At 38.2% G+C, this 57,671-nt stretch carries 48 protein-coding genes, 1 tRNA gene and 1 pseudogene (1 of these 50 running past the window's edge); 28 read left to right on the top strand and 22 right to left on the bottom strand.

What is annotated here, in order from left to right; all coding sequences use genetic code 11:
- The 3 genes in view from gatB to gatC are tightly spaced (at most 49 nt apart) and all read right to left on the bottom strand, a layout consistent with a single transcriptional unit that may run on beyond the window.
- Positions 1 to 1,213, bottom strand: the 5' portion of a protein-coding gene (gene gatB / locus AC1M9J_RS09730; RefSeq protein ID WP_481595093.1) for an Asp-tRNA(Asn)/Glu-tRNA(Gln) amidotransferase subunit GatB. Its footprint begins 263 nt before the window's first position; only the first 1,213 of its 1,476 coding nucleotides appear in the window; it begins with the start codon at positions 1,211 to 1,213; its stop codon lies beyond the left edge, outside the window.
- Positions 1,213 to 2,691, bottom strand: coding sequence for an Asp-tRNA(Asn)/Glu-tRNA(Gln) amidotransferase subunit GatA (gene gatA / locus AC1M9J_RS09725; RefSeq protein WP_481952225.1), 1,479 nt, complete (start codon positions 2,689 to 2,691; stop codon positions 1,213 to 1,215). Before gatA ends, gatB begins: the two co-directional genes overlap by 1 nt.
- Before the next feature lie 49 nt (positions 2,692 to 2,740).
- Positions 2,741 to 3,055 carry an Asp-tRNA(Asn)/Glu-tRNA(Gln) amidotransferase subunit GatC gene (gene gatC / locus AC1M9J_RS09720; protein ID WP_035269791.1) on the bottom strand — a complete coding sequence of 105 codons (315 nt, stop codon included), beginning with the start codon at positions 3,053 to 3,055 and terminating at the stop codon, positions 2,741 to 2,743.
- A 133-nt stretch (positions 3,056 to 3,188) separates the two neighbouring features.
- Here gatC and AC1M9J_RS09715 point away from each other — a divergent pair, with 133 nt between their 5' ends.
- The 6 genes from AC1M9J_RS09715 (at position 3,189) to AC1M9J_RS09690 (ending at position 7,968) form a co-directional block, all read left to right on the top strand.
- The gene (locus AC1M9J_RS09715; protein ID WP_035269793.1) at positions 3,189 to 4,235 is read left to right on the top strand and encodes a rod shape-determining protein; all 1,047 of its coding nucleotides are present in this window, start codon (positions 3,189 to 3,191) and stop codon (positions 4,233 to 4,235) included.
- Between the two features lie 30 nt (positions 4,236 to 4,265).
- Positions 4,266 to 5,123: a rod shape-determining protein MreC gene (mreC, locus tag AC1M9J_RS09710; protein ID WP_035269796.1), complete on the top strand. Its 858-nt coding sequence runs from the start codon at positions 4,266 to 4,268 to the stop codon at positions 5,121 to 5,123.
- Positions 5,110 to 5,604: a rod shape-determining protein MreD gene (gene mreD, locus AC1M9J_RS09705; protein ID WP_481591637.1), complete on the top strand. Its 495-nt coding sequence runs from the start codon at positions 5,110 to 5,112 to the stop codon at positions 5,602 to 5,604. Before mreC ends, mreD begins: the two co-directional genes overlap by 14 nt.
- Positions 5,592 to 6,158, top strand: a complete 567-nt coding sequence (locus AC1M9J_RS09700; protein WP_035269801.1) for a Maf family nucleotide pyrophosphatase — start codon at positions 5,592 to 5,594, stop codon at positions 6,156 to 6,158. Before mreD ends, AC1M9J_RS09700 begins: the two co-directional genes overlap by 13 nt.
- A gap of 51 nt (positions 6,159 to 6,209) precedes the next feature.
- Positions 6,210 to 7,664: a ribonuclease G gene (rng, locus tag AC1M9J_RS09695; protein ID WP_035269804.1), complete on the top strand. Its 1,455-nt coding sequence runs from the start codon at positions 6,210 to 6,212 to the stop codon at positions 7,662 to 7,664.
- Between the two features lie 136 nt (positions 7,665 to 7,800).
- Positions 7,801 to 7,968 (top strand): PA1571 family protein, encoded by a 168-nt coding sequence (locus tag AC1M9J_RS09690; RefSeq protein ID WP_171076802.1) that lies wholly within the window; start codon positions 7,801 to 7,803, stop codon positions 7,966 to 7,968.
- A gap of 52 nt (positions 7,969 to 8,020) precedes the next feature.
- Here the strand turns inward: AC1M9J_RS09690 and AC1M9J_RS09685 are convergent, their stop codons facing one another.
- Together AC1M9J_RS09685 and AC1M9J_RS09680 are read right to left on the bottom strand one after the other, a co-directional pair.
- On the bottom strand, positions 8,021 to 9,475 hold the full coding sequence (locus AC1M9J_RS09685) for a WS/DGAT/MGAT family O-acyltransferase (RefSeq protein ID WP_481952224.1): 1,455 nt from the start codon (positions 9,473 to 9,475) through the stop codon (positions 8,021 to 8,023).
- Positions 9,476 to 9,641: 166 nt separating this feature from the next.
- On the bottom strand, positions 9,642 to 10,376 hold the full coding sequence (locus tag AC1M9J_RS09680) for a phosphoadenylyl-sulfate reductase (RefSeq protein ID WP_035269807.1): 735 nt from the start codon (positions 10,374 to 10,376) through the stop codon (positions 9,642 to 9,644).
- 198 nt (positions 10,377 to 10,574) lie between these two features.
- Between AC1M9J_RS09680 and thrH the strand changes: the two genes are divergently transcribed.
- Positions 10,575 to 11,192, top strand: a complete 618-nt coding sequence (gene thrH / locus AC1M9J_RS09675; protein WP_035269809.1) for a bifunctional phosphoserine phosphatase/homoserine phosphotransferase ThrH — start codon at positions 10,575 to 10,577, stop codon at positions 11,190 to 11,192.
- A 51-nt stretch (positions 11,193 to 11,243) separates the two neighbouring features.
- Here thrH and AC1M9J_RS09670 read toward each other — a convergent pair whose 3' ends face one another.
- The 5 genes from AC1M9J_RS09670 to AC1M9J_RS09650 all read right to left on the bottom strand — a co-directional run bounded on the left by AC1M9J_RS09670 (position 11,244) and on the right by AC1M9J_RS09650 (position 17,402).
- Positions 11,244 to 12,431 (bottom strand): OmpP1/FadL family transporter, encoded by a 1,188-nt coding sequence (locus AC1M9J_RS09670; protein WP_481952223.1) that lies wholly within the window; start codon positions 12,429 to 12,431, stop codon positions 11,244 to 11,246.
- A gap of 295 nt (positions 12,432 to 12,726) precedes the next feature.
- Positions 12,727 to 14,100 (bottom strand): OmpP1/FadL family transporter, encoded by a 1,374-nt coding sequence (locus AC1M9J_RS09665; RefSeq protein ID WP_481587252.1) that lies wholly within the window; start codon positions 14,098 to 14,100, stop codon positions 12,727 to 12,729.
- Between the two features lie 337 nt (positions 14,101 to 14,437).
- Complete coding sequence (locus AC1M9J_RS09660; protein WP_481587251.1) at positions 14,438 to 15,688, bottom strand: OmpP1/FadL family transporter; 1,251 nt, start codon at positions 15,686 to 15,688, stop codon at positions 14,438 to 14,440.
- A 219-nt stretch (positions 15,689 to 15,907) separates the two neighbouring features.
- Positions 15,908 to 15,983 (bottom strand) — tRNA-Arg (locus AC1M9J_RS09655).
- Positions 15,984 to 16,052: 69 nt separating this feature from the next.
- Positions 16,053 to 17,402, bottom strand: a complete 1,350-nt coding sequence (locus AC1M9J_RS09650; protein ID WP_092767004.1) for an amino acid permease — start codon at positions 17,400 to 17,402, stop codon at positions 16,053 to 16,055.
- A 322-nt stretch (positions 17,403 to 17,724) separates the two neighbouring features.
- Between AC1M9J_RS09650 and prpF the strand changes: the two genes are divergently transcribed.
- The 3 genes from prpF (at position 17,725) to AC1M9J_RS09635 (ending at position 21,157) form a co-directional block, all read left to right on the top strand.
- Positions 17,725 to 18,912 (top strand): 2-methylaconitate cis-trans isomerase PrpF, encoded by a 1,188-nt coding sequence (gene prpF / locus AC1M9J_RS09645; RefSeq protein WP_035268039.1) that lies wholly within the window; start codon positions 17,725 to 17,727, stop codon positions 18,910 to 18,912.
- Positions 18,913 to 19,146: 234 nt separating this feature from the next.
- Positions 19,147 to 20,109, top strand: a complete 963-nt coding sequence (locus AC1M9J_RS09640; RefSeq protein WP_481613275.1) for a GGDEF domain-containing protein — start codon at positions 19,147 to 19,149, stop codon at positions 20,107 to 20,109.
- 136 nt (positions 20,110 to 20,245) lie between these two features.
- Positions 20,246 to 21,157 carry a polyprenyl synthetase family protein gene (locus AC1M9J_RS09635; RefSeq protein ID WP_035268035.1) on the top strand — a complete coding sequence of 304 codons (912 nt, stop codon included), beginning with the start codon at positions 20,246 to 20,248 and terminating at the stop codon, positions 21,155 to 21,157.
- Positions 21,158 to 21,190: 33 nt separating this feature from the next.
- Here the strand turns inward: AC1M9J_RS09635 and putP are convergent, their stop codons facing one another.
- The 5 genes from putP to AC1M9J_RS09610 form a co-directional block, all read right to left on the bottom strand.
- Positions 21,191 to 22,681 (bottom strand): sodium/proline symporter PutP, encoded by a 1,491-nt coding sequence (putP, locus tag AC1M9J_RS09630; RefSeq protein WP_092767008.1) that lies wholly within the window; start codon positions 22,679 to 22,681, stop codon positions 21,191 to 21,193.
- Positions 22,682 to 22,848: 167 nt separating this feature from the next.
- On the bottom strand, positions 22,849 to 23,703 hold the full coding sequence (locus AC1M9J_RS09625; protein WP_481587249.1) for an SPFH domain-containing protein: 855 nt from the start codon (positions 23,701 to 23,703) through the stop codon (positions 22,849 to 22,851).
- Positions 23,704 to 23,727: 24 nt separating this feature from the next.
- Positions 23,728 to 24,201, bottom strand: coding sequence for an NfeD family protein (locus AC1M9J_RS09620; RefSeq protein WP_180028098.1), 474 nt, complete (start codon positions 24,199 to 24,201; stop codon positions 23,728 to 23,730).
- A gap of 86 nt (positions 24,202 to 24,287) precedes the next feature.
- The gene (locus tag AC1M9J_RS09615) at positions 24,288 to 25,217 is read right to left on the bottom strand and encodes a patatin-like phospholipase family protein (protein WP_051586590.1); all 930 of its coding nucleotides are present in this window, start codon (positions 25,215 to 25,217) and stop codon (positions 24,288 to 24,290) included.
- A gap of 74 nt (positions 25,218 to 25,291) precedes the next feature.
- The gene (locus AC1M9J_RS09610) at positions 25,292 to 25,909 is read right to left on the bottom strand and encodes a lysophospholipid acyltransferase family protein (protein ID WP_481952222.1); all 618 of its coding nucleotides are present in this window, start codon (positions 25,907 to 25,909) and stop codon (positions 25,292 to 25,294) included.
- A 137-nt stretch (positions 25,910 to 26,046) separates the two neighbouring features.
- On the opposite strand from AC1M9J_RS09610, the gene AC1M9J_RS09605 reads away from it, so the two are divergent.
- The 12 genes and pseudogenes from AC1M9J_RS09605 to AC1M9J_RS09550 all read left to right on the top strand — a co-directional run bounded on the left by AC1M9J_RS09605 (position 26,047) and on the right by AC1M9J_RS09550 (position 38,981).
- A complete protein-coding gene (locus AC1M9J_RS09605) occupies positions 26,047 to 27,333 on the top strand; it encodes an MFS transporter (protein WP_481587247.1) in 1,287 nt (428 codons plus the stop codon).
- Positions 27,334 to 27,443: 110 nt separating this feature from the next.
- Entirely contained in the window at positions 27,444 to 28,163 is a 720-nt protein-coding gene (locus tag AC1M9J_RS09600) for an HAD family hydrolase (protein WP_481952261.1), read from the top strand.
- Between the two features lie 140 nt (positions 28,164 to 28,303).
- On the top strand, positions 28,304 to 29,212 hold the full coding sequence (locus tag AC1M9J_RS09595) for an AEC family transporter (RefSeq protein ID WP_481952221.1): 909 nt from the start codon (positions 28,304 to 28,306) through the stop codon (positions 29,210 to 29,212).
- Positions 29,213 to 29,337: 125 nt separating this feature from the next.
- Positions 29,338 to 29,850 carry a hypothetical protein gene (locus AC1M9J_RS09590; RefSeq protein WP_179998562.1) on the top strand — a complete coding sequence of 171 codons (513 nt, stop codon included), beginning with the start codon at positions 29,338 to 29,340 and terminating at the stop codon, positions 29,848 to 29,850.
- Positions 29,851 to 30,095: 245 nt separating this feature from the next.
- Positions 30,096 to 30,245, top strand: a pseudogene (gene tatA, locus AC1M9J_RS09585) (twin-arginine translocase TatA/TatE family subunit); the annotation flags it as partial.
- Between the two features lie 54 nt (positions 30,246 to 30,299).
- A complete protein-coding gene (gene tatB, locus AC1M9J_RS09580) occupies positions 30,300 to 30,698 on the top strand; it encodes a Sec-independent protein translocase protein TatB (RefSeq protein ID WP_051586589.1) in 399 nt (132 codons plus the stop codon).
- On the top strand, positions 30,691 to 31,437 hold the full coding sequence (gene tatC / locus AC1M9J_RS09575) for a twin-arginine translocase subunit TatC (RefSeq protein ID WP_051586588.1): 747 nt from the start codon (positions 30,691 to 30,693) through the stop codon (positions 31,435 to 31,437). The genes tatB and tatC overlap by 8 nt, the downstream gene beginning before the upstream one ends.
- Before the next feature lie 136 nt (positions 31,438 to 31,573).
- Positions 31,574 to 31,912, top strand: coding sequence for a hypothetical protein (locus AC1M9J_RS09570; protein WP_481591651.1), 339 nt, complete (start codon positions 31,574 to 31,576; stop codon positions 31,910 to 31,912).
- Positions 31,913 to 32,007: 95 nt separating this feature from the next.
- A complete protein-coding gene (locus AC1M9J_RS09565; protein ID WP_481952220.1) occupies positions 32,008 to 33,795 on the top strand; it encodes a cholesterol oxidase substrate-binding domain-containing protein in 1,788 nt (595 codons plus the stop codon).
- 235 nt (positions 33,796 to 34,030) lie between these two features.
- Entirely contained in the window at positions 34,031 to 35,299 is a 1,269-nt protein-coding gene (locus tag AC1M9J_RS09560) for an HlyD family secretion protein (RefSeq protein ID WP_481952219.1), read from the top strand.
- An 11-nt stretch (positions 35,300 to 35,310) separates the two neighbouring features.
- Complete coding sequence (locus tag AC1M9J_RS09555) at positions 35,311 to 37,443, top strand: peptidase domain-containing ABC transporter (RefSeq protein WP_481952218.1); 2,133 nt, start codon at positions 35,311 to 35,313, stop codon at positions 37,441 to 37,443.
- Positions 37,440 to 38,981, top strand: a complete 1,542-nt coding sequence (locus AC1M9J_RS09550; RefSeq protein ID WP_481952217.1) for a TolC family protein — start codon at positions 37,440 to 37,442, stop codon at positions 38,979 to 38,981. The genes AC1M9J_RS09555 and AC1M9J_RS09550 overlap by 4 nt, the downstream gene beginning before the upstream one ends.
- Positions 38,982 to 39,039: 58 nt before the next feature.
- On the opposite strand, the gene AC1M9J_RS09545 is transcribed toward AC1M9J_RS09550, so the two are convergent.
- The 3 genes from AC1M9J_RS09545 to AC1M9J_RS09535 all read right to left on the bottom strand — a co-directional run bounded on the left by AC1M9J_RS09545 (position 39,040) and on the right by AC1M9J_RS09535 (position 43,171).
- Entirely contained in the window at positions 39,040 to 40,377 is a 1,338-nt protein-coding gene (locus AC1M9J_RS09545; RefSeq protein ID WP_092767019.1) for a CitMHS family transporter, read from the bottom strand.
- Between the two features lie 337 nt (positions 40,378 to 40,714).
- Positions 40,715 to 42,037: a polyamine export protein PaeA gene (paeA, locus tag AC1M9J_RS09540; RefSeq protein ID WP_035267989.1), complete on the bottom strand. Its 1,323-nt coding sequence runs from the start codon at positions 42,035 to 42,037 to the stop codon at positions 40,715 to 40,717.
- A 141-nt stretch (positions 42,038 to 42,178) separates the two neighbouring features.
- The gene (locus AC1M9J_RS09535; protein WP_035268043.1) at positions 42,179 to 43,171 is read right to left on the bottom strand and encodes a LysR family transcriptional regulator; all 993 of its coding nucleotides are present in this window, start codon (positions 43,169 to 43,171) and stop codon (positions 42,179 to 42,181) included.
- Between the two features lie 681 nt (positions 43,172 to 43,852).
- Between AC1M9J_RS09535 and AC1M9J_RS09530 the strand changes: the two genes are divergently transcribed.
- Together AC1M9J_RS09530 and AC1M9J_RS09525 are read left to right on the top strand one after the other, a co-directional pair.
- Positions 43,853 to 45,454, top strand: a complete 1,602-nt coding sequence (locus AC1M9J_RS09530) for an isocitrate lyase (RefSeq protein WP_481610088.1) — start codon at positions 43,853 to 43,855, stop codon at positions 45,452 to 45,454.
- 194 nt (positions 45,455 to 45,648) lie between these two features.
- Positions 45,649 to 46,236, top strand: coding sequence for a 1-acyl-sn-glycerol-3-phosphate acyltransferase (locus tag AC1M9J_RS09525; protein WP_180028109.1), 588 nt, complete (start codon positions 45,649 to 45,651; stop codon positions 46,234 to 46,236).
- Between the two features lie 31 nt (positions 46,237 to 46,267).
- Here the strand turns inward: AC1M9J_RS09525 and AC1M9J_RS09520 are convergent, their stop codons facing one another.
- The 4 genes from AC1M9J_RS09520 to trpS form a co-directional block, all read right to left on the bottom strand.
- Positions 46,268 to 47,005, bottom strand: a complete 738-nt coding sequence (locus tag AC1M9J_RS09520; protein WP_481588071.1) for a sulfite exporter TauE/SafE family protein — start codon at positions 47,003 to 47,005, stop codon at positions 46,268 to 46,270.
- A 169-nt stretch (positions 47,006 to 47,174) separates the two neighbouring features.
- On the bottom strand, positions 47,175 to 48,884 hold the full coding sequence (locus tag AC1M9J_RS09515) for a flotillin family protein (RefSeq protein WP_481588072.1): 1,710 nt from the start codon (positions 48,882 to 48,884) through the stop codon (positions 47,175 to 47,177).
- 18 nt (positions 48,885 to 48,902) lie between these two features.
- Positions 48,903 to 49,541 carry a YqiJ family protein gene (locus AC1M9J_RS09510; protein WP_481952216.1) on the bottom strand — a complete coding sequence of 213 codons (639 nt, stop codon included), beginning with the start codon at positions 49,539 to 49,541 and terminating at the stop codon, positions 48,903 to 48,905.
- 387 nt (positions 49,542 to 49,928) lie between these two features.
- Entirely contained in the window at positions 49,929 to 50,942 is a 1,014-nt protein-coding gene (gene trpS / locus AC1M9J_RS09505) for a tryptophan--tRNA ligase (protein WP_092767023.1), read from the bottom strand.
- Between the two features lie 202 nt (positions 50,943 to 51,144).
- Between trpS and AC1M9J_RS09500 the strand changes: the two genes are divergently transcribed.
- From AC1M9J_RS09500 to AC1M9J_RS09485, 4 genes are all read left to right on the top strand, one after another.
- Positions 51,145 to 52,068 carry a DUF808 domain-containing protein gene (locus tag AC1M9J_RS09500; protein ID WP_481595076.1) on the top strand — a complete coding sequence of 308 codons (924 nt, stop codon included), beginning with the start codon at positions 51,145 to 51,147 and terminating at the stop codon, positions 52,066 to 52,068.
- Between the two features lie 55 nt (positions 52,069 to 52,123).
- Positions 52,124 to 53,023, top strand: a complete 900-nt coding sequence (gene ypfJ / locus AC1M9J_RS09495; protein ID WP_092767025.1) for a KPN_02809 family neutral zinc metallopeptidase — start codon at positions 52,124 to 52,126, stop codon at positions 53,021 to 53,023.
- 205 nt (positions 53,024 to 53,228) lie between these two features.
- Entirely contained in the window at positions 53,229 to 54,728 is a 1,500-nt protein-coding gene (locus tag AC1M9J_RS09490) for a cation:proton antiporter (RefSeq protein ID WP_179998547.1), read from the top strand.
- 578 nt (positions 54,729 to 55,306) lie between these two features.
- Positions 55,307 to 57,671, top strand: a 2,365-nt coding sequence (locus AC1M9J_RS09485; protein WP_481952215.1) for an Ig-like domain-containing protein, incomplete at its 3' end; no start/stop codon positions are given.

Below are 57,671 nucleotides of genomic sequence, written 5' to 3'. Positions count from 1 at the left end.
TGGCAATCTTACCGTTAATTGTGTTGTCCACAATACGCGCAATCATACCGCCAAGTTTTTCTGCAGATACAGGAGAGTCCGCCAATTCTAAGCCCGCTTTGTTTAAAGCACCTGAGAATTCACCCATCACCCAGTTCGCTGCAATTTTACCTTGTGCAGCACCGCCCGCAGCTTTTACGACTTCTTCATAAAACTCTGACATTTCACGCGTAAGCGTTAAAACGTGAGCATCATACTCAGTTACACCAAAGTCCGCTACGAAACGCGCACGACGTGCAGCAGGAAGCTCAGGCATCGTCGCTTTAATCGCTTCGATTTGTTCGTCTGCAATAATCACAGGCAACAAGTCAGGGTCAGGGAAGTAGCGGTAATCGTTCGCTTCTTCTTTAGAACGCATTGAACGCGTTTCCATCTTCACAGGGTCGAACAAACGCGTTTCTTGGTCAATGGTGCCATCCCATTCCAAGATTTCCATTTGACGTTCAATTTCAACATTGATCGCTTGTTCAATGAAACGGAATGAGTTGAGGTTTTTCAATTCACAACGTGTACCAAACGGCTGACCCGGACGACGTAAAGACACGTTACAGTCGGCACGGAAAGAGCCTTCCGCCATGTTACCGTCAGAGATGCCTAACCAACGCACAAGGGTGTGAATCGCTTTAATGTAAGCAACTGCTTCTTCAACCGAACGCATATCTGGTTCAGATACAATCTCAAGAAGTGGTGTACCTGCACGGTTTAAGTCGATACCTGACATCCCTTCAAATTGGTCATGGATCGATTTACCTGCATCTTCCTCAAGGTGTGCACGTGTTACGCCAATGCGTTTTACTGTGCCATCTTCAAGTTGGATGTCGATATGACCCAAGCCCACAATCGGGTTGTCCATTTGGCTGATTTGGTAGCCTTTAGGCGAGTCAGGGTAGAAATAGTTTTTACGTGCAAATACAGACGCTTGGTCGATATACGCATCGATACCCAAACCAAAGCGAATCGCAAGATCAACCACTTCTTTGTTCAATACAGGCAGTACGCCCGGCATTGCCAAATCAACAAGGCTCGCTTGTGTATTTGGGTCTTGACCAAATTCAGTTGAAGAACCTGAAAAGATTTTAGATTTAGTCGCAAGTTGAGTGTGAATCTCAATACCAATAACGACTTCCCAACCATCAATCAAATTTGACTTAGGTTTTGCATTGTTCTTCGCCATTATGCATTCTCCTCAGCAATTGCAGCGCGTTTGGTGTGCCAATCAGTTGCTTGTTGGTATTGGTGCACCACAGACAACAATTGAGATTCTGACCAGTAGTTACCAATCAACTGTAAGCCAACAGGTAAATTATTTTGATCAAAACCAACAGGCGCGTTAATCGCAGGAAGACCAGCAAGGTTGACCGCGATGGTATAGATATCGCCCAAGTACATTTCAACTGGAGAAAGGTTTGCACCAATCTTATACGCCGTTGTCGGCGCAGAAGGCGCAGCAATCACGTCAACAGACTCGAATGCTTTTAAGAAATCTTGTTGGATTAAACGACGTACTTTTTGTGCTTTGACATAGTAGGCATCGTAATAACCTGCAGACAGCGCATAAGTACCAATCAAGATACGGCGTTGAACTTCAGCACCAAAACCTTCAGAGCGAGAACGTTTATATAAGTCCATGATGTCTTTTGGATCTTCACAGCGGTAGCCATAACGTACGCCGTCAAAACGTGACAAGTTAGAAGATGCTTCAGCAGGGGCAATCAGGTAATAGGTTGGAACATATGCCTCAGTCATGTTGAGGTCAATTTCAACAAGCGTTGCGCCCATCTCTTCCAATTTTTTTAGAGATTCTTCAACACGTGCTTTAACGTCAGCAGCTAAACCTTCAACATTAAAGTACTGTTTTGGAATACCAATGCGTAATCCTTTTACAGATGTGCCGTTCAAGTTCGCAACGTAGTCATCAGCATCTTTTTGTACAGATGTTGAATCTTTTGCATCATGGCCTGCCATCACGTTCATAAGGTACGCACAGTCTTCTGCCGAACGTGCCATTGGACCACCTTGGTCAAGTGATGATGCATAAGCAATCATACCGAAACGTGATACACGACCATAGGTTGGTTTTAAGCCTGTAAGACCACAGAAAGATGCAGGTTGACGGATTGAACCGCCTGTATCTGTACCAGTCGCAAACGGTGCAAGGTCAGCTGCAACTGCCGCAGCAGAACCACCTGAAGAACCACCCGGAACACGGTCAAGCGCCCAAGGGTTCGCCGTTGCACCAAAGTAAGATGATTCTGATGTAGAACCCATGGCAAATTCGTCCATGTTCACTTTACCTAAAGTCACTAGGCCCGCAGCTTTACCTTTCGCTACAACGGTTGCGTCGTACGGAGAGATAAAGTTGTCTAGCATTTTAGAACCAGCCGTGGTTTTAATGCCTTGCGTACAGAAAATATCTTTATGTGCAATAGGTAAACCAGTCAAAGTGGTTGCTGTACCTGCTTTGATCGCTGCATCAGCTGCATCAGCTTGAGCCAATGCTTGTTCAGCAGTCACAGTGACATAAGATTTGACTTGCGCATCAATTTTTTCAATACGGTTTAAATAATGTTGCGTCAATTCACGTGAAGAGAATTTAGCGTTTGCTAAACCATCGATAAGTTCACGAACCGATAAGCGATGTAAATCTGTCATGAGAAAAATTCTTAACTAAAATTTAAATAGGGCAAAACTGAACAATTATTTATTCAATTACACGTGGAACAAGATACAAACCGTCTTGCACAGCTGGTGCAACGGCTTGATAGTCATCACGATGGTTTTGTTCAGACACAGCGTCTTCACGTAATGGCTGCGGATGGTCAAATGGGCTCTTTAATGGCTCAACACCTTCGGTATCAATGCCTTTCAAGGTTTCCATCATTCCTAAAATTTTATTCAAACTTTGAGCATATTCAGCAGATTGAGTGTCATCCAAAGACAAGCGTGCTAAGTGTGCAATGCTTGAAACGGTTTGTGCATTTAAATCTGCAGATTGCTGAGCATCTGATGCTGACATGCTGTCTCACCTAATCAGTAATAAAAATATTCAAAATATCATGCGTTATAATAAGCGATTGACTTGTCCAAAGCATCACATTTAGTTAAAGTTGCCATCTTACGTCTATATAACGTTGAACTGAGAACGACCCGTGATTCTAAAACGACTAATTGGCTTGTTTTCGCCAGATCTAGCCATAGATTTAGGCACCGCTAATACACTAATTTATGCGCCAGGACGGGGCATTATATTAAATGAACCGACTGTTGTGGCAATTCGTCACAGTGGTTCACAAAAAATAGTTGCCGCTGTTGGCTTGGATGCTAAGCAAATGCTTGGTCGTACCCCTGCGAATATTTCTGCAATTCGTCCAATGAAAGATGGCGTGATTGCGGATTTCGAAGTCACTGAGACCATGTTAAACCAATTTATTGGTAAAGTGCATGAAAAGCGTCTTTTCCCACCAGCGCCACGTGTTGTGGTGTGTGTGCCATGTAAATCAACTTTGGTTGAACGTCGTGCGATTCGTGAGGCTGTATTCAATGCAGGCGCACGTGATGTACGTTTAATCGAAGAGCCAATGGCAGCAGCGATTGGTGCAGGCATGCCAGTTGAGCAAGCATGTGGTTCGATGGTCGTAGACGTGGGTGGTGGTACAACTGAAATTGCAATCATTTCATTGCAAGGTTGTGTCTATGCAGATTCATTGCGCATTGGTGGTGATGTTTTTGACGAACAAATTATTCATTATGTTCGTAAAGCACACGGTTGCGTCATTGGTGAAACAACGGCTGAAACCATTAAGAAAGAAGTGGGTATGGCGCTTCCTGATGAAGATGGCAAAGTGTTAGAAATCGAAGTTCGCGGTCGTAACTTGGCGGAAGGTGTTCCGCGCGCAATTACGGTGACTTCTGATGAAATTACTCAAGCAATCACTGATCCATTGCAAAGCATTGTATCTGCAGTGAAATCTGCGCTTGAACAAACACCTCCTGAGTTGTCATCAGATATCGCGGAGCGCGGTATTGTATTGACTGGTGGTGGTGCGTTATTACGTAACTTAGACAAGTTATTGTCACAAGAAACAGGTTTGCCAGTAGTAGTTGCTGAAGATCCACTTTCTTGCGTAACACGTGGTGGTGGTAAAGTCTTAGAACTCTTTGACAACCCGAACCATGACATGCTGTTTGTTGGTTAATTTTCTGTAATTTAATTTAAGGACGAGGCGGTGCAACCGAATCTGTTTTCAAGACAACCGCCATCTTTTCGCTCTTTCATCATTGCAGTCATCGTGTGTTTGTTCGTGTTAATGTTTAATTGGCGTGCTCCACACTTGATTCAACCAGCAAGAGATGTCTTGTACGCGGCATACAATCCCATTTATGCCATTGCAAGTTATCCCGTTTTATCGAAAGAATGGCTCAGTCAACAAACCAAGTCTGAAGCGCAATTGCGTCGTGAGAATACTGCGATGCAGGCAGAGCTGCTTCAGGCTCAGGTTCGCCTTCAAAAACTCTCAGAACTCTCCGCTGAAAATACGCGCTTACGTGGATTATTGGATACGCCTTTGATCATTGACGGTCGTATGGAAATCTCTGAGGTGATCGGCACAGATGCTGATCCATTACGTCATATCATTATCATTAACCGCGGTGCTGCGAGCCAACTGCGTGTCGGGCAAACGGTGTTGGATGATAACGGTATCATGGGGCAGATCATCAATGTTTATCCGCACAGTAGCCGTGTCATGTTATTGTCTGATAAAGAACACTCCCTATCAGTACGTCTTGAAAACTCTGGCATGCGTGCCATTGTGTCAGGCACTGGTGATTTAGGTCGTCTGAAAATGGAATATGTACCGACCAGCGCTAACGTCAAAGTCGGGGACAAGGTGTATAGTTCAGGTTTAGGACAACATTTTCCTGCGGGTTATTTGGTCGGAACAGTGTCCAAAGTTAAGCGTGAAAATACCGGTGAGTTTGCGCAGATAGACGTGAAACCTGCAGCTCAGTTGGCCGGTGGACACCATGTAGTGGTACTGTTCTCAGACTCATTAGCCATGGAGCAACCTCATGCTCAGCGCTAAAAAAATATCATCAGTTAAAACACGTGATCCTCTATGGATCATCGTGCTTTCAATCATTATTGGTTCAGTCTTGGTGGTGTATCCGCTGTCTTATTCATTGGCAGGATGGCGACCGCTGATCATGCTGATGATTACGATGTATTGGATCTTGCTTCAACCGACATGGTGTGGTGTTTGGTTTGCTTTTGCAGTCGGATTATTTACCGATTTACTGCTTGATGCACCCCTTGGATTACATGCGTTAAGCTTCGTTTTACTAACATTTAGCATCCGTTGGTTTGTGCGTGAACGCCGTTTAATGACGTTTGGAAATACTTGGGCAATCGCTAGTGTTGCTATATTGGCACATTTGATTTACGTCCTTTTTGCACAAATTATTTCCGATATGCAATTTTCGATAACTCGTCATTGGCAGCCACTAATGAGCAGTATTTTAACTTGGCCCATCTTGTATTATTTGCTTAGAAAATGGCGAATTTAATCCTGGCGTCGAGCTCGCCTCGGCGTAAAGAACTGCTTGCACAGCTTGGACTTAAATTTGATATTTTTAGTCCAGAAATCGATGAGTCTGTACATGATGGTGAGCAAGCACATGATTATGTTCGACGTTTGGCAGAACAAAAAGCTCAGGTTGTTTTAGCACAATTTCCAGATGCGGTGGTCATTGCTGCAGATACAAGCCTCAGTTTAGATGGGCAAATTATTGGCAAACCTGACTCGAAGCAACATGCGTTTGAAATTTGGCAATCCTTGTCAGGGCGTCAGCATGAAGTTCTCAGTGGCCTTTGTGTGGCTTCACAACATAAAACAATAAGTACGGTAGTGAGCACAAAGGTTGATTTTCAATCACTCAGTCATCATGATATGGAAGAATATTGGTCAACTGGGGAACCTGTAGGAAAAGCAGGGGCTTACGCAATACAAGGAATCGCCGCAAAGTTCGTTCCTCGTATTGAAGGTAGCTACACCAATGTGGTGGGTTTACCTTTACATGAAACATCACAGTTACTGAATCAAATATTGAAAAGTGGTTAAGGCACTAAATTAACCTTTTAAAAAATTTTTATAATGTTTTGAGTGTTTTTTATGTCTGACGAGTTGTTGATTAACGTCACACCAATGGAGTGTCGGGTGGCGTTAGTTGAAAATGGGACGGTCAACGAACTATTTGTTGAACGCAACGCTAAACGTGGTTTAGTCGGGAATATTTATAAAGCCAAAGTTGTACGTGTATTGCCTGGTATGCAAGCGGCATTTGTAGACATTGGCTTATCTCGTACTGCTTTTTTACATATCAATGACATGATTTGGCCTCGTAATCAACCGACGCCAAATGTATTTGATCTTCTGCAACCGGGTCAGATTCTGACAGTGCAGGTGATGAAAGATATGTTAGGCACGAAAGGTGCGCGTTTAAGTACTGATCTTTCCATTCCTTCTCGCTATTTGGTAATGATGCCTTATGGACATCATACTGGCGTGTCTCAGCGAATCGAATCAGAAGAAGAGCGTGATCGTTTACGTTCGATCATTGAGCGGATTCAAGCTGAACATAAGTTACCCGGTTCTGTCATTGTGCGAACTGCAGCAGAGGGGATCGAAGAAGCCGCTATTGCGCAAGATATGGCGTATTTGGCAAAACTTTGGGAATTTATTCAGCGCAAACAAAAAAGTGTCGTGGTTCCATCACTTATTTTTGAAGAGCTGCCACTTCCTCAACGCATCATCCGTGATCTTGCAAATGAAGATACGGTAAAAATTCAAGTCGATTCAAGAGAAGTGTTTGGCAAGCTACAAGAGTTCGTGGCTGAGTTTGTACCAAATATGGTTGATCGTCTGAAACACTACCCCGGTGAGTGTCCGATATTCGACTTATACAATGTTGAAACGGATATTCAAAAAGCATTGCAAACACGTGTTGCTTTAAAGTCTGGTGGTTATCTCATGATTGATCAGACGGAAGCTATGACCACTATTGACGTCAATACAGGCTCATATGTAGGTGGACGCTCTCTTGAGGACACCGTCTTTAAGACCAACATGGAAGCGACACAAGTCATTGTGCGTCAACTCAGACTGCGCAACTTAGGTGGAATTATCATTATTGACTTCATTGATATGCAAGAGGCCTCACACCGTGATGAAGTGCTTAAGCAATTTGAAAAAGTCTTAGAACGTGACCATGCAAAAACTAAAATCACCCAAGTGTCTGAGCTTGGCTTAGTAGAAATGACGCGTAAACGGACGCGTGAATCACTTGAGCATTTGTTATGTGAGTCTTGTCCAACGTGTCAGGGACGTGGTTATGTAAAAAGTGCCGAGACTGTTTGTTACGAAATCTTTCGAGAGATATTAAGATATGCTCGAGATTTTGAGTCTCAGACTGACTTTACTGTCGTTGCGCATCCATCGGTTGTGGATCGATTATTAACCGTAGAAGCCGCGGCCGTCTCTGATTTAGAGCATTTTGTGAAACGTGTCATTAAGTTCCAAGTCGAAAATTTATACACGCAAGAGCAATACGATATCATTTTGAATTGAAATTGTAACAGAATATCGTTAAACACTTGTTACAACTGAGATTTTACATTCGATCTCGATTTCTCAATACTTAAGAAATCAAATCGAATAGCCAAAGACAGCGATGTTGTCTTAGCAAAGTGAGGTCAAAGTGGGTATGAATTTAACGGAACAATTAGCGGGTAGTCATCGTCAAATTGTGGATTCAAACAAAAGCGCTTGCTTGATGCTCAATGATCAAGGTCAAGAAGTTCGAGTTACACAAGCGATGGTCGTTTCTCTCTGTCAGCAATTAATCAAGCAGTGTCGTAATATTAAAAATTAAGGGGCCTTTTTAAAGCCCCTTAATTTTTTTGTAAATATCGAAATATACAGCCTTAAGCTGGTTTTTCATTTGCAATTTCTATATCCGCTACTACTTGTTTCTTTGCTGCACTACGCTTAGTAGCCTTTTTCATAATCTGCGGTTTTTCATCTTCAGGTAGACCCACAATTTTTTCAAATCGTTGAATCTCATCTTCTAAATGGGTCAATAAATTTTGCATCTTAGGCAAAGCATTTCGACATGCGGTTAAACCGACTTCTAATTTATCCATATAACTGGTCATTGTGATATTCAACGCTTGACCATCAAGTACGATAGAAGCAGGGTAAAGTGCGTCCAAACGTGCTCCGTTCCAATATAGCGGCTCTTTAGGTCCTGGTACGTTAGAAATAACGAGGTTAAATGCCTGACGTTTAGGTGCTAAACCAGAGATGATATTTAAACCTGCAGGACCATATACGAAGGCACTATAGTTGAGAATCTGATCTGAAGTCATGCGTTTGAATTTTTGTTTCGCATTCATTACGCTACGACGAATAAGATCGAGTCGCTCTAATGGATCGGCTATATGTGTCGCTAAGTTCGCCAGAATCATCGTAATACGATTTGACATGTCTGAATCATCCGTACGAACGGAGACAGGAACCATAGCGATTAATGGTTTCTCAGGTAAAGCACTTTGACTGATTAAGTATTCACGCAAAGCACCAGAGCAAATCGCGAGAACAATATCGTTAATGGTCACACCCAATGATTTTGAAATATGGTTGAGGCGCTTAAACTCATATGACTGAGCAGCGAAACGACGCGATGAGCTGACTTTTTGATTCAGAATACTACTTGGGGCTTGGAAACTGGATACATAGTCCGGATTACGTCCCATATCTTTAAAGACAGTTTCAGACAGCACTTTGAATACACCTGGTGTAGACTGCACTTGACCTTTCAAATTAGACAAGATTTGTTTTGCACGGCTTACTTTAGGTGTTTTAAGTCGCTTAGCACGCGGACCTTCGACACACCATGGCGGAACGATACTTCTTGCATTTGGATCATGAGAGAGTGATTTTTCAATTAAACGCATGCCTGCAATACCATCGACCATCCCATGATGTATTTTGAAATACATGGCGAAACGATTGCCTTCAATGCCCTCAATGATATGACACATCCATAATGGCTTAGCTCGATCAATTAATGAACTGTGCTCTTGGGAAATGTAGGTGAGTAGCTCACGAATACGACCAGGATGTGGTAGAGCAATATGTCTGAAGTGATGATCAAGATCGAATTCAGTGTCTGTGTCCCAAAACAGTCCGTTTAATTTATTATTAAACGGTGGAATTGGGATAGATTTTGAGTTGCGAATATCTGCCACTAAATCTTGAATAAAGGTTGGTGGTGCATCTTCTGGAATTTCAAATAAAAATAATCCGCCAACATGCATGGGCTGTTGTCTTTTTTCCAAAGATAAGAAAATAAAATCAAGCGGGTGTAATGGGCGCATAGTCTAGGTTTGCCTCACTGCAAATTTCTAAAATTGTTTTTTAGAATTATCAATCCAAGAGATCAGTATAGACGTATTTGTTGGAGGGGGCATAAATTTTTTTAATGAATGGTCAGTACAAAAAAGCCACTTTAAATCAGTGGCTTAAAACTTTGTGAGATAGTTTTTACTTTTTTAAATTACCTGAATGTAAACCACATTCTTTATGCGTTGCTTCTTCCCACCACCAACGACCTTCACGCTCGTGCTGATTTGGAAGTACTGGACGCGTGCATGGTTCACATCCAATTGAAATAAAACCTTTTTCATGCAATGGATTATATGGAATTTCCATCATGCGAATATAATTCCAAACGTCAGCACTCGTCCAATTCGCCAAAGGGTTGTATTTAATGAGTTGTTTACCTTCACCTGAAAAACCTAGATCAGCTTGAATGACTGGAATTTCAGTACGTGTACCCGGACTTTGATCTTTACGTTGACCCGTGATCCAACCATCAAGTGTTGCTAACTTTTTACGAAGAGGTTGAACCTTACGGATACCACAACACTCTTTATGATCATCTTGATAAAAGCTAAACAGTCCTTTTTCGTTGACTAGATTCTGAACAGCTTCAGCTTCCGGGAAACATATTTCAATGTTGATATTATAGTGCTTACGAACAGTCTCAATAAATTGATAAGTTTCTGAATGCAAGCGACCTGTATCTAGACTAAACACGCGAAAAGGTTTACCTAAATTTGCAGCCATATCAATCAATACAACATCTTCAGCACCTGAAAATGAAATGGCAATTTCACCTGTTTGATTTAAAGCTAAGGCTATAATTTCCGAAGGGGATTTATCTTCATACTCTGATGCAAGTGCATCAATTAAATCTATGCTTGGAATGGTAGTCATGAGAATCCTGGCGATATAGGCTTGGAAACAACAAGTCCTATATTAAAATATTTGATGTATATTTTAGTTGAATTCAGAGATTTATCTTATGAAATAAAAATAAATACTTATGAATAAAATAGATTTAAAAAATTACATCGATATTCAACAATCTTCGGCTATGATATTGCAAATTTTATTAATGCTGAGGGCAGTATCATGGAAATCGTTTGTCTAGATCTTGAAGGCGTTTTGGTTCCTGAAATTTGGATTAATTTTGCAAAAAAAACAGGAATTAAAGAGCTTGAAGCAACAACTCGAGATATTCCAGACTACGATGTGCTCATGACTCAGCGTTTAAATATTCTTAAACAGCATGGTTTAGGTTTAAATGACATTCAAGCTGTTATTGCAGATATGGGGCCGTTTGAAGGCGCTAAGGAGTTTGTCGAGTGGGTACGTACTCATTTCCAACTCATCATTTTATCAGACACATTCTATGAATTTGCTCATCCATTGATGAAGCAGTTAGGTTGGCCTACGATTTTCTGTCACAAATTAGAAACTGACGAAAATGGTATGATTACAAATTATAAACTACGTCAACCTGATCAAAAACGTAAAGCAGTGCAAGCTTTACACGGTTTAAATTTCCGTGTAATTGCTGCTGGCGACTCGTACAACGATACTACGATGCTCGGTGAAGCAGATCAAGGTTTCTTATTTGATGCGCCGGATAATGTAATTGCAGAATTCCCACAATTTCCTGCGATTAATGGTTATGCTGCATTGAAAGAAGCGATCCGCAACGCTTCTGTACGTGATATTCCAGCCTAAGTTATTACTTTGAAAAAAGGACGCTTTAGCGTCCTTTTTTTATAACAATTGTTAGAATCGATACCCGATTTTCATGCCATAACCTAATGCATAATTGTTGCTGAATTCTCCAACATTTATGCCACCCGTTTGAGCAGTTGCATCGCCTAACCAGAAATATTTAACACCAGCTTGAATAAAGCTTTGCTGTGATGGGTTGAATTGACCACCTAAGCCTACACTCCAATAACCTTCAGTTGGACCTAAAGTGGTTACAGGGTTTCCAGCTCCAGAGTCATAGCCTACAGTTGTGGTTGCTGCCCATTGATCATTAAATTTATGTGCAACACCTAAGGTTGCAGAGTACTGATCATCAGAATACGAAATGAGGTCCTGTCCAACTAATCCAAGTAATTTAGGTGTAACCGTAAATTGATCCCAATGAACCCAACGCAGGTTAGCAAACGCCAAAGTGTTTGTTGCAATTCCAGACTGTAAATCAATATTTACAGATTGTGGAGTAACTGCTTCAGTTACTGCAGCGATCTTATCTAATCTATTAAACTCAGGCTTTTTTAATGCATCGGCATAAAGTGGAAGGAGCGAGGTTTCATTCGACTGAGCTTTGTGTTTAATCTCAGAGCGATAAGTGATAGATGCTTTTAATGCAATTTTTGGAATTTGGTATGCAGTACCTGCAATCCAGCCATAAGCTTCTTTTTGGTCTACATGGATGTTATAGCCATTTAAGACTTGGTATGCACTACCTTTTAAATTGATATCAGCTTCAACTGTTTGCCATACTGGACCAGCATAAAAATTCCAATTTTCAGTGGGTTGATAACCAATGAGTGCAGTTAGATTTTGTGTCTTAACTTCAACTGATGTACCACTTAAACTATTGCCAAATGATTGATTTTTAGCATCGTATAATGCATCTGCACCAAAAGGCTGATCGTAAATTAAACCTAAAGAAACTTGGTCAGTAACCTGTAGTTTAAGAGCAGTGTTTACAAAATAATAATCACTGCCCATATCTGTAATTTTTTCGCCTGTTAAATCCTGACCAGTGATTTTATTAATCACTGTGGAAGAACCTTTAACAGTGGGATCTAAAACAGAAATGCCAGCTTCTGCATAATTACCTGATTGGAGAAATGCTGAAATCGACTGACCTGAACGATCTAATCCTGCGGCGTAAATTGAACTTAATGGGAGCGTAGACAATAAGACTGAGTATGAAAGTACTTTAAATTTCATGATGTTCATCCATGAATGCCATATGGCGAAAAAATTGCATGAAAAATAACACAAATAAAAAAAGAGTAAATACTCAGAAGTGGTTGAAATATAATCAATTTTATATTACTTCATTATCAAATTATGAGGCTAAATAATTATGTCCATGTTTTTAAAAAGTATTATTGAGCAAAAAAGGAATTGTAGTTTGAGTCGTTTTCTTATTTTAAATGATGATATAACAAACAATTAATTTATACTTGTATAAAAATAAAAAAAGACCACAATCATGTGGTCTTTTTTTATTTACGAATGATTAGAATTTATAGCCGATTTTAAGACCGTAAGCTAAAGCGTCATTGTCTTCAAACTTGCCTGCTGCACTATGTGCACCTGTCTGAGCATCAGCATCACCTAACCAGAAGTATTTAACACCACCTGCAATAAACGTAGCTGGAGTAGGGCTATATTGAAGACCTAAACCTACGTTCCAATAACCTTCTGTTGGTCCAAGTGTCGTTACAGGATTGCCTGCACCGGAATCCCATCCAACTGAAACATTACCAGCCCATTGCTCGTTAAATTTACGACCTACACCTGTTGTTACAGACCATTGATCTTTAGAATAATCAACTAGGTTAAATCCATTAGGTTTGCCAGGGATAAGTCCGGCACTACCAAGTGCATCAGCCAATTGACCGAAATTATTAGGCTTAATTGAGAAACTAGACCAATCCACCCAACGTATGTTTGCAAATGCTACGGTGTTCGCCATAATGCCACTTTGTAGATCTAAGTTGACAGATTGTGGAGTAGTAACATTTGTAGATCCAGGTTTGAAGCCAGCACCTAAAGCACCGATTGCTCCTTGTAGGCTACCTGCTGTATCTTGATCGATTTGTCCAAGTGCAGTCAAAGTTGTAATGAGGTTAATCAATTGAGGAGCATTTGCTGGATTTGCTAATGCGGTTGCAGCAGGAATACTTTCATTTACTTCAACGTCATGACTAATTTCAGATCTATATGTTAAAGAGGCTTTTAAAGCGATTTCAGGAATTTGATAAGCTGCACCGACTAACCAACCGAAGTCGCCGTCTTCTTTAATATCAGCATCGTATCCATTAAAGATACTATACGTCGATCCTCTTAATTTTACATTTCCTTTAACAGTCTGATAAACAGCTCCGCCATAGAAATTAAAATTTTCGTTAGGTTGGAAGCCGATAATAGCGGAAATATTTTGTGTATCTACTTCGACTGATGTGCCACCTGTTACACCAGTATTTAAACCTACACCTATAGGAGCACTTGCTGGCTTTTCACCAAGGTAAACTGGGAGTGCGCCTAAAATTGTATCAGAACCTTGTGTGGTAAAATTATTGTTACCTTTATATGCTGCATCAGCACCGAAAGGCTGGTCATAAATCAAACCAAATGAGATTTTATCAGTCGCTTGAATTTTTAATGCTGCTGAAGGAAAGTAGTAATCACCAGCCATATCACCAGTGTAATTACCAGATAAGTCTTTACCAGAGACAGATGGATCTAAAATTGAGATGCCAGCTTCGAAGTAATTTCCTGGTTGAAGGAATGATGAAATAGATTGTCCAGAACGATCTAATGCAGCAGCAAAAGTGCCTGATGATGCTAAACCGAATAATACAGCAGCTGATAATTTTGTTAATTTCACTTGAATTTTCCCTGATCTTCTTCAATGAATTATTTTGTATTTTCCAATTGAATTGAGGATTAGTTATCTTAAACTGATCCTAAATCTTATGTTCACAAAATAACACATTAAGAATCAGAGTAAATACTCTAAGGAAATAAATTTATAATTGAATTTTAATTCTGATAAAAATAATAGGAATTTTATTTTTATATAAATTATTGAATTTATGTGTGATTTAATTTTGAATGACACTATCTTATCGTTAATACTTAAATGAACTATACAGTCAGTCAATGGCATTCATGATTAAATAAAAAAAGAGCACAAAAGTGCTCTTTTGAAAAATAAATGGCATTTAGAAACGATAACCTATTTTTAGACCATATGCCCAAGCATTGTTATCTTCAAACTTACCCACTTCACGACCAACAGATCGGCCATCAGCATCTCCTAACCAAAAATATTTTACACCGCCACCGATAAAGGTTGCAGGAGTAGGGCTAAACTGAGCACTCAAACCTAGATTCCAGTAGCCTTCTGTTGGTCCAAGTGCGGTTACTGGATTCCCAGCTCCAGAATCCCAACCTGCGGATAATGCACCGCCCCATTTTTCATTAATCTTACGACCAACGCCAACCGTTGCAGACCATTGATCTTTATCATATTCAATAATATTTTGTCCTTGACCAGTAACAGCTTGTGTTAACAATCTAAATTTATCAATATCAATTTTAAGACCTCCCCATTCAACCCATCGAACATTTGCAAAAGCAACGGTGTTTGCCATGATGCCTGTTTGAAAGTCTAAATTAACTGATTGTGGAGTGCTGATTTTAGTATTCTGAGAAGGTGTATTTAATGCCCCACTCGAATCTAAATTTTTAAGATTAGTTAGTACTTGAGCTACTTGAGGTCCAACTATGCTCTCAACAATAAAACTAGGATAACCAAAATAACTTGAATAAGCGTTTATCAAACCATTGGCATCTTCCGTAGTTTCCAAACTATGGTCAATTTCAGATCTATATGTTAAGGATGCTTTTAACGCTATTTCAGGGATTTGATATGCAACACCAGCTAACCAACCATAACCTTCATCTCTTTTAAAATGAGCCTGATAATTCGCTAAACTAGATAAAGTTAAATTACCTCTCACATCCTGATATACACCACCGCCATAAATATTCAAATTTTCATTAGGTTGAAACCCAACAATAGCTGATATGTTATTTGAATTTACTTTAACCTCTGTTGAAGAGAGAGGAAGTGTACTATCTGGCAGTAATCCTGGAAGTAATCCATCTGTGTAATAGGCTGATGCTCCAAAGGGTTGATCATAGAGTAAGCCGAAAGAGAATTTTTCATTTAATTGCAGTTTTAATGCAGCACTTGGGAAGTAATAATCCTCAGCCATATCACTAATTGGACCCAATTGATTTTTTCCAGATACATCAGGGTCAATAATGGAGATACCTGCTTCAAAGTAGTTATTTGGTTGTAAAAATGCTCCTATCGATTGACCTGAGCGATCCATAGCGGCTGCATAAGCCCCAGAAATCGGTAATAAAGCAAATAATACAGATGCACTGATGGTTTTTAATTTCATGTTATCTATCCTTAGATAATTTGAATTTTTAATTTAATAGAATTTTTTTAGTTATTTCCTTAAGAGCTGATAAATAAACGATTTATGCTTAAATGTTTATTTTTTGCTCTACAAACAACATATCATAAAGGTAATGAGATGCAACAAAAATTTGACTGAAATGACATTATTTTTTTTATTTTGGGTCAATTTGTTGATAAGTGTATTAATCTAAGAAAATGGTGCGCCCTGCGGGACTCGAACCCACGCCGGTCACTTAGGAGGCAACTGCTCTATCCAGTTAAGCTAAGGACGCATACTAATCTGATCAAAAAATTTTTGAAAAAAAGTTATTGCTTAGCAATAACTTTTTTAATGCGTCTTACTATTTTCGGTAAAGTAATTTAAATAATACCAACATCAGGATAATCCAGATCGGAATCATGATCACAGCACCGCTTAAGCCCTGAGTCCACATGATGTAAAGCACGACAATAATAAACCCAAGAACCAAATAGTTACTGGCTGGTGACCATAGAGCAGGAAATTTTGAAGTGGTATTTGACAGTTTCATCGCTTGTTTAAATTTCAAGTGAGTCAACGCAATCATCGCCCAGTTAAGTACTAGAGCACCAACAACAATATAAATTAAATTACTTAAAGCATCTTCAGGTGCAAAATAGTTTAATAAAACACATCCGAAAATTAACACCGCTGACAACAATACTGCTGGAACAGGTACACCTTGTTTATTGGTTTTTTCAAAAATTTTAGGGGCATTACCTTGTTTTGCTAAACCAAAAAGCATACGGCTATTCGCGTACATTCCACTGTTATATACCGATAGCGCAGCAGTCAAAATAATAAAGTTGAGCAGGTGAGCAGCCCAATCAATACCCAGTTGACTGAAGATCATTACGAATGGGCTTTTATCTAGACCACCAAGTTGCAGTTGATTCCATGGAACTAAAGAAAGAAGAATTGTAAGCGACCCAACATAGAAAATCAGAATACGGAAAACAACTTGATTAATTGCTTTAGGAATCGTTTTCTCTGGATTTTCAGCCTCAGCTGCCGCCATACCAATCAGTTCAATACCACCAAAGGCGAACATCAGGAATGCCAACATGAAGAATAAACCTTCGAATCCATGAGGGAAGAAACCACCATGAGTCCAAAGATTACTGAATGATGCAGTAGAGTCAGATCCTGCTGTAAACAACAAGAATAAACCGAAGATAATCATCGACACGACAGCTGCTACTTTAATAATAGACAGCCAAAACTCTGATTCTCCATAAAATTTAACATTACAGAGGTTAACTAAGGTAATGATAATAAAGAAGAAAAGAACTGATGACCAAGCAGGAATGTGAGGCCACCAATAGTTAATATATTTTGCAACAGCTGTTAATTCGGTCATCGCGACCAAAATATAAAGAATCCAATAGTTCCAACCTGCTAGGAATCCAGGAAACTTACCCCAATATTTATTTGCAAAATGACTAAATGATCCTGCAACAGGTTCATGAACAATCATTTCGCCTAATTGGCGCATAATTAAAAAAGCGATTAAACCACCAATTGCATAACCCAAAATAATAGATGGGCCGGCAGATTGGATCACGTGTGCGGAACCTAAAAATAAGCCTGTACCAATTGCACCACCCATAGCGATTAATTGGATATGACGATTCTTTAAGCCACGCTGAAGTTGTGAAGACTTGTTATTCAAAGTATTCAGCCCGACGATTGAAATAAGTTACAAGATTGTAATAGATCAAATTGCATTAGCCTAGTACGTCAGCGTTCATGAATGTTTTTTATGATTTAAATAAAATAAAATTATTATAGAAAAATGATTTAATTATTTTTTAATCAATCATTTAATTTTATTAGAGTTTATTTTTGTTAGAGTGAATTAAATTTAATCTATCGTAATTGATGGAAATTCATACCATAGTGTTAAGTGCTCATGTTCACATAAAAAATCATTTATACTGTGTTGAACTAAAAATCACGATTGATAACAAATATTAAAAGAGAAGGAATGAGCTATGAGTTCAACACCACAAATTAAAATTCCAGCCACTTATATGCGTGGAGGAACGAGTAAAGGTGTTTTCTTTAACTTAAATGATTTACCCAAAGAAGCTCAAGTTCCAGGTAAAGCAAGAGATCAAATCTTATTACGTGTGATAGGAAGCCCTGATCCTTATGGCAAACAAATTGATGGAATGGGTGGTGCTTCATCTAGTACCAGTAAGACAGTCATTCTCTCTAAAAGCGCTCAATCTGATCATGATGTAGATTATCTTTTTGGACAGGTTGCAATTGATCGACCATTCGTCGATTGGAGTGGCAACTGTGGCAATCTTACGGCAGCAGTAGGCTCATTTGCGATTTCAAATGGTCTCGTGAGTGCAGAAAAGATTCCAGAGAATGGAATTTGTACGGTAAAGATTTGGCAGGTCAATATTCAGAAAACGATTATTGCGCATGTCCCAATTACAAATGGTCAGGTTCAGGAAACAGGTGATTTCGAGCTTGATGGGGTAACATTTCCAGCTGCAGAGGTGCAAATAGAATTTTTAGATCCCGCAGATGATGGAGAGGATGGGGCTGCCATGTTTCCCACAGGAAATGTGGTTGATGAGCTGGAAGTCCCAGATATTGGTCGCTTTCAGGTGACGCTGATTAATGCGGGTATTCCAACCATTTTTATGTGTGCTTCAGACTTGGGGTATGAAGGAACTGAACTTCAGGATCATATCAATAATGATGTCGAGGCCTTGGCCAAGTTTGAAAAAATTCGTGCTTATGGTGCTGTAAAGATGGGTATTATTCAGCATATTGATGAAGCGGTTCAACGTCAGCATACACCTAAAATTGCATTTGTATCTGCGCCTAAAAATTACATTTCATCTAGCGGAAAAGCAGTACACGCTGATGAGATCGACTTGACGGTTCGTGCTTTATCTATGGGTAAACTACACCATGCAATGATGGGAACCGCAGCTGTAGCGATTGGAACCGCCGCTGCAATTCCTGGAACATTAGTCAATTTAGCCTCAGGTGGTGGTGAAAAAAAATCAGTCAGATTTGGGCATCCTTCTGGAACACTCAGAGTGGGCGCTGAAGCGGAAAAAATTAATGACCAATGGACGGTAAAAAAGGCCATTATGAGTCGCAGTGCTCGAGTACTCATGGAAGGATGGGTGCGAATTCCTGGCGATACGGTTTAAGATAAAAAAACCACTTTCGAGTGGTTTTTTTACGCGCTTAAAATATGTGATAAGTATACTAAATTAGCCTGAAAGCATTACTAACAGTACGATTCACTCATAAATAATTGAGACTATGTCAATTTTGACATGTTATATTAAGGAAATAAGTCAACGTGATTATATTCACCGAATTCATAAAATTAAGTTGCTGAATAGCCTTCGCTCCACGAATAATTAAAATGAGAAAGACCAATGAAGAAGGATAATAATTTTGAGCAGGATACGCCCAAGATTGATCAAGAGTTTCTAAACCAAATTCATGCTACAAATAAATTAGATTTGGTATCTGTGATTGCCAAAATCCCTGTGCCTGTGGCGCTAGTTCAGCATGATGGTGTATTTATTAGTGCAAATCAATTATTTGCTGATATCTATGAGAGTGATGCACTCTATTTACTCGGAAAGAAATTAGGTTTCGTATCAACGACGGTTTACCAATTATTTCAAGATGCGCTGCAATTGTTTCGAAATGATTCACGTTTATACAAAATTGAAAATGAGTTCTATTCAAAAGGGCATTTTTTTCAAATTTATTTTAGTGCTTTAAGAGATAAATCATCCTCTTTGGATTGCGTGTTGATCGTATGTGCAGATATAACAAAATTGAAAAGACGTGAACGTGTCTTGATCCAAAATAATAAAAGGTTGTTTGAAGAGCTATATTTGGACCCTGTGACTGGGATGAACAATAAGCTGGCATTTGAACAGTTTTTAAAAGATCGCTTCCTTATTCAAGATCGGAAGAATTATTCTTTTATCAAGTTTGAAGTCGAAAATTTTAAAAAGTTTAATCAGCTCAATAGTTATACCATTGGCGATGAAATTTTGAGTCGTATTGGATCTCTGATTAAAGAGGAGTTGAATCAAGATTTAGCAGAAGTCTATCGTTTGAACTCTGCAAGTTTTATCTTGGTGATTCAAGAATCGACTCCTTGGAAAATTCTCACCATTGCTGAACGCCTAAAACAAACCTTGGTCCGTGAAAAAATTTATTTCGATCCTCAAGAGGATGAGGTACTCACGTGTGCGATTGGGATTTTTCATCCTAATTGCCAGAAAATGTACTCAGAAAAGCAAATATTAGAAACCTTAGATCGTGCGGTTGACATTGCACATGTATTGGGTCGAAACTCGATTCATGTGTTAGATGAATAGTCACTCTTCATTTAAATCTATCACTAAATAAAACAAATCAGCATTGTGTTTTGTAGCAATCACAATTGGTTGTAGAATAAGGACAATTTTATATATACCGACTTGAAACGGTATAACTTGAGGTTCAAAGACGGCAGTGACAGTACATATCTCTGTGAATAGTGAAGTATTACAACGTGCTCAACAGCAAATCCAACAGGATCTGAAAATTGCACTAGATGCATTTTTCATTCCAGAGCCTTTGAAAAGTGCTGTAAATCATGCAGTCATGTTAGGTGGAAAACGGGTTCGTCCAGCTTTAGCGTATGCAACAGCAGAATTAAGTGAAGATCATAAAAATTTTGCTGCTGTGCGACGTGCAGCAGTTGCAGTCGAGTTAATTCATTGCTATTCACTTGCTCATGACGACTTACCATGTATGGATAATGATTTGTTGCGTCGTGGTCAACCCACTTGCCATGTTGCATATGGTGAAGATACAGCACTACTTGCGGGAGATATCTTGCAGTCGATGGCATTTGAGGTTTTAGGAAGTCGACTTTTTGATACACAAGTGACTGTAGACCCTTCTATTGTGTTGAAGCAAATGCAGATATTGGCGACATCATCTTCTAAGATGGTTTGTGGTCAAGTCCTAGATTTGCAAGCAGAAGGCAAGAAAATTGATCAGGAAGCATTGGAAAATATTCATCGTAATAAAACTGGTGCACTGATTCAGGCGGCAATCATGATGTCAGCAGTGACAGTGATGGACGGTGTAGATGCAGGAATACCGAAATTGCGTGAATTTGGTCAAGTATTAGGTTTAGCATTTCAAGTACAAGATGATATTTTAGATATAGTTTCGGATACCGAAACGCTTGGAAAGACCGCTGGAAAAGATGAACTTGTAGAAAAATCAACATACCCAGCTTTATTGGGTTTAGATGCTGCAAAAGAATATGCAAATAAGCTTCATCAGCAAGCCATTAGTGCTTTAGATTATTTTGGTGATTCAGCATCTGAACTTAAACAAATTTCAGCTTTTTTACTTGCTCGAAAGAGTTAAAAAAAGAGGACAGAAAGTCCTCTTTTTCATTTGTTATTTTGTCGCTTTATATAATCGGTCTGCTTCGTCAAATCGGTCAGTAACATCTGAGTTCGGTTGCTTACCTAATAAACTCACAACAATGATTGCGATGAGAGAGCAAATAAAGCCAGGAATGATTTCATAGATTCCAGTATCAGCCCAAATATTTTTCCATACAATAACGGTCACTGCACCAATGATCATCCCCGCCAAAGCGCCATTTAATGTCATGCGTTTCCAGAATAAAGACAGAATAATGAGCGGGCCAAATGCTGCCCCAAAGCCTGCCCAAGCGTAGGCAACTAGACCAAGTACTTTAGATTCAGGGTTTGACGCTAAAACAATCGCAAGTAAAGCTATCAGTAGCACCATCAAGCGACCCACCCAAACCAGTTCTTTTTGAGAAGCAGTTTTACGGATGAAAGATTTATAAAAATCTTCGGTTAAAGTGCTTGAACATACAAGAAGTTGACAACTCAATGTACTCATTACCGCAGCCAAAATTGCAGCTAATACAATGCCGGCGATCCATGGGTTAAATAGAACTTTCGTTAACTCCATAAATACAGTTTCAGGGTTAGCATTCACAATATTAGCGAACTGTGGATTTTGCTGAAAATAAGCAATACCGACATATCCAGCAGCCACTGCACCACCGAGGCACAGAATCATCCAAGTCATACCAATACGACGAGCATTAGGAATCGATTTAACTGAATCAGCAGCCATAAAACGTACGAGAATATGAGGTTGTCCGAAATAGCCTAAACCCCAAGCCAGTAATGAAATAATTGCAACGGTACTTAAGTTACCCATTAAACTGCTTGCTTCTGGTCGCGCTGCTTCAAGTGCTAGATTCACTTGAGATAAATCGGAAAAAGTCAGTAAAGCCACGATGGGGGTAAGCAATAAGGCAAAAATCATTAATCCCGCTTGGATGGTGTCTGTCCAAGAAACAGCCAAGAACCCACCAATAAAAACGTAACTGATCGTTGCAATTGCACTAATCCAAAGGGCAGTGCTGTAAGAAAGATCAAACATACTTTCAAATAATCGAGCGCCTGCCACCATGCCTGAAGCACAATAAATGGCAAAGAAGATTAAAATGACAAATGCAGAAACGATTCGTAGAATTTTTTTCTGATCATTAAAACGATTGGAAAAGTAATCTGGGAGTGTGAGGGCATTGTGTTGAACTTCAGTATGAACTCTGAGACGTCCTGCCACTAACAGCCAGTTGAGCCATGCACCAATAATTAAACCAATTGCAATCCACATTTCTGATAGACCAGAAAGATAAATAGCACCTGGCAAACCCATAAGTAACCAGCCACTCATGTCAGAAGCACCAGCTGAAAGGGCTGTTACAAAACTTCCCAAGCGTCGTCCACCCAAAATATAATCTGAAAAGTTCGTGGTCGCTCGATACGCGATTAAACCAATCACAACCATGGCGACAATATAGAACAAGAAAGTGATTAAGGTGGGATCAAAGGTGCTCATACAATTTCCATGATGCAGTTAGACGATAGATTGTTTTCATGCAATCTTTCAGGATGCGAAATTTAACCATAAATTTAAAATAAATGCTGAAGAATTGAATCTCGAGTCATATCAATAACAAAGGCAGCCGAAGCTGCCTTATAAATTTTGAAGAGTGTCTGAGCGATTTAAGGATTATTACGACCCATTACCCCACGAATCGTATTCATGATGTCAGCAGGCAATACCACAGTTTTAGCATTATTAGATTTAGCCATATCCTGCATTGCTTTTACATATTGTTCACCAAGTAGATAAGCGACAGGAATCTCTTTGTCGCCTACAGCATTGGTAACCATATTAATGGCTTTTTCTGAAGCTTCAGCGAGTACAACTTGAGCCTCAGCATCGCGACGTGATGCTTCAAGACGACCTTCAGCTTCAAGAATCGCAGCTTGTTTTTCACCATCAGCACGTGTCACTGTCGCACGACGTTGACGTTCAGCTGCGGCTTGGGCTTCCATTGCAGATTGCATTGTACTTGATGGTTGAATATCTTGGATTTCAACCGTCTTAAGCGTAATTCCCCAATCTGAAATATCATCAGAAATTGCTGCTTTCAGCTTCGCTTTAATATGATCACGTGAAGATAAAGCATCATCCAAGTCCATTTCACCTACGATTGAACGTAAAGAAGTTTGGACAAGGTTTTGGATTGCCCAAGTATAGTTTTCGATACCGTAGACTGCTTTTTCTGGTGTAGTAATGTTAATATAGGCAACAGCGTTCATTAAAAGAACTGCGTTATCTCTTGTAATCACTTCCTGAGATGGAATATCGAGAACGATATCTTTTGTCGTGACTTTATATGCGACTTCATCAACATAAGGAATCACAAAGTTTAGACCTGGACTTAAGGTTGTATGGTATTTACCCAGACGTTGTACGATCCATTTATAGCCTTGAGGAACAATACGAACCCCTTTAAAAATAGTGATCCCGACGAATGCCAAAAATGCGATGGCAATAATTGAACCAGACATTTCTACTCCTTTAAGAATTATTGTTTATAACGGTGAGTTGAGGTTATTGTGCGCTTGAACGACCAGCTCATTACCTAAAATATCTGTAACTCTGACACGATCACCGACCTGAACAGGGCTCAGTGTTCTGCAATTCCATTCGTCAGAGCCTAGAACTGGAAGCTGAAAACGAACTTTGACTAATTCAGGTTCATGACCAATTTGAATCACCATCCCAACTTGTCCGATGGTCGCTTCACGTGAGAGACCCGCTTTAGTCTTATCAACGGAAAGTGGTTTAATAAATTTAAACCAAACCACCGTACATGAAATCGATAGGACAACCCATAAAATAATTTGAGTTGGAAGCCCCATAGAAGGAAATAGCCACACCAGTATGCTAATAATGACAGCAGCTATACCAAACCACAGTGCAGCAAAGGCCGGTAAAATGAGCTCAGACAGGATGAGCAAAATACCTAATACAAACCAATGCCAAGGTTCAATCAATAAGTCCATACATCTACTCTAATCGTTATCTTGTTATAGACGAAAACATCTATATCAAGATAACAGACTAGGGCAGAGAAGCCTATAAAAAATGCTTAAAAGCGAGCTGTTGGTGCAGGTTTGAAAGCAGCAGGAGATTTTTTGAAATTGGCAATTGCGGTATCTATTGATTTAATTTTCAGTTGCGCTGCTTTCTCACCTTCAAGTATTGCCTCATTGCTGGCTTTCAAATCCAAAGTTCCTAAATGGCCAACTTTTGGCTGAATCACGACTGTAGCTGCATTGAGTTCAGTATTGATACTTTGTTGACCCATAATATTAATCGTTTGATCCAACAGTCCCCACATGCTCATCGGCTTATTGCCTGCAGGGCGTGCAGAAATATCAACTGCTATCACAATATCTGCACCCATATTTTTGGCAGTTTGAACTGGAATTGGACTCACGAGTCCACCATCAACATATTTGGTTTTGCCAATCGTTGTTGGAACAAAGACGTTAGGGATACTACATGACGCTCTTACGGCTTGACCTGTATTACCTTTGACGAAATCAGCGCGTTTACCATTATCTAAACGTGTGGCAACTGCAGCAAATCGAATCGGGAATTGTTCAATCGGTTTGTTCCCAACCTGTCGATTGACATAATCTTGGAGCTTTTGACCGAGGACCACACCCTGTCGATTTAAAGTTAAATCACGAATATCGGACTCTTTCAGCTGAAGTGCAATTTGCTGTAGTTGATAGGGAGATTTGCCTGAAGCATAAATACTACCGACAAAACTTCCAGCACTTGTACCCGTAACAATTTTGGGTTTTATACCATGAGATTCTAAAACCTTTAATACACCAATATGCGCAAAACCTTTTGCACCACCACCGCCTAGAGCAATGGCAATCACTGGCTCGCGTGCTTGAATTTGAGTGGATTGTGTAGGATTTTTTACAGTAGAGTTACAGCCTGATAGCGCCAATAAACTCAGGCCAATGAAGCTGATTTTGGGAAGATTGAGGAGCAATGACATAGACATTAATCTGTTAAAAAGTGCCAAAATTTTAGGCATATCTCAACAGATTACTGTCTATTTTTCTAGCATTTTTACAAAAGTTCTTTAAAGGGTAATGCTAAACGACTTATATTTTTAGGAGAAATTTTTCCACGATAATATTCTAATATTTTGTGCAGATCAGATTCATAGTCTCCCGTCATTTCGAGGCTTCCTAAACATCGAATGACTTTATGATCATAATCAAATGCAAACATTACCACTGGTATATTTGCACCTAAGGCAATGTGATAAAAACCGCTGCGAATCTTTTCAGCACTTTTTCGTGTACCTTCAGGTGCCATTGCGACCCAAATTTTATCTCGTTCATGAATGGCTTGAACAATTTGTTGAGTCAAGCCTTGGGGGGTATCGCGTTTTACCGGAATCACCCCGATCCATTTGAGTAAATGTTTGAGTGGAGATTTGAACAGACTATCTTTTCCAAAGATTGTGACTTCAATGCCAATGCCAAGCATCGCGAGAAAGGCATACAGTCCATCATAATTTGATGTATGCGGGGACACAATTGCGACAGCTTTGGGGAAATTTGGAAATTCTCCTTCAAAAGACCAGCCTTGTCGAAGATAAAGCTGTTTGAACGCTGCTCGACTCAACTTTGAACCGCGTTGAGGAACTTGTGATGGTAATTTTGGAAATCTATTGTTCATTGTGCGTTGTATAATTGCTTTTTAAAATTATTATAAAGACCTTGTGTATGAGATACATTGGCAGAATAAGAATCAAGTGACAAGGACATCTAAATACGAATTGATTAAGAAGATATCAGTTACAGGACACCTCTTTCATGTCACCAAATACCAAAATGTATGTGCTTTTATTTTCACTCTATTGGGCGCAAGGATTGCCAGTAGGATTTATGACACATGCTTTGCCCGTGATTCTGCGTGCTGAAGGTGTTTCCTTAACGCATATTGGTGGATTTGGATTGCTGATGGCTCCGTGGGCACTCAAAGTTTTATGGGCTCCATTGGTTGATCGCTATCATTTGTTCAATCAAGGGCATTACCGCAGTTGGATTATACCTACTCAGTTACTCACAATGATTACGTTGATAATCTTATCGTTTATCCCCATTCAATCACTGAACCAACCTCAATATCTCTTTGGATTTTTCGTGGCATTGTTGATGATGAATAGTATCGGAGCGACTCAAGATATAGCAACCGATGGCTTAGCTGTGAATATTCTAAAAGGTGAACAACAGCATCTAGGCAATATGTTCCAAGTGATTGGTTCAAGGTTGGGCTTTATTGTGGGAGGCGGTGCGATATTGTGGGTATTAGATGCATTGACTTGGCAAACCACTTTTTTATGCTTGGCTATTTTGGTGGCATTTAATACGCTACCCGTATTATTGTATCGTGAGCCTCAACATGCTTCACAAAGCATCAATAATCATCAAGATGATGATTCATCATCTAAAACTCAAAGTTTCGTGAAAGCTTTAAGTCATTACTTAAAATATTTTTTTCAAAATCGAGAACTCAGACTTTGGTTTTTTGTATTGTGTAGCATTAAAGTGACGGATGGATTGTCTGGACCTATTCTTAAACCATTGTTGGTCGATTTAGGACTATCTAAGACGCAAATTGGTGTCAATGTGACCATGCTTGGAGCATTTGCTGCTTTGATCGGAGCAGGTATTGCAGGTTGGCTACTTAGGTTTTATTCGCGTGAAAGTGCTTTAATTACTTTTTCACTGCTTAAATTATTGAGTCTCATTGGATTTGCATGGTTATCGCATTATGAGGCGCGACCTTCTGAATTGAACGTCGTGTGGATCTATATCATCAATGCTTTAGAAGATATGTTCGCTGCGATGTTATTGGTGATTATTCTAACCTTGGTGATGCAATACAGTCGGAAAGAATTTGCAGGAACAGATTTTACTTTCCAAGTCGCATTGATGGCTTCCATTGCGGGAGCACTGTATACCTTGAGTGGCATATTAGGCGATTGGCTCGGTTATACCTCGTATCTCATTTTGATCTGTATATTAGGATTATTTTTGTTCATACCGATTTTAGTATGGAGTCGGTATACAGCTCAAAACAAACATCAATGGAATTAGTCTGTAATCTATCTTTTATTCATTTTCATGCTTAGGATGAAATAAAAATGAATAATCGAGATTGCGGAGAGTTGATAGCATGGGCAAATGAATACACTCCTCTAAGCACTATGAAAATTCAAGCTGTTATTTTTGATTTGGACAATACACTGACACACCGAGATTTAAGTGTTCAAACTTTTAGTCGGGCATTATTTAATACTTATAAACAGCAAATCGATCAATCTGCCTCGTCTGCGCAAGCTGAGATTCTCGAAACGATTCGATATATTGATCATGGTGGCTATCCCATCCGAGAAAGAATGACTGAACCTACCATTGGTGGTTCAGTCGCTCATGCATTACTCAAGCAGTTGAAATGGAAAAAAGCACCAGAATTAGATGAATTAAGTGACTATTGGTTTAATCAATTTGGACTAAACGCAGTCATGATGCCAAATGCTATTCAGACGCTTGATCAGCTTAGAAGCGAAGGATTTAAGTTGGCAATCATTTCGAATGGAGGACATTTCACTCGACATAAAATTATCGAAGGTCTAGGAATCGCGCATCATTTTGATGTGATCATGAGTTCTGACAAGGCAGGTGTGTCAAAGCCTCAAGCAGAAATATTTCATATGACTTGTCAACAATTAGGAATTGCACCTGACCATTGTCTTTATGTTGGTGATCATCCAGTGAATGATTATTGGGGTGCTACTCAGGCTGGATTAGATGGACTATATTTGGCGGGGTTTCACCAATCCTTAGCTGAACATCAACCGCCGTTAAATAAAACAATCCAGACTTTGCCTGAAATTTTAGCGTATATAAAACAAGTCAATGCATGATGTAAATGATGAATTTTTGAGACGATCAGCTTGATGCAGTGTAATATAAAATGATCAGTTCAAAATGCATGCAATAAACCACTGTGGTTGATTGAGCGTATTAGGACTGAGCGATCTGCACTCGATTAGGCTCATCATTTATGTACAGCATTGTTTTATCCTTAGTGCCGCTGATAGGGCTCATTTTAATTGGATATTTTCTTAAACAGAAATCATATTTAACTGACGAGTTTTGGGCGGGTGCAGAAAAACTCAACTATTTTGTTTTTTTCCCTGCCATGCTCTTTGGCAATCTGGCTCAAGCTGATATTCATATGGAGATGGTAAGTAAAATTTTAGTCGTTTTACTCGTGGTCTTTCCAATTGCTTGTGCAGTTTTATATATTCTAAAAAGAATTTTTCAGACGCCAACACGAAGATTTGGAGTCTATGTTCAAAGCAATGTACGTTTTAATACCTATATTGGTTTAGCAGTTGTTGCTTCGCTTTTTCCAGCAGAAGGCATGACGATTTTTGCATTGCTGTTGGCGATCAGTATTCCTGTTGTGAATATCATCTCGGTATTGGCACTGACCGATCATGAAAATATGAATTTCCGAGCAGTGATTATATCGCTACTCAAAAATCCTTTAATTTTAGGTTGCCTGGTTGGGGTGCTCTACAATGTATCCGGGCTACCATTATGGAAAGGTGCTGAGTCATTAATTTACCAACTTGCGATATGTAGCTTACCTATGGGACTAATGTGTGTCGGTGCTGCATTACAATTTGTGGCTCTTAAAAAAGAATCTTTTCCTCTAATGATCAACACGCTATCGCGTTTATGTTTAATGCCGATTTTGGCTTGGTTGGTCTGTAAAATGTTGGGCTTCAATGCTTTAGAGACGCAAATCTTTATTTTATATTTTGCATTACCAACGGCTTCAGCTGCATATATTCTGACGAAAGTATTGGGTGGCGACAGTCAATTAATGGCTGGCGTAATTAGTCTGCAAATTATCGGTGCTGCAATCACACTACCCATCGTTTTGACTTACATATTGCACTAAAACTCAGAAGTATAATTCCAAATATTTAGAATCATTTGAAAGCTTATCGATTCAATTTGAATTAGATTATGTATTTGTGTTGAATTATGAGAAAATGCAAGATTAAGTTGAATTGAAGTACTCCCATGACACACCACAATGCTGAATCTTTAAGTGATATCGAAATTTTAGATATTTTGCAGTCAATGAAATCTGACGAACTTAATGTTGAGGCGAATAAACTGATTCGTAGTGGTGGTAAAGAGGGGCGTCAGGAAGCACATAAAAAAGCCTTGGTTGCATTACATCAATCTTTCGAAGAAAAGTTTGTTGAAGCAGTGACACTTGCGCTAGGCTTAAATGAAGCACAAGCAAAAAAAATTAAATATAAAAAAGACAGAATTCGTATTCTTAAAGCGCGTGGTATTGATTATCTTGAGATTGATGGTGCTGAAACAGCACAAGTTTTATCGCAGGTTGCACAGGCGATTACACGTGAAGAAGCAATCGTAACACATGATCTACACAATATTTTTCCATTTTGGAAAGAAGGCTGGCCAATGGTTCAGTTAGATAATGCGTATGCTATTTTAGCTGAAGATATCGATATTCATTATCAAGCAACTTTAGATAAACTTTTAGAAATCTATGGTCGCTAATACTTTATTATTCAAGTTAAACAAAGAATTGAAAACGTAGTTTAGCGAATCAAGTGACTGAAAACCGATTTAAGCAAAGGCTTAAATCGGTTTTTTTACTTTTATCAGTAGCTTATATTTTGAAAGCAGAATAAAAAATCTTAACAGACTCAAATATGTATGCTGAGATTGTTAGACATTTCAAGAGTTCTATGCATTGTTGGTCTGTTATTATTAAGCAATATTAAAAAATAAGGATAACTATAATGATGGGTCTTTCAATTGGTCATATCGCACTATTTGCCATAATTATTTTGGTCATTTTCGGTACAGCTAAATTAAAGAATTTTGGCAAAGATGTCGGCGGCGCTGTAAAAGATTTTAAAGATGCTGTTCGCGAAGATAAAAAAGACACTCATCAATAATCTTTTTTAAACAATATTCAAAGCAATATTGTGGTGTTTTAACCTATGTTTGATGTTGGGTTTGGAGAACTACTCTTTCTTGGACTGATTGTAATTGTGGTCTTGGGTCCTGATCGTTTACCCGATGCGATTCGTTTTGCGCTTCGAAGCTTGAAAAAAATAAGTGAAATAAAATCCGATATTAAACAGAAAGTAGATCTAGAACTTGAGCTTCATCAACTTCGTGAAGAATTAAAAGACGAAATTCAGAATGTTAAACAGCTTGAAACTCAAATGCAGGAATACTTCGCGCATCTAGATGATCAAATTGATCAGAAACAAAAACAATATTTCCCAATACAAAAGTTTTATGTTCCAGCACCTTATAAAACAGATTTTCTAATGACTCATTTAGCGCATTGGTCGTGTGTTGATATACATGTAATGGGAGTGAGATATGTCTGAAACTTCCGACCTCAAAAAAACACTGAGTCATTTTTCTGATTATTTTGAAGAATTTAGGCGAAATTTAATTCATGTCGTTATCGGCTTTTTAGTTATTTTTGTTGGATTAGTGCCATTCGCGAACAAAATTTATAACGCGATCGCACTGCCTCTACAAGCTAAATTACCTGCAAATGCGCATATGATTGCGACAGATATTACCAGTACATTTGTAGCACCCATTAAGTTGGTATTTTTTGTCACGCTGATCATCCTTTTTCCTTTTATTTTTTATAAATTATATGTTTTTTTAAAACATGCGCTTTATCTGAAAGAACGTAAAATTTTCTTTTTCTTTTTTCCCTCAAGTATTGTGTTGTTTTACTCGGGCATTGCACTGGGATACTTTTTTATTCTGCCCGCTGTATTGGGATTCTTTATTGGAGTTTCGCCAGATAGTGTGACCCCTATGACAGATATTCAACAATACTTATTGTTTTGTATTAAGTTTTTCTTCGTCTTAGGGCTGATTTTTCAAGTGCCATTGGTCATTATGATCACGGTGTATTTTGGATTAGTAGACATTGAGACCATCCAAAAAAATAGACCTTACATTTTTATCTTTTGTTTTTTTATTGCCATGTTTGTAACGCCGCCAGACATATTATCAATGGCGATTGGGGGCACAATGATCTATCTATTATTTGAAATTGGGCTGTTATTTTCAAGAATATTGAGTCAATCGAATTATCAAAATTAATGTTAAATAAATCACAAAATAATTAAATAGTGTCATACAGTTTTCATTATAGATACACAATTCATTCTGTATATTAAAAGTGCTTAACAAAAGTTAGGTGTATCTAACATAAATTCTTTATAACGAGGTTTTAATCATGAGCTTAGTAGAATTAAAGCAAGAAGAAATCAATGAAGTATCTGGTGCTGGAACATTGATTGGTGACTCAATCATCCACGGTGTGAACTTATTCAATCAAACACTTAATTCAAAACTGATTTCATCAGTTGGTGTTGTATTTAGTGCAGTAGGTTTAGGGCTAGTACACCAAGCTGCTGATACTACTGGTTTAGTGGCATCAAAAACATTAATTGGTCTAGGTCGTGCACTTGGTGGCGATGTAGATGAAACTCCAAACCATTACGAAAAAGAAAAGGCAGAAGGTCAATATAAACTTCTTCCGACTTTGAATGGCGTTCGTGCTTGGCTTTCATAAGTTTTAAATAAAGTGTTAAAGGCAGACTGGTCATGAGTACTTGTCTGCTTTCAGTAACAGAAATAATAAAGCTAAAACTTTTGGTGGCTATAACAATGCAAAACTCATCAGAACAAATAGATCACGATAAAAGAAACTTTCTAAAAACAATGGGTAGCTTAGCTGCTGTTGGTGCTGTTTCAGCATGGTTCCCAACACAAAAGGCAGAGGCTTGGTTTTTTCCTTTACAAGAAAGATTAGTAAATTTCCCAACTGAAATCTCAATTTTTAAACAGGAATATGAAAATTGGTCTGGGGAATCTCGTTATGAAAATGCATGGACAGCATCACCCAGAAATCAAGAACAAGTTTTAAAAGCGATTAATTGGGCTTATCAAAATGGTTATAAAGTCAGAGCCAAAGGGATGTCACATAATTGGTCACCTTTATTGTTGAATGATCAAGACACGACTACTAAAATTTTATTGATTGATATGCCAACGCATATCAACAAAGTCAGTATTGATGCAAACGGTATTGTGACTGCCGAAGCAGGCATTCAAATGGAAGCATTGTTAACCGCAATGGAATACCGTAATCGTGGATTTGTAGCAGTGCCCGCACCTGGAGATTTAACTTTGGGTGGTGTGTTGGCCATTGATGGTCATGGCACAGGTGTACCTGCCGTAGGGGAAATAAAACAAGAAGGTCAAACTTATGGTTCGATCAGTAATTTAGTGGTATCGATCACTGCTGCTGTTTTCGACCAACGAGAAGGTCGATATGTTGCGAAAACCTTCCTGCGAAATGATCCAGAAATTCGTGCATTTTTAGTTCATATAGGTCGTGCATTTATTTTATCTGCACAATTACAAACGTCAAAAAATCAATATATTCGTTGTGAAAGCTATACCGACATTCATATCAATGAGCTATTCGCTCAAGATAAGCATGCTGGACGTACCTTCTCTCATTTTCTGGATAAATCTGGTCGTGCAGAAGCAATTTGGTTTCCATTCACCGATTATCCTTGGTTAAAAGTTTGGACTGTTACTCCGTATCGTCCTTTGACTGCTCGACAGACAGTCAAACCATTCAATTATTGGTTCTCAGATAATTTGATCAAACCTATTACTGATTTGATTCATAAAATCATCGTCAATAAAAGTACTTATCTCACGCCAACCTTCGGTTTTACTCAGTATGAAATCTCTAAACTAGGTTTAAATGGTACGCCATTATCTGGAATCACGACGATTTTGACTGGTGGTTTGGCTTCCACTCAAACTTATGATTTATGGGGAACGTCAAAAAACGTTTTACTGTATGTCAAACCAACAACTTTGCGTGTTACGGCAAATGGCTATGCTGTCATTACCAGTCGTGCAAACGTTCAACGGGTTATTGCTGATTTTTGTGATTATTACGGCATTAAGATGAAGCAATATCAAAAAATGGGTCGTTTCCCAATGAATGGACCTGTTGAAATTCGAGTTACGGGCTTGGATCATCCAGAAGATTCAATTGTTCACGGCGCTCAAACAGCAGCATTATCAGCCATTAAACCTTGTCCTGATCATCCTGAATGGGACTGTGCCGTTTGGTTTGATATTTTAACCTTGCCAGGTACGCCATTCTCAGCGCAATTTTACACAGAAGTTGAGGAGTGGATGTCACAACGTTATCAAGGTGATTCTTTGATGCGACCAGAATGGTCTAAAGGGTGGGGCTATACCAATCAAAAAGCTTGGGATAGTTCAACTTATATCGATTACGAAATTCCACGCGTCCATGCTCAGGGTCAATCTAATCATTTAACCATTAAGTCGAGTAGTCATATTTTAAAGCAATATGATCCTCATGCTTTGTTCACAGCACCTTTAGTCAATCGAGTTTTGAAATAAAGCGAGATGAACGCTTCGTTTTTAATCTATTGAAATCAGTATCCAACTGAGTTTATTCAAAGCAGATTTAGGTGAGCGAAGTGTGGGATAGAACAGGAGACAACACAGATTATGACTATTTTATTGAAAACTTTTGGTTTGTGTTTGTCTCTTTTATGCACGCTGTTGAAATGTAGTCAACTTGATGAAAATTCAATATAAAAACCCGTACTTGAAAAATTAATTACAAATATATATGACAAATAAGCTGTTTAGAGACAAAGCGATTGATGCACAAAAGTCAAAGTGGATTGGTGAAGTCATTTTGATTCGACCATTTTCATTTACGGTACTTACGATTGTTGTCGCCACTTTCACTGTTTTATTAGTGAGTTTTATTTTTTTTGGAAGCTACACGAAGAGGACGAGTGTTAAAGGATTATTGATTCCTAATACGGGTTTAATCCGAGTTTATAGTGCTGAAGGCGGCACAGTCAGTGAAAAATTCGTCAAAGAAGGTCAGTTAGTGGAGAAAGGGACACCATTAATTGCATTAAAAATGACGCGTTATAATAGTACAGGTAACTATAATGAGTCTGTACAACAACAAATTGAGTTAAAAAAACAAAGTTTAGATACTGAAAAAAATAAACTAAAAGACTTACATTTAAATAGTGTTCAACAATTAAATGCAGAAATTCAATCTATACGTTTAGATTTAATAAAATTAGATGGCTTAATTGCCGAGCAAAGCCAACGTCTAGCCCTTGCACAAGAAAATGCACATCGTTATCGAGATTTAAAAGATAAAGAATATATTTCGATTGAAGAATATCAACTGAAGCAAGATAACTATATCAGCCTAAAAGTTGCTTTACAGAGCTATGAGCGAGAAAAAAATACTAAACAAGCTGAATTAGAAAATAAATTATTGGCTCAGCAAGGACTAGCATCGAAGTTGGAAAGTGAGCTGACTTTGGTCGATCGTCAATTAGCTTCGAATCAGCAAGAGTTTTTAGAAAATAAAGCGCGGGATAGTTTGCTATTACAAGCCAATGCGACAGGAAAAATAGCATCGATTAATGCAGAGGTTGGTCAGTTTATTTCTCCTAATATTCCTGTCATGAATATTGTTCCGACGCCTTCTTATTTAGAAGCACATCTTTTTGTACCCAGTTCAGCAATTGGATTTATACGGACTGGTCAAACCGTAAAACTTCGTTTTCAAGCCTATCCTTACCAAAAATTTGGTCAAGGTGAAGGTGTGATTCATTCAATCTCAGCGACGACGATGAACCCACAAGAACTGACCAATTTAGGCGAGTTAAGTCAGGGTGTAACACTTAACCAAAGTGAACCTGTGTATTTAGTCAAAGTCAAATTAAAACAACAGTTTGTAAAAGCCTATGGTGAAAGTAAGCCTCTTAAAGTGGGCATGGCCTTTGATGCAGATATCATGCAAGAAAAAAGAAAACTATATGAATGGGTACTCGAACCGTTATATAGCATCACTGGCAAGATATAAGAAGAAATAACATGCAGATATTAGACAAAATTTCTCTTGGATTTGGACGGAAAATTCCAACCATTTTACAGACGGAAGCGACAGAATGTGGATTAGCCTGTATTGCGATGATTGCGCATTATTATGGCTATGAGTCTGATTTATTAACGTTAAGACGTCGTTTTTCAGTTTCTCAAAAGGGTTCAAATCTCAATCAGCTGATCAAAATTAGTAATCAGTTGAAAATGGTTACACGCCCATTAAAGCTGGATTTAGAAGATTTGGATCAGCTTAAAACCCCGTGTATTTTACATTGGGATTTCAACCACTTTGTGGTATTGCAAGAAGTCAGTGCCAATAAAGTCACGATTTTAGATCCAGCATTTGGTAAACGTGTACTGACACTCAATGAGGTGTCTGAACATTTTACGGGTGTTGCATTAGAGCTTTGGCCAGATACTGAATTTGAAAAAAAAGAAGATAAAAATCAGATTCAGCTTAAAGGTCTAATCGGTCATGTTCGTGGTTTATGGAAATCTCTCGGGCAAATTTTAATCTTGGCCTTAGCCTTAGAAGTTTTTTCATTAATTAGCCCATTCTTTATGCAATGGGTGATCGACCATGTGATCGTATCTGCAGATCGGGATCTCTTAACGATACTGGCTATTGGCTTTGGCATGTTGATGTTACTTCAGCAGTTTATTGGGCTACTCCGTTCTTGGATCATGATGTATATGAGCACGCATTTAAGTGTGCAGTGGCAAGCCAACGTCTTTAATCACATGATTAATGTTCCTGTCTCTTATTTTGAAAGACGATCACTCGGTGACATTGTTTCGCGATTTGGATCAATTGGTAACATTCAAACCACGCTCACCACAACGTTCTTAGCTGCGATTCTTGATGGATTAATGACAGTATTTACGTTGATTTTAATGTTTGTATACAGTCCGAAGTTAGCTTGGATTGCAATTTTTACCATGGGCTTATACGCCTTAATCCGATGGATTTGGTATGCACCTTTGAAGCGAGCGACTGAAGCGCAAATTATTCATGCAGCGAAGCAAAGCAGCCATTTTATGGAAACTGTGCGTGGAGCTAAAACCATAAAACTGTTCCAGCGACAAGATGTTCGCCGTTCGACATGGTTAAATCTTATGGTCAATCAAGTTAATGCTGGATTAACGACCCAAAAGTTAGGTTTAGGTTTCTCATTGGCAAATGGAGTCTTATTTGGTATTCAGAACATTCTAATTATTTGGTTAGGTGCCACATTGGTATTGGAGGGTAATTTTACAGTCGGTGTACTGATGGCTTTTATGGCCTATAAAAGTCAGTTTGATGGCCGAGTCGCAGGTTTAATCGATAAGTTTATCGAAGTTAAAATGCTTCAAATTGATGTAGAGCGTTTATCCGATATTGTGTTAACAGAACAAGAAAAATTATACGGCGATGCTGAAATCACAAATGTAGATCAGGTTGAGAATGCAATTGAGGTCGAAAATCTGCACTTTAAATATTCAGAAAATGACCCTTATGTACTCAAGGGGATTAGTTTCAAGATACCCCAAAATCAATCTGTCGCCATTGTGGGGGCAACAGGTTGCGGTAAGACCACATTGCTACATGTTCTGTTAGGTGTATTTAAACAGAATGAAGGTGAAGTCAAAATTATGGGGCGTGATTTTGAACAATTAGGATTAAATGCTGTACGAGATCAAGTTGCCACAGTGTTACAAGATGACATTCTATTTGCTGGTTCAATCGCAGAAAACATTTGTTTTTTTGATTCAAATCCTGACATGCAATGGGTACAAGAATGTGCAGCCTATGCCGCAATTCATGATGACATTAGCCGTATGCCAATGGGATATCAAACCCTAGTGGGGGATATTGGTAATATGTTGTCAGGAGGACAAAAACAACGAATTTTATTGGCTCGTGCTATCTATAAAAAACCAAAGATTTTATTTATGGATGAGGCGACCAGTAGTTTAGACGTATTAAAAGAACAAGAGGTCAATGCAAACCTCAAGCATTTGAATATTACCAAATTGATTATTGCACATCGTCCAGAAACGATTTCATCTGCTGAGCGGATTATCGCTTTACAAGATGGCGTGATCGTCCGTGATATGTTGACCAAGGATTTGCAACCTAAATGAAAATTACATACATCGCTTTCATTGTTGTTGCTGGGTCGCTATTCGGACATAGTTCGTTGGCTTATGCAGAGAGTTGGTTGTCAAAACTGACTCCAAATCAAAAAAAACAACGCGAGACTTTATGGTTTGATGAGCTCACGGCTCAGCGTAAAGCCCGCGAGAATGAGACAAAACGTAAGCAAATAGAACAACAACTCAATCAAAGTGTGTCACTTGATCTTCAAAATCAGAAAATGTTAAGTCAACCTCAACATTGTTTATCTCAAAATAGTCTCAAGAATGAACAGCCAATAGAACTCATTGATGCCATTGAACGTGCAGTTTGTCGTAATCCTGAGACAAAAAGTGCTTGGGTACAAACGCGTATTCAAGCTGCTCAGCTTAAAATCTCTAAAGCAAATTATTATCCTCAAGTGAATAGCACCTTGAATTACGATTGGTCACGTGATGATAATCAAGTAAAAGATCGTCCTGTTTTGAGTTATGACACTGACTTACGCCGTTACGGACTTGGAATAAGAGCCAATTGGCTACTTTATGATTTTGGTAGTCGATTTTATCAAGCAGAAGAAGCCGAAAAATTATTAGCGATGTCTTTGGCACAGCATGATGTTGCTTTGCAAAATATGATCATCAAAACGATTTCGACTTATTATCAAATTATTCAGGCTGAGTTAAAATTAAACAATATTAATGAGTTGGTTGTACTTGCAGAAAAAAACTATGAAATTGCAAATGCTCGATATCGTGCAGGTGTAGGTATCAAATCAGATGCATTACAAATGTCCGCAAATTTGGCGAAAGCAAAGTCAGATCAAACTAAATTTTTAGGTGATTTAAAAATTGCAAAAGGACTTTTAGCATCATTAATAGGTGAGCCTGCATACCAAAATTTCAAAATTAATAATCAGTTAAAAATTCCAAAAGAGCTAGATCTTAAACCGATTGAAATGCTCATTCAGGATGCTGAAAAAATGCATCCAAAGTTTAAAGCTGCACAGTATGATTCACTCGCAGCTGAAAATAAAATTAAGGCAATACAGCGGTCTAGATATCCATCTGTTAGTTTTAACGGTATTTATGATCAGCAAAAACAAACGAGTGACAGTTATGGCAGTGACAGCCAATCTCTACAAGCGGGTGTGCAAGTCAATTTCCCATTGTTTGATGGTTATAATCGAAAAAATCAAATTGTCGTTGCTCAAGAAAACCTAAAATTAAAGCAATTAGAGCAAGAAAGATTGAAGCTTGAAATTAATGCTGAAATCTGGAAAAGCTATAATGAGCTAAATGCAATCCATGACAATATTAAGGCGCTAATGATATTGAATCAAAGTGCTTCAGAAGCCTATGAAGCCGCCCAAGGACGTTATAAAGCGGGTGTAGGAAATTTACTCGAAGTGCTTAATGCTCAGAATGTGTTGAATGAAGCAAAAATGAATTATTCCACCTTGTTGACAGAGTTTTTAGTGGTGAGGTATCAACTTCTATCTAACATGGGGAACTTGAATATTTGGAATGAGACTCAAGCTCAATAAGCCTTTATAAATAAGAGATTGGAGTGATCAAAAAATCACTCCGAAACTAGAGATACGATTAAATAGCAGAATAGAATGGGAACATCCCAAATATTAATCCACTTGCAAGCATCACTAAGCACGTAATAATCGCCCATTTAATGGTAAATTTTTGGTGTTGACCAAACTCAATCCCAGCAAGCCCGCAGAGTAAAAAGGTAGATGGAACTAAGGGTGAGAGCAGATGAACGGGTTGACCAACAATCGATGCACGAGCCATTTCCACAGGAGAGATGCCATAATGTGCTGCAGCTTCAGATAAGATGGGCAGAACACCATAGTAAAAAGCATCATTTGACATAAAGAACGTTAAAGGCATGCTTAAAACGGCTGTGATTGGTGCCAAATATGGACCCATACTATCTGGAATAATCGCTACTAACTCTTTTGACATGGCATCGACCATACCCGTGCCAGTGAGTAAACCTGTAAAAATACCAGCGGCAAAAATAATACCAACGACATTTAAAGCACTACCAGCATGATGAGCGACTAAGCTTTTTTGCATATCAATATCACGATAGTTCACGACTAAAGCAATACACAATGCAATCATAAATAAAATAGGCATAGGCAAAATACCCATGACTAGGCTGGCCATCAGTGCAAGAGTCAATAATCCATTGAACCATCTCAAATGCGCTCGATTTGCCTCTGGGTTTGATGAAATTTGAATATTGTCGCCATGGCTAATATCCAATTCCATGATGCCTAATCTTTTTCGCTCCATTCGGCCATACATGGTTCCTAAAAAGTACAACCAACCAATGGCGAACAGCATCGGTAAAATCATAGGAACAAACACATCGCTAGGATCTACGTGGAGTGCACTTGCCGCACGTGCAGTAGGTCCACCCCATGGCGTTAAATTCATGATTCCACTGGCTAACATCATGAGACAGGCCATAATTAAAGGGCTCATGCCTAATCGCTTGTAAAGCGGTAACATGGCAGCAACACAGATCATATAAGTGGTAGAGCCATCACCGTCTAAAGACACGATCAATGTTAAGGTAATCGTACCTAATACTACTTTGAGGGGATCACCTTTCACCAATCTGAGAATAAATTTCACTGATGGATCGAATAAACCTGTATCAATCATGATGGCAAAATACAAGATAGCAAATAGCAGCATGACGCCGGTAGGTGCTAACTTTTTAACACCATCTAACATCATTTCACCAAGTTCATTAAGTTGAATATGGTTCAAACTATCCACAAAAAAACCTAATCCATATGCAATTAGCGCAAAAAGAACGGGAATAAGCGTGAGTGCGACGAGGGGAGTCATACGTCTAGACATAATGAGGTACATAAAGCACAAAATCATGCCCAAACCAAGCAAGGTCAACATGGATCTATCCTTAGATTAGCGTTTTAATCAATATTGTTTCTATTACAGTATTTGTTATCTTCGAAAACGCCGACCATCTTAGAGAAATTTATGATTAAACTAAATATTGTTTAGAAAATATTAAAATAACCATAATTTTTATAAAAAATAGTAGTTAAAATTCATAAGTTTAGAATTTATATTTTGTGATTGGAGACATTAAACATGATTTTTAAGTGTGATAGTTGTAATAAAAATTGAGTATAAATTCTAATTTTAATAATTTTTGAAGGTGAAAAATCTCAAGTTTAATTAGATAAACTGAATAAAAAAATCCACCTGAGTGGTGGATAGTGTCTTATTCAACAGTTGATTCTAATTCTGCTTTTTCATCAAGTAATCTGGTCACGAGTAGTTGGTCAATTTTAAAATGGTCAACATCGACCACCTCAAATTTGTAACCATTAAATACCACACTATCAGCAGGACGTGGAATCTTACGAAGTTTAAACATCATAAACCCAGCTAAAGTTTCATAGTTTTCATCATCAGGCATTTCATCAATTTCTAATGCATGCTTGACATCTTCAATAGGTGTACTGCCTTCAATCAGCCAAGAATGATCATCCCGCTTGATAATTTGAAGATCTTCATCCGTTGGCGTAACCCAGTCACCCATCACGGTAATCATAATATCAGATAGGGTAATAACACCAACCACCAAGGCATATTCATTGATGACTACGGCAAACTTTTCTTTACTAGATCTGAAGCGATCAAGTAATTCTGATAGTGTAAGTGTATCTGGAATCGTTAATACATTACGGATAGTGGATTCATTCAACTGATTAAATTTTTGATTATTTAAAATACGAATCAAGATATCTTTAGCATCAACATAGCCAATCACTTGATCAATATTTTCATTGCAGACTAAATATTTTGAATAGGGAAATTCAGCCAGTTTTTGACGAATACTTTCTTCTGATTCATTGATGGTAAAGAAAACCACGTTTTCACGTGTAGTCATACTCGAAGGAACATTTCGCTCTTCAAGCTCAAATACATTTTCAATAAAGTGATGTTCTTGTTTTTGTAAGACACCTGCTTGTGCCCCTGCATCCATTACCGCAGAAATATCATCAAAGGTGATATTATCATCACGAGTAGTATTTACTTTGAATAAACGGAATAATAGGTTGGCAATTGCATTGATAAACCAAGCTAATGGACGACAAACAGTAATGAATACCTGAATAGGATTAATTAAAGAGACAGCGATTTTTTCAGGTGCAATCATTGCCAATCGTTTAGGCATAAGATCAGCAAATAAAATAAACAGTGATGTCACTAAAGTAAATGACAATGCAAAACCAATTGATTGTGACCAAGGACCATCATAGAAACGATCGACCAAAATCACAAAATAAGGTCTAAATGCAGCTTCACCTAAAATCCCCCCCAAAATTGCAATAGCATTTAAGCCGATTTGAGAGGCAGCAAAGAAATCAGCTGAATTCTCTTGAAGCGTAAGCACTTTTTGTGCACGATCATCACCAGACTCAGCCAAAATTTTCAGTTTCACTTTACGTGATCCTGCAAGTGCGATTTCACTTAATGATAAGAATCCAGCTCCAGCAATCAAAATCATAATGATCACGAAATTCTGAAAGAGGCTCACACGAACACCTTTGTTTTTAAATTATTTATGAGGAAAGTTTTATCACAAAAAACATAGAGGTAGTGAATTTTTACACTACCTCAATATCATAGTTATTGAGTAAAAAATTTTAAAGTATTGATTTAAATCAGCTCTACTCAATCAAAATTGTGAGAAGTGGGTATTGTTATTTGAAAGAAATTCACGATTTTCTTCCTCAGTCATTTGACGAGCAACATATAAAATCAACTGACGTAACCAACGATGAGCAGGATGATGATGTAATAGAGGGCACCACGCCATTTTGAGTTCAAATTCAGGAATGTAAAATGGAGGGTCTTTGAGCATCAAGTTTTGACTTTTAGCTTGTAGGCGAGCGATTTTCGTCGGTAATGTCGCAATGAGATCGACATTAGACGCTAATAAACCTGGCATTTGATAATGACGTGTAAATACCGAAATTTTGCGTTTTTGACCAATACGCTCTAAAGCTTGATCAATCCAACCTAAACCGGCTTGTTTCTCTGGGTTAACACCAAATCCTACACCCATCCCAGTTTTAGAAACCCAGATATGTTGCGCATCTAGATAACTTTTAAGATTCAAATTATTTACGGCAGGATGCTTATTATTCAGTAAGCAAGAAAAGCTGTCACGCCACACCAGAACCTGATGAAAACTTTGTGGTATTTCGTTGAAACGGTTGATGGCAAGATCAACTTTACCTTGTTCCATATCACGATAAGATACATCACTCGGTGTTAGAAAATCTAAAACAACATTTGGTGCTTCTGAACGCAGAGCCTTAACTAAGCGAGGCACAAGTGTAGCTTCAGCATAATCTGAAGTCATGATGCGGAAAACACGATTTGACGTATAAGGTCTAAATTCTGTTCGTGGTTCTAAGATCATAGATAGATCAGAAAGAGCATCACGAATACGAGGCTGTAGTTCTAAAGCCCTTTCTGTAGGAGTCATTCCTTCAGAAGAGCGAATTAAAAGCGGATCATTAAATAAGTTACGAAGACGACGTAAAATATTACTCATTGCAGGCTGAGTAACACCCAATTGTTCTGCTGCACGTGTAACATTCTTCTCTCGCAAAAGAACATCTAAGTAAATTAAGAGATTGAGATCAACCCGCTCAAGATTCATAAAAAAAATACCGAAAATAAATTTTTGAAATCGTGGGGAATTATGCCATAAGCGCTTAGGTTTGTGTGTTTTTATGCTGATTTTTTCAGCAGAATTTAACATATATTCATCAAATTTACGTTTTTTTTGTCATAAGACAGACCCTATACATTTATTTAAGAAATAGGGCTTTAGTTGTTTTTGAAATTACCATGCTATGTTCTAAATTGTCTTTAGGTTTATCTCAATTTAAATGCTTTATTGGTAATTCCATCAATATGGTTCACAGTTTAAAAAATATTCATTTAAAACTAACAGTTTAATAACGATGCTCTGTCAGAAAAGTCAATTGAAGGTTAAAATATAAAGATGTTTGAAGAAAAATTAAACGTAATTGTGAGCTTGATACTTAAGTCTAATGAATAAGAATCACTCAAATTGTGTTAAAAGTGTACAAATATTTATTTTATAAATTTTATTAAAATCAATAATTTATAGAATGGTATTTCATTTATATTACGACTTTAATCTACATATTTTTTAAATAAATACTGAGAATTAAACGAAAATATTGGATTAATTTCTAGAGTCAATCTAAGCTAAGTCTATAGCAACGAAGCGCTCTAAATCTGAACAATTAATACCGAGTAGATTTAGTCCTTCGATTGATAAATCCTAAAATTATATACAGGGTAAAATATCATGACTACATACCAAACAGCGATTGATGCAATCCGCGAATTAAAAGCAAAATTCGGCAACACTTGGGCAGACATCAGTCCTGAAGATGCTGCACGTATGCAACTTCAAAACCGTTTCAAAACTGGTTTAGATATTGCGAAATACACAGCTGCGATTATGCGTCGTGATATGGCTGCTTATGATGCTGATTCTAGCAAATATACTCAATCTTTGGGTTGCTGGCATGGTTTCATCGCACAACAAAAAATGATTGCGAACAAAAAATACTTCGGCACTACTGAACGCCGTTACATCTACCTTTCTGGTTGGATGGTTGCTGCACTTCGTTCTGAGTTTGGTCCACTTCCTGACCAATCTATGCACGAAAAAACTTCAGTTCCTGCATTGATCGAAGAAATCTACACATTCTTACGTCAAGCAGACGCAAAAGAATTAAACGACTTATTCCGTGCACTTAAAAAAGCGCAAGAAGCGGGTGACACTGCTAAAGCTGCTGAAATCACTTCACAAATCGACAACTTCCAAACTCACGTTGTGCCAATTATTGCCGACATCGATGCTGGTTTCGGTAACGAAGAAGCAACTTACTTACTTGCGAAGAAAATGATCGAAGCGGGTGCATGTGCACTTCAAATCGAAAACCAAGTTTCTGACGCGAAACAATGTGGTCACCAAGCAGGTAAAGTAACTGTTCCACACGAAGACTTCATTGCGAAAATCCATGCACTTCGCTATGCATTCTTAGAAATGGGTCTTGACGACGGTATCATCGTTGCACGTACTGACTCTGAAGGCGCTGACTTGACTCAAAAAATCCCAGTGGTTAAAGAGCCAGGCGATATCGCTTCTCAATACATCAGCTACTTAGACACTACTGAAATTGATATTTCAGAAGCGCAAGAAGACGAAATCCTAATCAAACGTGATGGTAAATTACACCGTCCTAAGCGTTTAGCTTCTGGTCTATATCAATTCCGTGAAGGTACTCAAATTGACCGTGTTGTACTTGACTGTGTAACAAGTTTACAGAACGGGGCTGACCTTCTTTGGATCGAAACTGCAACGCCAAACGTTGAAGAAATCGCTCACATGGTGAACCGTGTACGTGAAATTGTGCCAAATGCAAAACTTGTTTATAACAACTCACCATCATTCAACTGGACGTTAAACTTCCGTCAACAAGCTTACGACCGTTGGGTTGCTGAAGGTAAAGACGTATCTGCTTACGACCGTGCTAAGTTAATGAGCGCTGAGTATGACAATACTGAATTAGCTGCTGATGCTGATGCGAAGATCCGTACGTTCCAAGCTGATGCTTCTCGTGAAGCAGGTGTATTCCATCACTTGATTACACTTCCGACTTACCACACTGCTGCGCTTTCTACACATGAGCTTGCAGAAGGTTACTTCGGTTCTGAAGGTATGTTGGCTTATGTTGCTGGTGTACAACGTAAAGAAATCCGTGGTGGTATCGCTTGTGTTAAACATCAAGCAATGGCTGGTTCAGACATCGGTGATGACCATAAAGAAATCTTCGCTGGCGACAACGCGCTTAAAGCGGGTGACGATGCGAAAAATACAATGAACCAATTCTCTGCATAAGCATTGAACTAATTCAAAAAAACCCTGCGTAAGCAGGGTTTTTTTATTGTTAATGAAATTATTTAACTAAATACATGAGCCAATTTAATTGATGTATAGATAGAAAAACAGCGGTAGTAAAACCTAATACATATTTTGAATAAAAGTAATGCCAAAGCTGTTACAATCCCGAAAATTTACATTTGTATATTTATATGTTTGAAAAATTTGCTGAACAGAGTTTAAATGCATTAGGTTGGGAAATTGATAACCATTGGCCCTTAGATTTAGACCAATGTGTCATGATTGCTGCACCACACACCAGTAACTGGGATGCTTTATACGCGCGATTAGCGCTCAAAGCTTTAGGTGTAAATGTCAGAATTACAATTAAAGACAGCTATATGAAGTTTCCATTTGGTCCTTTTGTCCGGGCTATGGGAGGGATCGGAATTAATCGCCGACCGAAGAAAGAGGGAGAGGAAAGACCAAGCATGGTGCAATTAATGGCAGATCTTTTTAAAGATCATCCAAAATTGGTCATGTTGGTGACGCCAGAGGGAACAAGGTCAAAACAAGAAAAATGGAAAACGGGTTTTTACCATGTAGCAATTACAGCGAATGTCCCAATCGCTTTAGCATATATGGATTACAGTCAAAAAAAATGCGGTGTAGGTAAAATTATTTATCCTACTGGAGATATAGAAGTGGATATGGCAGAAATTATGGAATTTTATTCAAAGATTTCAGCTAAATTCCCCGAAAAATTTAGTGTTGACCAACGATATTCACACAACAGTTAATATATGGAGAAGGCAGAACAATCTGCCTTTTTTAATACAAGAAAATTGCGTTTAGGGTTAAAATAAAGCCTGAAAAAAACAATAAAGTTAAGACAATCGATTTAAATTTTTGCTCAGATATTTGATAAAAAATTTTTGCACCAATGATCGTAGGTAGGCTAACTGCAAAGATCAAAATCCACAAATAAGACAAGTGATTCACGTTAATGGTCTGGTTAAATAAATAGATGATCAAAGTAAACAGTTGGATGGCAAAATTAAAATGTCGAAGAATGTTGCGTTGCTCATGTTTAGGAAGTTGTTTAAGCATCACCCAAGCCGAGGGAATTGCACCACAGAATCCACCGAGCCCACCTAAAATTCCACCCAAAAAACCAATCAAGCCGTCCATCCTGAGTCTGGTATCTTTTAAACAATGTAGTTGCGGATTAAAGAACATGAGTGGGCACCAAATTAATAAAAATATCCCAAGTAGTAATTTGAACGTGTCTGCATTGATATAATGAAGCAAAAAAGTACCCAAAGGTACTCCAATTAAGCCAGCGATAATATAGACCCAAACGATAGAAGGCTTTATAAAGGTTCTTGGTTCTTTATACATTGAAATGATATGACACCATAGTGATGCACAAACGACCAAGGGGGCGGTGATCTGAGGCGGTAGAATCCATACCCAAAAAGACATCGCAATAAGAGCGAAGGCAAAACCTGTGAGTCCTTGAATAAATCCAGCAAAAATTGCGCCTAGAATAAAGATACATAATGTCATAAGGTGACTGCATCAATTGCTAAAGCAGGAGTAAAAGAAAAATGCATGAGATCGTCGGATAAGGAAAACTGATCAATCCTAAAATAATATTTGTTATCTTAAAAATAATAAGAACAGCAATAGCTAGCAGTAAAGCGAATAAAAGCCCTGAAAATCAGGGCTTTTATTATTAATTGGAGTTAGGTTTTAGGTTTTGTGTTAGACCGTTGATGTCCCCACCCTGAATACCAAGTTCACTCATTAAGCTGTCAATAAGAGGTGCTTGCGAACGATATCTAAGTGCGCTATTCACCACTTGATCTGAAAGTGCAACGGATTGTGATTGATCTGCTTGATCAGCTGAAGTTGTGGCGCCAGTAATGCCACCAAGACCATTCACTTGTAATATCTTGATATCATCAATATTTTCCATTGGTTTAACACTTTCACGGATGATTTCAGGCAAATACTTCAAAAGTGCCAAACGAATTTGCATCTCAACTTGTTCACTTGACAAAATATTATTTGCTTCATTGACTGCGCGTGTCCCTTCAGCATCGACTTGGTATTGTTTTTCTAAAGCTTGAGCCAAAAGAATTTTAGCATCAGCTTCACCTTTAGCTTTCAAGCGGACTTTTTCAGCTTCTGCTTCAGCCGCAGTACGAACAGCTTCAGCCTCATCTACAGCAGCTTGTTTTGATGCCTCGGCAGCCACAGTAATTGAAATAGCATCAGTTTCTGCAGCCTGTTTTGCAGCAACAAGTTCAACCGCTTTAATACGCTCAGCTCGCTGTGTTTCACGAACAGTCACAACTTCTTCCTCAGCTTTCACTGCTTGCGCACGAGCTTGGTCAGCAAGTGCTTTGGCTTCAGATTCAGCACGAGATTTCTCGGCAATCGCGATTGCGCGATCTTGTTCCGCAAGTTCAATGGTTTTCTTTTGTTCTACTTGCGCTTGTTCAATAATTTGTGCTTTTTGAATATTTTGATTTTCGACATCACGTGCAGCTGAAATACGTTTTAATTCAATTTCACGTTCTGCAGCGATTTGGGCTTCTTCTGCCTCACGCTTTTTGGCAGCTTCTTGTGTTGCAATTTCAGCAAGTTGTTCAGCTTTTCGAATCGAAATTTCACGCTCTTGTTGCATCTTTGCGTATTCTTCTTCACGCAGGATTTGAAGGCGTGCTTGTTCAGCCTCTAAATTTTTCGCTTTAATGGCTAAGTCAGCATCTTGTTCAATATCGTTACGTTTTTTTCGACGATCTTCAATAGTTTCTGTTAATTTTGTTAAACCTTCTGCATCAAATGCATTTTGTGGATTAAAAAATTTAAAGCTGGTCTGATCAAGACCTGTTAAAGATACAGTTTCGAGTTCTAAACCATTTTTGAACAGATCTTCTGAAACAACTTGTTGAACTTTCTGAACGAAGTCGACACGTTTTTCATGTAACTCTTCCATAGCCATTTCTGCTGCTACTGCACGCAGGGAATCTACAAATTTACCTTCAACCAAATCTTTTAATTCATTTGGTGACATGGTTTTTTGACCCAAAGTTTGTGCCGCGGTAGCAATCGATTCAGCTGTTGGCTTAACACGAACATAGAACTCAGCCATCACATCTACACGCATTCGATCACGCGTAATCAAGGCTTGATCAGCTGCACGTTTAACTTCTAAGCGAAGGGTATTCATATTGACAGGAATGACTTCATGTAAAACAGGGAGTACAATTGCACCGCCCCCTAATATAACTTTTTCCCCACCAAAACCAGTTCTGACAAATGAAACTTCCTTGCTAGAGCGTTTATATAGTCTTGCAATAATGGTTCCGATTACAACCAGCGCAATGAGAATAAGTCCTGCAATTATAATAATTTGATAAAAATTTGAACTAAACATTTTTTTCTCTAAGTTGATTTATTGTGAAATTGCTTGAAAGCCTTTGAGACTACGTTGTGTAAGTAAGACTTGCTGACCTTGTACGAATATTTCGTCAGCTTCAGGTTCGACTAAAATGTAATGTGTTTGACCAAAGCGATCTTTGAGTTTTGCTTGCGCAGGATAGTGCAGTCGAGCAGTGCCTAAAATGATTTCTGCTCGAAGTCCAATTAGATCGTCGCTATGAATTGCTGTGGTTTCATCTTTAGGGATGATCTGTGCTATCCATCTTGAGAATAGACGTACGAATGGCATACAGACCACAAGAACCAGTGAAGTAATGAGCCAGACTGTTAAAAATGATCCAAATACATGATGGATGATAGATTGGGCTAAGAAGCCAACAATTGAAAAGGTCGTGAGAAAGATGATCAGCCAAATTAATACAGGAATACGTCCAAGATAAAGCCAATCTAAAAATTGCATCCAAATACTAGATTGATGGTCAACGATCATTTCAGGAGAAGAATCTAATGAACTAGGTAGAAATTGCTCTAAAAATCCTTGACTACTGAGACCTGTTATTAATAGAAAGACTTCAAGAATGCCTATAAAAAACATCAAGCAGATACTAATACTGAAGAATAGGTTCGACGGATTTATAAACATGTCCCACATGGGTAGTCTCTTATAGATATTAGAATTTTTAACAAATTTTAATCAAAATAATAAAATAAAGTGACCTAATTATCAATTATATAATATTGATTTCATTTTGAATGGATTCAACATAAAAAAATACGCAGTGATTGGGGTGATCACTGCGCAGAACAACGAATCTGCTTACACAGTTTCGGTTAAGGAGAAATGTTATGAATTTTGGGGGTATTCATAACAGTAATTAAATGATATTCAATTTCATTTAGCAACTCATTGGTAGTCGGGTTAAAACGTGTAAGATTACGTTAATAAGTTTAATTGAAGGTTAATTTTAATTAGGTTAATAAATAGCCATAAAAAAAGCCGCAATGTGATGCGGCTTTAAGTGTGCTTATTTTTTGGGGATTAAAATTTAAAAACACCTAATCCAGCTTTGACTTCATCCAATGTTGCTTGCGTAATATCACGACACTTGTCTGTACCAGTTTTTAAGATATCCATAATATAATCAGGATCCTTAGCAAGCTCCATACGACGTTCACGAATAGGCGTGATCAACTCTTTTAAAACACCTTCAAGGCGTTTTTTGACTGTACCATCACCTAAACCACCACGACGATAGTGATCTTTAAGCTCTGCTACTTCTTCTGGATTTGGATCAAAAGCATCTAAATAAGTAAATACAACATTACCTTCCACCTGACCTGGATCTTCAATACGAAGATGATTAGGATCTGTATACATAGCATTTACCGCTTTTTTAATGTCTTTATCAGAAGCATCTAAAACAATTGTATTGCCCAATGATTTAGACATTTTAGCTTTACCATCAAATCCTGGTAATCGACCAACATTCGATAGCAGTGCCTTACATTCAGGCAAAAGCTCTTGACCAATCTGACGATTTAAACGACGAACAATTTCATTTGTTTGTTCAATCATTGGAATTTGGTCTTCACCCACGGGCACAATCGATGCTTTAAAAGCAGTGATATCAGCTGCTTGAGCAACTGGATAGCATAAGAATCCAGCTGGGATGTCACGCTCGAACCCACGCATTTGTATTTCAGACTTAATCGTAGGATTTCGTTCTAGTCTTGAAACTGTGACAAAGTTTAAATAAAGCATGGTCAGCTCATTCAAAGCTGGCAAGCTTGATTGAACGCAAATTGTTGTTTTTGTCGGGTCGATCCCAACAGCGAGATAGTCAGTTGCAACTTCAATAATATTACGTCTAACTTTTTCGAAGTTATCAGCATTGTCTGTAAAAGCTTGTGCATCAGCCAATAATAGATGTTGGTGATGGGAATCTTGCAAACCTACTCGTGAACGTAAAGAACCGACAAAGTGGCCTAAATGAAGTTGTCCAGTTGGACGGTCACCTGTCAAAATAACAGGGCGATTATCTTGATTACTCATTTTCTATACCAAAGTCATCAACACTAGGGCTGAATTTTTAAAATTTCGCAATATTGTACGGCATTATTTTTTTTTATGTCAGCATAAAGCATCGAAAGAATCGAATTAAAAACACCTTATTTGAGATAGTATTAATAATGTTGATACAGAATAAATTGAAATAGAAGAATAAAATTCCAAAAAACAAAGAAGGATAACAATAATGGCAAATAGTTTATTGGTGCTATTAGATGATATAGCCACCATTCTTGATGATGTTGCGCTGATGAGTAAAATGGCTGCAAAAAAAACGGCCGGTGTATTGGGTGATGACTTAGCACTCAATGCTCAACAAGTTAGTGGTGTGAAAGCCGACCGTGAATTGCCTGTCGTTTGGTCTGTTGCAAAAGGCTCATTTGTTAATAAATTAATTTTGGTTCCATTAGCATTATTAATTAGTGTGATTGCACCTTGGCTTATAAATCCTTTATTGATGTTAGGTGGATTATTTTTATGTTATGAAGGTGTAGAAAAAGTAATTCACTCATTACACCATAAAAAAGCTAAAACATCTGAACAGGCCGAAAAAGAACTTGAAAACTTAAATGTAGATCTAGCAACTTTTGAGAAAGATAAAATCAAAGGCGCGATACGAACAGACTTTATTTTATCTGCTGAAATTATCGTGATTTCATTGGGTACAGTTGCAGCAGCTACTTTTGGAATTAAGGTTGCAGTCTTGTCAGTCATCGCAATTTTAATGACGATTGGTGTTTATGGTTTGGTTGCTATGATTGTTAAAATTGATGATTTGGGATTTTATCTCGTCAAACAAACGTCTGCATTGAAACAAAGAATTGGTCAGGGCTTACTTGCTTTTGCGCCTAAACTTATGAAGACACTAACCATTGTCGGAACAATCGCGATGTTCTTGGTTGGTGGCGGTATTATTAATCATACCATTCCATTATTTCATCACTTTACTGAAGATTCTGTCGATTATATTGAACATATTCCAAATGTAGGCAGTATCATCGGTGCTTTAACCCCGACGCTCTTAAACTTTGTCATAGGCTTTATTGCAGGACTTATTGTTTTGGTCGTTGTTTCAGGAATACAAAAACTATGGAACGCTAGAAAAGTTTAGAGTTTGATGAAATAACGTATTATATGAAGTTATATGATTAAAAAGGGCTGAGATTATGCGTTGGAAAGGCCGGAGAGTAAGTAGTAATTTAGAAGATCGCCGTGGAGGCGGTGGGGCTAAAGCTGGTGGAATTAGTATTCTCGGTTTAGTTGTTGCATTTGTTGCTTGGAAATTTTTTGGGGTTGATCCACAACAAGCCTATCAGGCAACTAAACAAGTGACTTCTAACAATCAGCAACAAGCGATAGGGATTGAAAACCCAACACCCGAGCAACAAGAAACAGCGGCATTTGTTGGTACGGTACTCGCTGATACTGAAGATACATGGACCACCGTTTTTCAAAAACAGGGAATGCAATACCAAGCACCGAAACTAGTGATGTTTAGTGGTGTAGTCAATTCAGGCTGTGGTACAGCCCAATCAGCGATGGGGCCATTTTATTGTCCTGCAGACCAAAAAATCTATATTGATACTGATTTTTTTAAAGATATGCGTCAGCAAATGGGTATATCGGGTGAACGAAATCAATCAGAATTATCTACACAAAATGCTGCTGGTGACTTTGCACAAGCTTATGTGATTGCGCATGAAGTCGGACATCATATTCAAAATCTTTTAGGTATTTCAACTCAAGTCCAACAAGCTAGACAACGAGCTACTGAAGCTCAAGGGAACCAATTATCAGTCCGTTTGGAATTGCAAGCTGATTGTCTAGCTGGTGTGTGGGCAAAAGATACACATCAACGAACTCAATTCTTGGAGCAAGGTGATGTTGAAGAGGCAATGGATGCGGCGCATAAGATTGGTGATGATTATCTTCAGAAAAAGGCTAGAGGACATGTGGTTCCTGATAGCTTTACCCACGGCACAAGCCAACAAAGAATGTATTGGTTCGATCGTGGCATGAAAACAGGTGATGTGAACCAATGTGATACATTCAATACCTCAATCTAAATCTACCAAGCAGAATCGATTGATTTTTTTGCAAAGTTAATACATGTAGCCTGCTAATGGAATAATTTATTAGGAAGGCTACACATCTTTAAAAAAAAAGGCATTGCGAGTAAACATTCTTTATATAAAATAAATAAATGGCTATAGTTTTTTCATTTAAAATTTAAATGATCTCATTTAAATAAAACATATCATAGAGTGCAAAATGGGCAACTTTTTTTTTCTCCAAGTATTTACAGTGGTTTTTGCCCTCTCAATTGCCACCACCATATTCAATAAACGAATTCTAGGTTTTCCCCAAGCGATAGGGGTGCCAATTGTTTCAGCAATTTTTGTCTTTATTCTGCAATGGGCTGCCAATTTATTAGGGGATAATCGTTTTATCACCATTAATTTGGCAAATATTGAAGAAGCAGTTCGTCATATTGATTTTTATGATTTTCTCGTAAATGGTGTTATTTGCTTCATTCTTACATCGTCGGCATTGAAATTTAAAGTGTCTGATCTAAAAGTGTATTGGAAGCCAATTAGTATTCTTGCCACTATTGCTTTGGTTTTGTGTGCAGCATTGTTTGGTGGATTATTATTTGGATTTCAATATTTGATTGGTAACCCTGTACCAATACTCGTACTTTTATTACTCGGTTCTGCTTTAGGGGCTACAGATCCAATCGGAATCAAAGGGGTACTCAGTTCTGTACGTGCACCACATCATCTAATGGTGAAATTGGAGGGTGAATCACTGTTCAATGATGCAATGTGTATCGCTGTATTTATGACGTTGTTGAATGTACTTGAAGGCGAGCATTTTAGTCTGTTGCTGACACTACAAACACTCCTTTATGAAATTGTGGTAGCTGTAATTATTGGTTTGGTATTTGGTTGGGGGATTTTACGATTGCTTCGCGGGAAGCATGAAATGGAATCATTAATCCTAACGACAGCTTTACTGGCTTGTGGTTCATATTTGGTTGCTTTATTTGCTCATGCATCAGCACCAATCGCATGTGTGATTGGTGGACTTATTGTTGGTAATAAATGGAAAGAAATTTTACAAAATCGTGAAATCCAAGAAGTAAATCACTTTTGGCATACAGTTGAAGGTATCATTAATTCTTTTTTATTTACTTTAATTGGTTTAGAGCTGTTTATTCTTGATCTTAATGCCAGCATGATACTTGGCGGTATTATCGCATTTGTAATTTTACATATTTCACGTTTTGCTGCGAACTTTCTGGCTTTTGCATTCTTCCCATCGTTTCGTAAGAAAAGCTATAACGGTAGCCTAGCAATTTTATCATGGGGGGGAGTAAGAGGAGGGATTTCATTGGCTCTAATTCTTGCGGTTGCTAATGTCCCAGAGTTAAGGCAATACAGTAGTATCTTGATTGGTTATACTTTTATTGTTGTTTTATTATCGGGCGTAGTATGTGGTTTAGGTTTGCCAGCAGTCATGAATGCTTTCTATTACAACCCTAATGAGGAAAAAGAGGGCTTAAAGGGAATATATCAGCGATTATGTAATAAGCTTAATCGTAAAGGATTTAAATATATTGTTGGTGAAGATAGTAAAGGTAATGAGATTATTACGATTTATAATCCTGAAGTGATATTAGATCGGACTTCTGATGATGGTGTGGCAATCGTCCATCATCCCGCTAAAGCTGAAGAGGTGAAGAAGTTAGAAAATCCAGAAAATTTCTAAAAAAAATTATATTTAATTGAGGCAAGCATGATAGTGCTTGCTCTTTTTTTTATGAATTAAGCATGATCAATGCAGAAGATAACAGTGATATTGTTTAAATATTTTATTCAGTTACGCAGAATTTTATCGATGAAATATAAAATTAAAATGTGAAAATTACATCATATTTAAAGCAAATTTTATTTCTTAACTTACTAAAAAGTAAGTATTAATTTTCAATATAAAATGAAAAGTATACTAGTTTACTAACATTAAAATGTTAGGTGAGCAAGTTACCGTATGTAGTTAAGCTAAATATAGCAGAAATTATGATAAGTAAGCCTTTGAAATTTGGTGACCTGAAATATCCTAAAAGTAAGTAAAAATATTAATTCTTATCTCATAAGTGTTTGTAAATAAAAGATATATTTTGATTGTGGATGAGCGGTTACAAAAAGCTGATAAAAGACGCAAAATCTATTCGCATTAAATCTTAAAAATGTGATATAAATCTCACTTATAGATAATAGTGTCTATCTTTTTTGTATCTTAGATGTAGAAAGATCGATAAAAATAAAATTTATAAGTGAGAATTTACCATGGCTAATATCTCCGTAATATCTAAAGAGAGTCATCAGGTATTAGAGAATGTTAACTCTAGTCAAGTGGGGCTTAACGAAAACTCTGTAGTTGTCGTTCAAGTATCTAAAGATGATGTAGCTTCAATCACTCGTGATAATAATAATGCTCTAATCAATTTGCGTAATGGTGAAGTGATTGTGATTGAAAAATATTTCAATCCTTCATTTGCTGATAACAGCCTCGTATTCCAAGATGAAAGTGGTCAACTTTATTGGGTTAAATTTACCAATGAAGATGGCTCAATTGCAGAAACAATTCTGTATTACCCAATCGAAGAAATCGAACCTCTTCTTTATTCCGATGATTTTATCGGTGGTATTCTCCCTTGGTTAATTGGTGCTGGTGCAGCTGGTGCAATTGCGGCAGTCGCAGATAATGGTTCTGACTCTAATCCTACGCCTAACCCTCAGCCAAAGCCAAATGCATTATTAAATGCACCAATCGTCATTGATGATGTACCAGAGCATATCGGTGAAGTTGCTGATGGTGGTGTAACAAATGATGCTCGTCCAGAAATCAAAGGTTCTGGAGCTCAACCTGGTGCAATCATCAAAATCTATAATGGCGATGAACTAATTGGTGAGACGGTTGCATTGTCTAATGGTGATTGGAGTTTTACACCTGATCAAGATTTAAAAGATGGTATCTATGAGCTTTCTGTCACACAAACTGTAAGTGGTCAAGAAAGTGATAAATCACCGATTAAGACAATCACGCTTGATACTGTCCCACCATCAGACATCACTATTGATGAAATTGGAAATAAGGGTGAAACAAACTCAGAAACACCTAAATTATCAGGTGAAGGTGAGCCAGAATCTAATGTTGAAATAGAAATTAAAGATAAAGATGGGAACGTGGTTGATAAAGAAACTGTTCCTGTTGATAAAGATGGTAAATGGGAATATACACCTGAGAAAAACCTTGATGAAGGTAAATACGAAGTTATCGTAACGCCTATTGATAAATCAGGAAATAAAGGTGAAGAAGAAAAACAAGAATTCAATGTTGACTTAACTCCTCCAGACATAGACATCGATCCAATCCCTACTGATCCTGAACCTGAGGGTTGGGATACAGCAACGAATCAATCAACTTTTGCAATCGCTGCAATCGCAAATACTCTTTCGGAATCGGAGAATAATCCAGTGACTACAACTAAAAATCAAACTCCTACATTTACGGGAACCACTAAAGATAGTGAGAGCGTAAAAGTAGTGATTCGCGATAGTTCAGGTAAGATTATCGCAGAAGGTCCTGCTACAGTGACCAACGGTAAATGGCAGTTTAAATCACCTGTAACATTAGCTGAAGGTGACTATAAACTAGAAGCAACAGCATATGACGCGGCTGGTAATAGTAAAGTCGCTACTTCAAGCTTTACTGTGGATATTACTCCACCTAAAGTAACGATTGAAGAGTTACCACTTACTAACATTGATGCGCCTACCTTTAAAGGTAAAACTGAAGATGGTGCAACACAAGTACGTGTTGAAATCAAGGATGCGGCTGGCAAGGTTGTTCAATCTGCAGTTGTGAATGTTGCAGCCGATGGTAGCTGGACATATAAGCCATCTAAAGCGTTACCAGATGGTACATATAGTGTCGAGGCTTCAGCTCGTGATGCGGTAGGAAATGTAAGTCAACCTGCTAAAACTACGGTTGAAGTTGATACAATCGATCCGGAAATTACAATCGATCCTCTAGAAGATACTAGTGATACAACTCCTGAAATTAATGGTAAGACTGAACCAGGCGCAACAGTAAAAGTTGAAATCTTAGACAAAGATGGCAACCCTGTAGCAACAGGTGATGCGACTGTGGATCCAGAAGGTAACTGGTCGTATACACCGACTGAAGCACTACCAGAAGGTGAATATACAGTTAAAGCTGAAGCGAAAGATAAAGCTGGTAACGTTGGTGAAGCGACATCTAATGGCTCATTTAAAGTTGATACAACTGCACCATCTGATACCGATGTAACGATTGATCCAATTGCGGATACAAACGATACAACACCAGAAATCACAGGTACAACTGAACCAGGAACAACAGTAAATGTCGTTGTTAAAGACAAAGACGGTCAAGTTGTTGCAGAAGGTCCAGCGACAGTTACAGGTGATACATGGACATACACACCATCAGTTGAATTAGCAGATGGCGAATATGACGTAGTTGCAAAAGCGACAGATAAAGCAGGTAACACAGGTGAATCTCAGCCAGAGAGCTTTGAGGTTGACACAGTAGCACCTGAATTAACCATCGATGAGCTTAAGCCAACAAACGATACTACACCAACAATCTCAGGTAAGACTGAGCCAG

Source organism: Acinetobacter sp. ANC_7588 (genome assembly GCF_056783995.1).
Note: the sequence above shows the minus strand (reverse complement) of the source record. Positions and strands in the feature narration are given on the sequence as shown.

Bases quoted from the DNA above. Each gene is read 5' to 3' on its own strand.
- gatA (WP_481952225.1), bottom strand. From the start codon at position 2,691: ATGACAGATTTACATCGCTTATCGGTTCGTGAACTTATCGATGGTTTA.
- gatC (WP_035269791.1), bottom strand. From the start codon at position 3,055: ATGTCAGCATCAGATGCTCAGCAATCTGCAGATTTAAATGCACAAACC.
- mreD (WP_481591637.1), top strand. From the start codon at position 5,110: ATGCTCAGCGCTAAAAAAATATCATCAGTTAAAACACGTGATCCTCTA.
- AC1M9J_RS09700 (WP_035269801.1), top strand. From the start codon at position 5,592: ATGGCGAATTTAATCCTGGCGTCGAGCTCGCCTCGGCGTAAAGAACTG.
- rng (WP_035269804.1), top strand. From the start codon at position 6,210: ATGTCTGACGAGTTGTTGATTAACGTCACACCAATGGAGTGTCGGGTG.
- AC1M9J_RS09690 (WP_171076802.1), top strand. From the start codon at position 7,801: ATGAATTTAACGGAACAATTAGCGGGTAGTCATCGTCAAATTGTGGAT.
- AC1M9J_RS09685 (WP_481952224.1), bottom strand. From the start codon at position 9,475: ATGCGCCCATTACACCCGCTTGATTTTATTTTCTTATCTTTGGAAAAA.
- AC1M9J_RS09680 (WP_035269807.1), bottom strand. From the start codon at position 10,376: ATGACTACCATTCCAAGCATAGATTTAATTGATGCACTTGCATCAGAG.
- thrH (WP_035269809.1), top strand. From the start codon at position 10,575: ATGGAAATCGTTTGTCTAGATCTTGAAGGCGTTTTGGTTCCTGAAATT.
- AC1M9J_RS09670 (WP_481952223.1), bottom strand. From the start codon at position 12,431: ATGAAATTTAAAGTACTTTCATACTCAGTCTTATTGTCTACGCTCCCA.
- AC1M9J_RS09660 (WP_481587251.1), bottom strand. From the start codon at position 15,688: ATGAAATTAAAAACCATCAGTGCATCTGTATTATTTGCTTTATTACCG.
- prpF (WP_035268039.1), top strand. From the start codon at position 17,725: ATGAGTTCAACACCACAAATTAAAATTCCAGCCACTTATATGCGTGGA.
- AC1M9J_RS09640 (WP_481613275.1), top strand. From the start codon at position 19,147: ATGAAGAAGGATAATAATTTTGAGCAGGATACGCCCAAGATTGATCAA.
- putP (WP_092767008.1), bottom strand. From the start codon at position 22,681: ATGAGCACCTTTGATCCCACCTTAATCACTTTCTTGTTCTATATTGTC.
- AC1M9J_RS09625 (WP_481587249.1), bottom strand. From the start codon at position 23,703: ATGTCTGGTTCAATTATTGCCATCGCATTTTTGGCATTCGTCGGGATC.
- AC1M9J_RS09620 (WP_180028098.1), bottom strand. From the start codon at position 24,201: ATGGACTTATTGATTGAACCTTGGCATTGGTTTGTATTAGGTATTTTG.
- AC1M9J_RS09615 (WP_051586590.1), bottom strand. From the start codon at position 25,217: ATGTCATTGCTCCTCAATCTTCCCAAAATCAGCTTCATTGGCCTGAGT.
- AC1M9J_RS09610 (WP_481952222.1), bottom strand. From the start codon at position 25,909: ATGAACAATAGATTTCCAAAATTACCATCACAAGTTCCTCAACGCGGT.
- AC1M9J_RS09605 (WP_481587247.1), top strand. From the start codon at position 26,047: ATGTCACCAAATACCAAAATGTATGTGCTTTTATTTTCACTCTATTGG.
- AC1M9J_RS09600 (WP_481952261.1), top strand. From the start codon at position 27,444: ATGAAAATTCAAGCTGTTATTTTTGATTTGGACAATACACTGACACAC.
- AC1M9J_RS09595 (WP_481952221.1), top strand. From the start codon at position 28,304: ATGTACAGCATTGTTTTATCCTTAGTGCCGCTGATAGGGCTCATTTTA.
- AC1M9J_RS09590 (WP_179998562.1), top strand. From the start codon at position 29,338: ATGACACACCACAATGCTGAATCTTTAAGTGATATCGAAATTTTAGAT.
- tatB (WP_051586589.1), top strand. From the start codon at position 30,300: ATGTTTGATGTTGGGTTTGGAGAACTACTCTTTCTTGGACTGATTGTA.
- tatC (WP_051586588.1), top strand. From the start codon at position 30,691: ATGTCTGAAACTTCCGACCTCAAAAAAACACTGAGTCATTTTTCTGAT.
- AC1M9J_RS09570 (WP_481591651.1), top strand. From the start codon at position 31,574: ATGAGCTTAGTAGAATTAAAGCAAGAAGAAATCAATGAAGTATCTGGT.
- AC1M9J_RS09565 (WP_481952220.1), top strand. From the start codon at position 32,008: ATGCAAAACTCATCAGAACAAATAGATCACGATAAAAGAAACTTTCTA.
- AC1M9J_RS09560 (WP_481952219.1), top strand. From the start codon at position 34,031: ATGACAAATAAGCTGTTTAGAGACAAAGCGATTGATGCACAAAAGTCA.
- AC1M9J_RS09555 (WP_481952218.1), top strand. From the start codon at position 35,311: ATGCAGATATTAGACAAAATTTCTCTTGGATTTGGACGGAAAATTCCA.
- AC1M9J_RS09550 (WP_481952217.1), top strand. From the start codon at position 37,440: ATGAAAATTACATACATCGCTTTCATTGTTGTTGCTGGGTCGCTATTC.
- AC1M9J_RS09545 (WP_092767019.1), bottom strand. From the start codon at position 40,377: ATGTTGACCTTGCTTGGTTTGGGCATGATTTTGTGCTTTATGTACCTC.
- AC1M9J_RS09535 (WP_035268043.1), bottom strand. From the start codon at position 43,171: ATGAATCTTGAGCGGGTTGATCTCAATCTCTTAATTTACTTAGATGTT.
- AC1M9J_RS09530 (WP_481610088.1), top strand. From the start codon at position 43,853: ATGACTACATACCAAACAGCGATTGATGCAATCCGCGAATTAAAAGCA.
- AC1M9J_RS09525 (WP_180028109.1), top strand. From the start codon at position 45,649: ATGTTTGAAAAATTTGCTGAACAGAGTTTAAATGCATTAGGTTGGGAA.
- AC1M9J_RS09520 (WP_481588071.1), bottom strand. From the start codon at position 47,005: ATGACATTATGTATCTTTATTCTAGGCGCAATTTTTGCTGGATTTATT.
- AC1M9J_RS09515 (WP_481588072.1), bottom strand. From the start codon at position 48,884: ATGTTTAGTTCAAATTTTTATCAAATTATTATAATTGCAGGACTTATT.
- AC1M9J_RS09510 (WP_481952216.1), bottom strand. From the start codon at position 49,541: ATGTGGGACATGTTTATAAATCCGTCGAACCTATTCTTCAGTATTAGT.
- trpS (WP_092767023.1), bottom strand. From the start codon at position 50,942: ATGAGTAATCAAGATAATCGCCCTGTTATTTTGACAGGTGACCGTCCA.
- AC1M9J_RS09500 (WP_481595076.1), top strand. From the start codon at position 51,145: ATGGCAAATAGTTTATTGGTGCTATTAGATGATATAGCCACCATTCTT.
- ypfJ (WP_092767025.1), top strand. From the start codon at position 52,124: ATGCGTTGGAAAGGCCGGAGAGTAAGTAGTAATTTAGAAGATCGCCGT.
- AC1M9J_RS09490 (WP_179998547.1), top strand. From the start codon at position 53,229: ATGGGCAACTTTTTTTTTCTCCAAGTATTTACAGTGGTTTTTGCCCTC.